The sequence below is a fragment of the Psychrobacter sp. SWN149 genome (assembly GCF_015864565.1).
Taxonomy (GTDB): domain Bacteria; phylum Pseudomonadota; class Gammaproteobacteria; order Pseudomonadales; family Moraxellaceae; genus Psychrobacter.
Genome location: NZ_JADYWX010000007.1, coordinates 1 through 57671 on the forward strand (window position 1 = coordinate 1; position 57671 = coordinate 57671).

Sequence of the window (57671 nt, forward strand, 5' to 3'; positions counted from 1 at the left end):
ACGTTAAGTAATGAGCGGTTCATGGCTTTACACATGATGTAAGACAAAATCGCACCGGATGAACCAACGAGCGAACCTGCAATAATCAGCATTGAGTTGCCAAGGGTGAAACCAATGCCTGCTGCCGCCCAACCAGAGAACGAGTTTAATAGTGAGACAACCACTGGCATATCACCGCCACCGATTGGAGCAATCCACATCCAACCAAAGATAACCGCAATCACAGCCATCGCATAAAATGCTGGTAATGAGTCAGTGACGAAATACACGCCACCAAAACCAATCATCGCAATGAACAATAACGCTTGGACAGGTTTTACCCAGCCGCCGACCAACGTTTTAGCCCAGCTTTTTGCTGCCAATTTACCAAAGGCAAAGACGGATGCTGAGAACGTAATCGCACCGATGAAACAACCGATAAATAGCTCTACACGGGCAACAGCACCATGCTGTTGCTCAGTGTGTAATACCGTCGCAAGTGCAATCGCGACTGCAGCTAAACCGACGAATGAATGCATCAAAGCGACTGTTTCGGGCATTTGGGTCATTGCGACCGTTTTTGCCTTCCACATACCAACGAGGGCACCTAAAATCATCGCACCGATGATCAACCAAAGAACAGGGCCTTCTGCTAAGAAGAAGGTCGTGACGACAGCAATTGCCATCGCTACCATGCCGAAGCGGTTACCACGAATAGCCGTCTTTGGGCTGGATAAACCACGTAAGGTTAAAACGAAAAGAATCGCGCCGACTAGGTAGAACCAATCCGCATTTGCCGCAATCATTGCTGAAAAGTCGTTCATGCGTCACCTCCAACATCAGTGGTTGCTACTGGTGCTTTTTTTACTTTCGGTTTGAACATCGCAAGCATACGCTCGGTCACGGCAAAACCACCGAAGATATTGATACTGGCTAAAAATACGGCGAAAGCGCCAAGTATACTGGTTGGTGTAAAGATAGAACCATCAATGGTGACGGTCTGTAGCATGGCACCAACGATGACGATACTTGATAGTGCGTTGGTGACGGCCATCAATGGCGTGTGTAATGCAGGCGTAACGCCCCAAACGACGTAGTATCCAACAAAGATAGCAAGTACAAATACGGTAAAAATCGCGACAAATGGCGTACTGGCCATGGCGGCACCGGCGGGTGCTGACGCTAAAATAGTGGCAATCATCTAATCCTCCTAAAATTTATTCATGTCTGGCAAATATGTGGTGACAAAGTTTGTCGTGGTAGACCATCAAACTAGCGTTTGGCCAGTCGTACCTGATTGTCATGTGTCACTGCCAGTGCGCCCTGAATCTCGTCTTCCATGTCTACGTTAAGTGCTAAGTTAGGTGCTGAAGCGTCATCGCCAGCAGGGGCAATTAAGGTCGTGATAAAGTTAACCAAGTTATTGGCATACAAATCTGAAGACTGGGCGGCAAGCTGTGAAGGGATATTGGCAGCACCAACGATACGTACACCATTGTCCGTGGTGATGGTTTGGTCAGGCAAGCTGCCTTCGACGTTGCCACCGGTACCAGCTGCCATATCGATCAATACTGAACCTGCTTTCATTTTAGCGAGGGTTGCACCGTGCACTAGACGCGGGGCATTACGACCAGGAATCTGTGCCGTGGTAATGACGATATCCGCATTGCTGAGCGCTTTATCCACGACAGCTGCTTGATCTTTGACATATTGCTCTGATGGCGTCCAAGCATAACCACCGGTAGACTTAGCAGTCTCAGCCTCCTCTGCACTCATCGGCACATCTAGCCATTTACCACCGAGTGACTCTACTTGCTCGCGAGCCGTTGGACGTAGGTCACTGGCTTCAACGACGGCCCCCAAACGTTTGGCGGTTGCAATGGCTTGCAAACCTGCAACGCCAACACCTAGGATAACGACCTTGGCTGGCTTCACTGTACCAGCTGAGGTCATAAACATTGGAAATGGACGTGAGTATTCATTAGCTGCTAGCAATACTGCTTTATAACCTGCAAGGTTAGCCTGTGATGACAAAACATCCATATTCTGTGCGCGTGACAAGGTGCGAGGCAGTAGCTCCATGGCAAAGGCCGTGGCACCTTTGGCCGCATAAGTGTCAAGCTGAGTATTGCGATAAGGATCCAGCATGCCAATGACAATCTGACCAGATGACAAGCCATCAATGGCTTCAGCTGGTAGGTCATTGACGGTGGTAATAATCTGAGACTGGGTAATGACCTCGGTGCTGCTACTGGCAATGTCGGCACCAGCAGCTTGATACAACTCATCAGCGTAGTACGCTGCTTGACCTGCGCCTGACTGAATAACCACGTCAAACCCAAGCTTACGCAGTTTCTTTACCGCATCTGGGGTTAGTGCGACACGGCTCTCGCTCGTGATATCTGCACTGATTACACCGATTTTCATACCGTCTCCTTACGTCTAGTGATTATTCTTCCGTTTTCGTCACTCAATTAGCAACAAGCTTTAGCCTAACGTACTGAAATATGCTAGGAATAACATGATGAAGATGAATAATATGGGTAATAACCACACTATTTTATCAACCTTACCAGGGACAACATACCAGCCATCAACTTTCTCAGGTAGACCTTCAGCTGCGAATTTTAACTGCTGACCTTTGACCGTTTGTACATGCCAATTTTTTTGCTTACCATCAAGTATCAAGCTTGCAACGATTGACACAACAATGTTAATCGCGCCGCCGATGACGACAAACCAAGGCCATGCGATAGCTGGTGGTGTCCAATCGGTAAACGGGATACCTGCTGCAAACACGTACACACCGATAAAACCAACAATTACACCAATAATGAGACCTCGCTCTGTGGTGTGTTTCGAAAAGAAACCTAAGCCAAAAATAGCCAATTGTGCACCAACGAAATATGAAGAGACTTCTGTAAATGTCTCTAAGATAGACCCCTTACTGTCAATAAATGCGAATGCAATAGGAATAATAAATATTGCCCAAGTGATAGTAAAAATACGAGAGGCTGATAAGTAGTGCTTTTCGTCACCATCTTTTTTGATATACGGCTGATAAAAATCGAGTACGGATATCGNGAAGTCGTTCATGCGTCACCTCCAACATCAGTTGTTGCTACTGGTGCTTTTTTTACTTTTGGTTTAAACATCGCAAGCATACGCTCGGTCACGGCAAAACCACCGAAGATATTGATACTGGCTAAAAATACCGCAAAAGCACCAAGGATACTGGTCGGTGTAAAGATAGAACCATCAATGGTGACGGTCTGTAGCATGGCACCGACGATGACAATACTTGATAGTGCATTGGTGACGGCCATCAATGGTGTATGTAATGCAGGCGTCACGCCCCAAACGACGTAGTATCCGACAAAAATAGCGAGTACGAATACGGTAAAAATCGCGACAAATGGCGTACTGGCCATGGCGGCACCGGCGGGTGCTGACGCTAAAATAGTAGCAATCATCTAATCCTCCTAAAATTTATTCATGTCTGGCAAATGTGTGGTGACAAAGTATGTCGTGGTAGACCGTCAAACTAGCGTTTGGCCAGTCGTACTTGACTGTCATGTGTCACTGCCAGTGCGCCCTGAATCTCGTCTTCCATGTCTACGTTAAGTGCTAAGTTAGGTGCTGAAGCGTCATCGCCAGCAGGCGCAATTAAGGTTGTGATAAAGTTAACCAAGTTGTTGGCATACAAATCTGAAGACTGTGCGGCAAGCTGTGAAGGGATATTGGCAGCACCAACGATACGTACGCCGTTGTCCGTGGTAATGGTTTGGTCGGGAACGCTGCCTTCGACGTTACCACCGGTACCAGCCGCCATATCGATCAATACTGAACCTGCTTTCATTTTGGCGAGGGTTGCGCCATGTACCAACCGCGGAGCATTACGACCAGGAATCTGCGCCGTGGTAATGACGATATCCGCGTTGCTGAGCGCTTTGTCCACGACAGCGGCTTGATCTTTGACATATTGCTCTGATGGCGTCCACGCATAACCACCGGTAGACTTAGCTGTTTCAGCCTCCTCTGCACTCATCGGGACATCCAGCCATTTACCACCGAGTGACTCCACTTGCTCGCGAGCCGTCGGACGTAAATCACTGGCTTCAACGACAGCACCCAAACGCTTGGCGGTTGCAATCGCTTGCAAACCTGCAACGCCAACACCTAAAATGACCACTTTAGCGGGCTTAACGGTACCGGCTGAGGTCATAAACATTGGGAAAGGACGCGAATACTCATTGGCCGCCAGCAGTACTGCTTTATAACCCGCAAGGTTGGCCTGCGATGACAGTACGTCCATATTCTGTGCGCGTGACAAGGTGCGTGGTAATAACTCCATGGCAAAGGCAGTGGCGCCTTTGGCTGCATAAGTGTCAAGCTGAGTGTTACGATAAGGATCCAGCATGCCAATGACAATCTGACCAGATGACAAGCCATTAAGGGCTTCAGCTGGTAGGTCATTGACGGTGGTAATAATCTGAGACTGGGTAATGACCTCGGTGCTGCTACTGGCAATGTCGGCACCAGCAGCTTGATACAACTCATCAGCGTAGTATGCTGCTTGACCTGCGCCTGACTGAATGACCACTTCAAACCCAAGCTTACGCAGTTTCTTTACTGCGTCTGGGGTTAGTGCGACACGGCTCTCGCTCGCGCTATCTGCACTGATTACACCGATTTTCATACCGTCTCCTTACTTATGTCAAATAAATACCTTTAATACCCTCAACGCACCTCTAAAAAGCACAGGGGACAAAAAACCTTTGGTCATGCTCAATACAAAATGACGACTAAAGCTTATCAATTTAATAAATGATGGCTAATTTACCATCATGCCTTTTTATTATAGAGATATCGTCTTGTAATTTTCATTGCCTAATGGTGACCACCAAGTAATATAAAAATTTTGGTATTTACACCAATAGCATAACTTTTGTTGTTATATTAAAGCCTTTTATCTTTTTAAACAATCATAAAGCCTTATACATCAAGGCCTAAAGCCATCAATTACTTAGCATTTCAAACATACAAAAACCAAAAATATCTTGCCAAGACAGATAAAATATCTAGTAATAGACCAAGTTAAATCCGTGACTGCCGTATAATAAGCGTACTTGACACTCTCATAACCTGATTATTGACACCCTATAATAAGGAAGCATGATGTATTTTTTACTTTCTCCTGCCAAATCTTTGAATGAAACCGATGCCATAGCTGTAAATCTGGGAAATTATTACAGTCAGCCTGAACTTATCGAACACTCACAGTCATTGATGAAAATACTTAAGTCAAAAGAGCCCCTCGATTTACAGGAACTGATGAGCATATCCGATGATCTCGCCCAGTTAAATGCCACACGCAATCAGCAATGGCATTGGAGTCAGGATCAGCCATTTACTGATGACATCTCTGGCAATATAGCAAAACCTGCAGGGTATTTGTTCGATGGTGACGTTTATACTGGGCTTGATATGTATCATATGGATAAGGACACGGCTGTCTACGTCAATGAACACTTAGGGATATTGTCTGGGCTGTATGGTGTATTAAAACCACTGGATCTTATCCAGCCTTATCGATTAGAGATGGGCACCAAACTAAATAATGAGCGCGGTAATAACTTATATGAGTTTTGGGGCGAGGAAGTGACTGAGGTTATCAATGTACGAATGGCTGATAGCGACGATAAAACATTGATTAATCTAGCTTCTAATGAGTATTTTAAATCTGTAAAAAAGAAAGCCCTAAAGGCTGATATTATCACGCCACGATTTGAAGACGAGAAGAATGGTCAATATAAAGTGATTAGCTTCTATGCCAAAAAAGCACGAGGCTTGATGGTCAAGTATGCCGCAGATAACAAGCTGACCAATGCTGAGCAGCTAAAGCAGTTTGATTTGGCAGGATACTACTACTGTGAAGAAGCATCTGATGATAAGACGTGGACGTTCCGACGGGATGCTGTGAATCAGTAGTAGTAATAACTATGATTAACCTCTGATGATAAAACCCTGATAGTCTAAAATATATCAGGGATTTATTTTATGTATATAGAGTAAGTTATTCATAAATGATGGTTTATAAAAAATCAGTCATAGAGTGAAATCACTACAAAGAGAGTTCAACCTCTATTTTCACTAGTATTACGCTCCCTATTATCAAACAGCAATTGCATCTAATCTCGGGGTATTAAAGAACTATTTGACGATGTTTGGCAAGATTTAGCCATTCTTAGACCATTGAGATGGCTAGCGAGTGAGCTGAATACATGCTTTAGACTCTAAAGCGTAATTCATCTCTTGAGACATCTAAGACGACCGTCTGATCATAGACATTATAGGTGTGGAGGCGATCAATATCAGCCTCCCAGTTGGGTTCGATATAACGTACAAAGGTTTCTTGATAGGAGGTCGGCGTCAACTCTTCTACCAGATATAAAGCAACTCTGCGGCCATATCTGATGGTGCCATCCTGAGCCGTACGAAACAGCTGGCCATTTTTTCGAAATAATGCCCCGGCTAATCGTGATCCACGCACATCAATCTTCAAAGGTGAACAGGGATGAATTGTCCAGTCGTCGGACTCCAATGTATCAGATGTATAAATATGCAACTCTAAATCCATGGTAAGCGTTGAAATCGAACCATGCGTCGTAAACAGATACCACAGTCCATCGTGTTCGATAACGGCACTATCTGCTGCAGAGACTCCTGAAACCAATTCATTGACCTTTTCCCACTTCTGAGGAAACTCTTTTGCTTTAAATAGGTTAATACACTTGGTCTCTGCGGCTTCTGGAATCATGTATATAGTATTGTCATGCTTGAATACATTAGGAAAACTTAGATGAGAGCGAATACCTAAGTCTACGGGCCCCGAGTTAATCACTTGATAGCTCTCGTTGAGCTCCACCCACTCTATACGGCCGATATTTTCTTTGTAATTTAAGCTCTCAAAAAATATGTAGCGCTTTGAGTCGTGTTCAATGTAAAAAGGGTCAGCCCAAAAACATCCTTTTTCAGGCAGTATTTCTGTATAGGTCTGTATCGATTGATCAATGTGACCAATAAATATGCTCCACTGATTCAGATAAAAGCTCTTGTAGAACGTTTTTATCGTATAGTTTTTCAAGAAACTCGCCAAATGCTTTACGGCTGTTCGCTGTTGCACCGCCTCATAGCTTGGGCAGTCATTGATTGAATGGGTAAAATCTGCACGTTCAACACCGATTTTATTTTTATGAAAATACCAATATAGTATGGATGCAGCGACGCCATTTATTTTATGCTCGGTTAAATTATAGTCCCAATAAAATAAAGAGCCGTAACCTCTCCCAACCACTTTATCTACATTAAGATGCTCATTTAACAAGTGTAGCGTGACTACGCTATTTTCCCATTGTTCGGCAAACTGCCAGTACAATACAGATCCATTTCTTTGTGTGGTTTCATCGCCATAACGAAATAAAAGAATACCTTTTTTTGAAACACTCAAAATCCTTCCTGCCAAGGTTCGAAAGCCGAATTTTACGAGATAATCTAGATTGGCAGCTTCAAGCTTCTCAATTACTGAATCCTCAATCTCATCATAAATCTTATCCTGATGTGCCACTGATGTTATGACAGGCATATCACCATCAGCCACCAAGTCATGAATAGAGTAACGCTTGGTACTACTCTTATTTCGAGAAAGCAAAGAAAATAGCTTTTGATTGATGGAAGGGATGACTTTGGATAATCGAGATAGGTTAGATGCTTGTTTTTTATCTCGTTGTACAGCAATACAAACCTCAACCTTGCCTTCATCGACGAGAGATTTTAATGGTCTGAACTTATACCATGCCAACGTTTCCTCTTCGACGAGAATCCCAAGCCTAATTTTTTTCATCATCATCACCTTGAATTGCGCAAGAGTTTGTGGCTGTTCAGCCATAGCAGGTGCTCAATTTTCCTTTGATAAAGTATCAGTCCATTGAATACATTCAAATAATACCATATAAAAAAAACTTTATATATTCAATGCCTTTGGTAATATGAGGTCGACTTCTTTGATCTCACTTGCACCGTGAGTATTGAAATCCTTAGAGATTAGATACAAAAAAGCCCTGCTATCTTTCGATAGCAGAGCTTTAGTGGTTAAACAAACTTTATGACGTTGGTCATACTTCTTACTAACAGTGATTTGTCGAGGAAGATAAGCGAAAATAGTACCTATCGTACATTGAGCATATCCGACAAAGAGAAATCACTTTGCAGTAGAAGTAAAATTACATCATGCCGCCCATTCCACCCATACCGCCCATTCCAGCGCCGCCGCCCATGCCAGCCATACCGTCATCACCTTGTGGCAAATCAGTAATCATGACTTCGGTGGTGAGCATTAGGCCTGCAACAGATGCAGCGTTTTCTAGTGCTGAACGTGCTACTTTAGCTGGATCAAGGATACCCATCTCTAGCATATCGCCATATTCACCAGAAGCAGCATTGTAACCATAGTTACCGCTACCGCTTTTCACTTCATTTACCACAACTGACGCTTCTTCACCTGCGTTGGTTACGATTTGACGTAATGGGGCTTCCATTGCGCGGCGTAGGATATTGATACCCGCGTTTTGATCGTCGTTATCGCCTGTTAGTTCAGACAATGCGTTCATCGCACGTACTAGCGCAACACCGCCACCAGGTACAACACCTTCTTCAACCGCTGCACGAGTCGCATGTAGCGCATCGTCAACACGGTCTTTCTTCTCTTTCATTTCAGTTTCGGTCGCTGCGCCAACTTTGATAACTGCTACGCCGCCAGCAAGTTTTGCAACACGCTCTTGTAGCTTTTCTTTGTCGTAGTCAGAAGTAGACTCTTCGATTTGACGGTTGATAGACTCAACACGGTTTTCGATGTCAGCTTTGTTGCCAGCGCCATCAACGATTACCGTGTTTTCTTTACCAACAGTGACTTTCTTAGCCGTACCCAGTTGCTCTAGAGTAGCAGTCTCTAAGCTCAGACCAATCTCTTCAGAGATCACTGTACCACCAGTTAGGGTTGCGATATCTTCTAACATTGCTTTACGACGATCGCCAAAACCTGGTGCTTTAACGGCACAAGTTTTTAAGCCGCCACGCATGTTATTTACAACCAATGTTGCCAATGCTTCGTTTTCTACGTCTTCAGCGATGATTAGCAATGGTTTGCTTTGCTGCATGACTTGCTCAAGTAATGGCACGATTTCGCGGATGTTGCTGATTTTTTTGTCAACCAATAAGATATATGGGTTTTCAAATTCAGCAGTTAGGCTGTCTTGCTTGTTAGCAAAGTACGGGCTGATATAACCACGGTCAAACTGCATACCTTCTACTACTTCTAGGGTATCTTCGAAGCTTGAACCTTCTTCAACCGTAATAACGCCTTGCTTACCAACTCTTTCCATCGCTTGAGCAATCAACTCACCGATTTTGGTGTCTGAGTTAGCAGAGATAGAACCAACTTGGGCAATCGCTTTTGAATCATCAGCTGGCGTTGATAACAAATGGATTTGCTCAACAGCAGCACGTACCGCTTTATCGATACCGCGTTTAAGATCCATTGGGTTCATGCCAGCAGCCACTGACTTCATGCCTTCTTGCAAGATTGACTGAGCCAATACAGTTGCAGTAGTCGTACCATCACCAGCGACATCATTTGTGCGGCTAGCCACTTCACGGACCAACTGTGCACCCATGTTTTCAAATTTGTTTTCAAGCTCGATTTCTTTGGCAACCGATACACCATCTTTAGTGATGGTAGGCGCGCCAAATGATTTATCAATAACAACGTTACGACCTTTAGGGCCTAGGGTGACACGTACTGCGTTTGCTAGAACGTTTACGCCGTCCATCATTTGTTTACGGGCATCTATGCCGAATTTTACGTCTTTTGCCATGTTAAATTACTCCACTATTATAAGTATGAGAATGCAATTGAATGATTTGATATTTGCTTATCAAAAGCTGTTATCAAAGACTGTTATCAAAATGTGCTGAGTATAGAAATATACTCAAAAGGACTAGCCTTCTAGCACACCCAATACGTCAGATTCTTTCATAATCAATAGTTCTTCGCCGTCAACCTTGACAGTTTGACCAGCATATTGACCGAACAATACTTTGTCGCCAGCTTTTACGTCTAACGCGCGGGTTTCGCCGTTGTCACGAATCTGACCGTTACCCGTAGCTAGTACTTCACCTTGTGATGGCTTTTCTTGAGCTGAACCAGGAAGCAAGATACCACCAGCAGTTTTTGTTTCTTCTTCTATACGGCGGACGACAATACGGTCATGTAAAGGACGAATGTTCATCGATATGACTCCAAAAATGGGTTGTTTGAATTAAGGGTTTATTTGAATTAATAGTCTCAATACCAGTATCTATAAGCGCTACCATTTAATAGTAACCATTCAAAGATACGCTTTGAGCTTGTAACAAAAAGTGGGGGCAAGAGGGACTGGCTTCAAGTGTAAAGCCCAAAAATTTACAAGATTATTCTGATAGAAGTGCCGTATTCAGTGTTTTATATCATCCAATCGAATCTGCTAAAGACTGTTTGCTAACTTTTAAAAAATGGGACGTGAATAAACTGACTAGAGAGCATAGGTTGGATCACAGCCTGATAAAGGATGGTATGCATTGACGGCGATATTTAACGGCGTCAAATGAGCCTCAATATCTAATCGACTTCTAATACGGCATCTGTTTTTTATTTATCGCTTATTGCTGACTTTACAGCAAGTTACTATTAATCATCGCATCAGTCATTGTAGCAATATTGGCTACAAGCACTACACATGCTCATCTGCCGTCACTCTTGAAAATGTAACAAAGTATGGCCATTATAAGCCTTATCAACATAATAAGAACGATCGATAAAAGCGGCTATATCCGTATTATATTAACTAAGAGGTGTTTATGAGTTTTTTGTCCCTGAATAAAACGTTATCGAATGACAGTTCTAACAACGCAACTCGCAGTCCGTCTAAATTTTTATCTGCCTTAATCACAGGTATCAGTATTTCTACCGTTGGAGCTCTTAGTATGACCGCACCTACCATTGCTAGCGCAAAGACCGTTCAGCCATCGACGGCCAATTATAGCTTTACCGTTGAGGATAAATACAAAGGAACTGCGACTCGTGCACTCAGCAAATCTGGTAATACTTGGAAATACAATGTCAGTGCTCGAGTAGCAGGCGTGGCGAGTGCCTCACAAAACAGCACCTTTACCATCAATGGCAATAATGTCAGTCCGACCCAAGCCAGTACGACGTATAAACTATTGGGCATTGGCCGTACCCTCAAACTTGACTTTAATCCAAGTAGTAAGATAGTTATCAGTAACTATAAGGGTAAGTCGACGACTATGACTATGTCGCAGCAAGCCTTTGATGATTTGAGCCTTGAGGTGCAAATTCGTCAGGATCTACTCAACGGTAAGTTCTCCGGTAATTACTACATGGCGAAAAAAGACAAGATTGAAAAGACCCCGTTCAAAAAGTCTGGCAGCACTAAAATCACCGTACCAGCGGGCACTTTTGATACCGTACGTGTTGACCGCGTCCATGATGACGAAAGCCGCTCTACCAGTTTTTGGTTGGCGCCGAGCTTAGACTATCTACCAGTGAAAGTCAGTCAAATTAACGATGGTAAGAAAATGGATCTAGAATTGACCAAGATTAATTAATCCAATTGTTTTTAGCAGTACTATTAAACAAAAAAGCGGCACCCTAAATGGAGCGCCGCTTTTTTATGCTATTAAAATATAGGTATGACTTGATAAGAAACAGATTGGTTAAGCTATTCGTTCAACTATTTAACGGCGAGGCTGTTTGACCACGTTGTTCATCGAAGGCAGGCGTTTGAGCAAAATAAACAACCAAACGTTGATGGCAAGTAATAGTAAGAAATCCGTTAAATATACGGCTATTTCGGCCCAGCTACTGCCATATATACGAGTAAACAGCACCACACCACTTGCGCCCAAATATACCAGGGTAAACATACTGCTTATCAATAATGCATAAGGTGAGCGTCCACGTAATATCCATGGTGTCAAAATAAATGCTGGGACTAGCCATAATGCCTGCCAAGCAATACCGCCAACGATATCAGGGCTACTTAGGTTAAAGATATTGATAAAAATAGGTAGTCCAAGCAGTCTATACACTAGCCAAATCAACCAAGTAACCATCAAGCGCTGCGCAATAGGTGCAATCGGCTTGATAGCTTTAGGGAGCTTACTATTGGAGCGGTTTGTGGCCATTAGATATTTTAATTTCCTGAATGAATAATATACTGATGAACGTTGATAATTAGCACTTGGTTATGACCACTTGCTTATAATCAAGTGGTTATAAGCATTCAATCGTAGATTTTAAGACCTAGACAATGTTAGGTAGCAGCTTTATAAAAGTTGCTTAACTTAACGACCCCAGTTTGCTTGCGCTAATGCAGTGGCCGTAATTGCCAAACGACGACCTTGAGCAATCCCTAGCTCACGCTCGTCAGAAGATATTGGCTGATCATGAGACGCCCCGCTGACGTGACTGGCACCATAAGGCGTACCGCCACGATGGGTACGATTGAGCGCTGGCTCTGCATAGGGCACACCCACGATAATCATACCGTGGTGCATCAATGGCAACATCATGGTCAGTAAAGTCGTTTCTTGACCGCCATGCATGGATCCCGTCGCCGTAAATACCGAGGCTGGTTTGTTCTGCAAGTTTCCTGCTAGCCATAGCGTGACGGTATTATCCCAAAAGTACTTCATAGGTGCTGCCATATTCCCAAAATGCGTTGGGCTACCAAGCGCCAGACCGCTACAGTCTTTTAGATCATCCATCGTACAGTACAAGTCACCCTCATCAGGTATCGCAGGCTTGTGGGCAGTGGTTTCTGGCGCAACTGTCGGTACAGTGCGGATACGAGCGGTCATGCCAGCATCTTCAATACCTTGAGCGATAGCATATGCCAATGTCTTCGTCGTACCGTAATTAGAATAGTAAAGCACCAAAACATAAGGGGCAGTCTGACTCATTAGCAACACTTCCTCATAAAGTCGTTCACGTGGTAATTAATAGCAGTCATCTACAATCTAATACTGCTAAAACATAACGTATAACTAGCATTGTAGAACATGTGCACATTATGCCCGAGTCATTCACTGACATGCAAATAACCTTAGTTCATAACATGACTTATGTGGTTCATAATTTAGCTTATATAGTCACTCCACTATAAAAGTGTTACTGCGTTAACCTCGCTCAAAGTATTTAATATACGTCTACACTCGGTTGCCTTGTACTACTTTTCAATTGAATCGTCTATATTGTAGCGGAGCTTATATGATATCGAGGGCCTTGATCTAATACTGCTTGTTGTGCATTTTGACACAATTAAACCGCAGATGATAACGTCTCATGTTTGTTACACTATTGTCACTACTACTCTTGCTAAATGGTCGACATGGAAAAATTATCACAAAAACTCCCGTTTTTACAACAACGTTGGTTTCAGTTCTTACGGTTTTTGACTCGGCATTTTTTTGAGGATAATTGCCAGCAAAAGGCGGCATCTCTGACCTACACTACTATGTTATCAATCGTACCTGTATTGACGGTACTACTGATGATTCTGTCCTCCGTACCAGCACTCGCGTTGGTTAGGGCACAGATCTACGAAGTGATCTATAGTAATCTATTGCCGCAATCGAGCATGCAGGTCAGTGAGTACATCAACAGTTTTGCCGAAAAATCTTCCAACCTGACTATCATCGGTGCGATGATTTTATTCCTCACGACCATCATGACATTGACCACTATTGAGCGTGCCTTTAACCAAATCTGGCGAGTAGAAGACCGCTCAGGTGGCCTTAAAAGCATGCTGCGTTATTGGACCATCGTAACCTTGGGACCTTTAGTATTAGGTACCGCCTTTATCGCCTCAAGTGCCGTGCAGAGCCTGAGTTTTCTCAATCGACAAATCGCAGGTTATGGCATTGACTGGGGTTTTTGGGTACAGATGGTATCGATTGGTATCACCATGGCAGGTTTCATCGGTATGTATTGGTTTATCCCTAAAGCGCGCGTCCCTGCAAAGAACGCTGTCATCGCAGGCGTGTTTGTGGCCGTAGTTTTTGAGCTAATGAAACATCTGTTTGGTACAGTCATGGCTAACTTTACCAGCTATGAAGCCATTTACGGTGCATTTGCGGCTCTACCTATCTTCCTATTGTGGATTTACCTATCATGGAACCTGATTTTACTGGGCGTTGAAATCAGCTATACCTTGACGATTTTTGAGACAGAAGAGGTCTACCCTCGCCACCCATTCCTTAGCTTACTCGATATGCTGAACTTGGTCTATACCCACCATTTAACAGGGGAAGCGGTCAGCGAGCAGGCGCTGCGCAGCGTACTAGGGCGGAAAGAGCTACCAAAGTGGTATACCTATATCAATTACCTACAAGACAGCAATCTCATTACCATGACAGAAGATAACGACTATGTGCTCAAAAAAGATCTGAATGCAATGACGTTATGGGATTTTTATCGCACCCTACCTTATCCGTTACCGATTAAGGATGAGCTCGATGAGATGAAACCAGAAGACCAAAAACCTTGGCTTAGCTTATTGATAGATCGTTTTGAGCATACCGAAGCCTATGCCAAGCAACAGCTGCATCTACCATTGAGCGCTATTTTTGCCAACAGCGAACCGCGCAAAAAATCATCTGGCAAACATAATGATGCCAAATTTTTTAGAAAGACAAAGGCTGCAACAGATGCCTCGTTGACAAGAGGTGATGCCAATCTTGAGTCATCCGCACATTTAGAGCCAATGGCTTATGATAAAGACAGTGACATTGATTACGATGATCATCAAAACGAAGCCATTATTCCAATAGGATCTGCTGAGCAACCTAGCGAGTCGGATACGACCAGACGTACTCATAAAAACGCAATCATTACAGAAGCAGATAACCCCACAGCCTCTTAAGTGACTTACATGAACTGAGGTGTATGATTTGAAGCAAATTGACCAAGATAATGACGTTTTGATGTGTGAGAGCCTGTTTAAGGTAAATGAATAAACAAGTCATAAAAAACTGTTTTTGGAGACCTTAAAACTGATGGCAATAAATAAAAACAATAAAAAAAGTGTCTGGGAAAGTACGATTCATGCCAGCCAAGCGAAGCTAAAGCAGTTGACTCAGCTGTGGTCGATACAGACATTAACTGACTTGCCTGACCGCCTTAGGAACTTATGGCAGTGGCTGATCGGTTCTTACTGGTTTATTCCAACCGCTTGTGTGATTGTTGGTATTTTACTGGCGCCTTTACTGGTGACTATTGATCAGCACTTTGATCGCGAGACGGTGCGAGAGATCTCCTTTGCTTTCACTGGTGATGATGATGCAGCACGCGCCATCATGACTGCCATTGCTGGTGCTGTATTAGGCGTGGCTGGCACGACATTTTCGATTACGATTGCAGTGCTGTCTATGGCCTCGTCACAGTTTGGCCCTCGGTTATTGCGCAATTTTTTAACTGACACACCAAATCAGTTCGTATTGGGTGCTTTTATCGGTACCTTTAGTTATAGTTTACTGGTATTAAAATCCATTCATAAATATGATGTGTCTTTTGGTGTGCCGCAACTAGCCGTCACCTTTGCCATCATTATGGCCATTATTTGTGCCCTCTTATTGGTGTACTTTGTACAGCATATGGTACATGCTATTCAAGCGTCTCACGTCATCCAAAACGCCAGTAACGATGCTATTCTTAATATCGATTACTGGTACGACGATCGATGCGATATTCAGCACCAACGCGATACTGAGCATCATGATATTGAACAATTCCATCACTGGTCTGCCACACCTATCTATTCCCCGCAAACTGGTTATTTGCAGCAAATATATCTTGAGTCCTTGGTTACACTGTCTCAGGATTATGGCGGTGTGGTACAAATGCATGTCAATTTGGGTGAGTATGTCACTGACAAAAACGTCATTGGCTATTTTTATCAGCGACCAGCAGACCACCCTAATAATCAACAAAAAACAGCCACACCGCATTTGGCAGTGATACCGCGGGCACCTGACGGCTTGTTTTGGCAGCGCTTTACAGGCTGCGTGCGACTCGAGCAACGACTGGCGCATTCTAATGACATCGCCTACAGTTTGGGTCAAATGACTGAGATTGCCGTACGAGCGTTGTCCCCTGGTATCAATGATCCGAAGACCGCCGTTAACTGTGTGCAATCTTTGACCAGCTGCTTAAGTATCATGATGCGTCGACAGCCACCAAGCCCTTATCATTTTTATATACCGCAGCCAGATGTTCATATATCGCAGTCAGATAATACTGTCACCAATGATGTGATCGAGCCTCAGCGCCTAGCGATACTGGCATTGGTTACTCATACCCCTAAAATATCTGACTTTATTGACGTATCAATCGGCGAAATACGTCGTTATGCGGCAGCAGATCTGATGGTACTAAAAGCGCTCTGTCAGGCCATGGTCAATTTGAACTATACACGGGTCAATCAGGCTCAGCAGCAAACGCTATTGCATGAGCTAAATCTGATTCAGAGGGCGGGAGAGGATAATCTGAGCTATCCAGAACTCATCACAGATTTAACCGCTATGTGTGAGCAGGCTAAGCAGTTTATTCTTGATGATGATGCGCAGCACAAACACTTTGATTATATCAGTGAATTTGCAGCTACTATTCGTCAGGCATTACAAACGCAGTCCAGCTAATTTAATACTCAGTTGCTAGTATAAGGGCATGTTAAATATTCAAACATGATATTGATTATGAATAAAGCCGCTATCAATCAGTCCACATCAACAAAGCTAGTTTTTATGAGCATTGTGCTTAGAATACTTTTTATCTTTATACGAGACCTACTTTATGGCACCCGCAACCAGCCTGACCATCCTTGAAATAAGCGCCATATTTTTATCGATCACTGCCCTACTGACCTATGTCAATCACCGTTTTATCGGCTTACCCACCACCATTGGCGTGATGGTCATCTCTATTTTACTGTCGATCGGCGCGATATTTTTGGGCTTTCTAGGCTTTGATCAGCTGATTGATTACGAAGTCAGCTTATTGGAGCAGCTTGATTTTACCGAGGTGTTATTAGATGGCATGCTCTCCATGTTGCTGTTTGCTGGAGCATTACATGTCAATATTAGTGATCTGAGGCGCTATAAATTGCCTATCGGTATTTTGGCTGGTATCGGCACTATCGTGTCGGCGATGTTGATTGCCACCGCGATTTACTTTATGTTGCCACTACTCGGTTTCGGTCTACCCTTTCTGTGGTGCCTATTATTCGGCGCTCTTATATCGCCGACTGATCCCATTGCTGTGATGGGCATTCTCTCATCAGCAGGTGCGCCAAAAAGTATCGAGACTGTCATCGCAGGTGAATCATTATTTAATGACGGTATCGGCGTGGTTATCTTTGTGCTGCTACTTGGTATTTTATCGAGCGGTGATATCCCGACTGCCAATTACGTCGCACATACATTGGCGGTCGAGGCTGGTGGCGGCATTGTCTTTGGCTTGGTACTCGGGGCAATTTTGTATTACATGCTCAAAAGCATCGACAGCTATCAAGAAGAGGTATTATTGACATTAGCAGGCGTCATCGGTGGCTATGCGCTGGCCAGTCACTGGCATCTGTCTGGCCCACTTGCCATGGTCATGATGGGCCTAATGGTTGGTAATCGAGGACGAGCGCTGGCAATGAGTGATAAGACGCGTCACTACATTGATTTGTTTTGGGAACTGATTGATGAGATTTTAAATGCCATCTTGTTTGTGCTCATCGGTCTAGAAGTGGTCATGATTGCTTATTCAGGCAATTTATTTATCGCAGCGGGTTTAACCATTTTGATAGCTTTGGTTGCTCGATTCATCGTGGTAGGCATGACGACCAAGACCTTTCATCGTCAGTTGGACCTGCCCACCGGTGCTTGGAAAGTGCTGACCTGGGGTGGACTACGTGGTGGTATCTCCGTTGCCCTAGTATTGCAATTACCTATGGGCACTGAGCGCGATATATTATTGGCACTCACTTATGCGGTGGTGATATTTTCTATCTTGGTACAAGGTCTGAGTGTTGGTAAAGTGGCCAAAAGCATTCGTAAAGATGAAAAAACAGTAGAGGTATAAGCTGCAAATATAACAGGTAAAAAAAGCCAGCATAAGATAATTATCTTATACTGGCTTTTTTAACTTAAGTTTAAACGCTATATCAAACCTTTTCGCTTCATATTGCGATAGACCACGATAATAATGAGCAGGTTAGAGACCAGTATCCCAAGCTTAAACCAATCAAACGGGCTAACTATTAAATAGTAAATTTCTATAGGAATAAATACCCCATATCCTAGCACCCCAAACCAATATGCCCATGTTTTGTCATGCCACAAGCCATAAGCTTCAAGAAAGCGCAAACTGGCATAAGCAAATATCAATAATAAAAACAATGGCCAGTTCTTACTTGCCTGCTGAGCAATACGTACGGCACTGTCGATTTGCGGTGCGAGCAGATGACCGAAGCTGCGCTGCCAAGTATCCGTTGCCGTCGTCAGCCAATGATCAAGATTGGTATGCCACCACCATAATGCCCCTGCTCCCAATAACGCGCCAACACCTTTGACTACCTCATAAATGGCCACTGCTTTGATAGATTCGCTGGCTGTGCTGGGCGGTTTGGCTTGTTGACTACTCTTAGCACCCCTTTTATCACTCAAGGATGGCGGCAAATGGTCATCCTGTCGGGGCAAATTAGCCAAAGAATGTCTCCACAACACGTCCTTGCAACTGCTGATTGAAAAACGGCGTATTCTTACCGTTCGAAAGCATCGATTGTGCTGTCACTTGCCATTCAAGATTAGGGTCGACCAACACTGCACCACCGATGGCTTCATACTGCTCACTAATACCGGCAATTTTGGCAGGGTTGAGACAGATTTTGTCGACCAGTTGCGTGAGTGTTAAGACATCGTCATTCACCAGCTGACATGCCAGCGCCATAAACGTATCAAAGTTTGATATACCTGGCGTACTTTCAGCAAACGGTGCTTTTTTGGCCGTGCTATTCAATGGTTCATGGTGACTACAGATGGCATCGATAGTGCCGTCTTTTAGTCCGCGGCGGATGGCTTGCTGGTCCGTATTACTACGCAGAGGTGGCAGCACGTAAGCCTGAGCATTGAAGCCTTCTAAGTTATCATCGGTTAAATAAAGCTGATGCATCGCCACATCACAAGTGACTGGCAGACCTTTGTCTTTTGCCCAGCGCATAAGCTCGATAGATGACTTACATGATAGCTGACTGAAATGGGCGGCGATGCCAGTCTCTTCAACCATCAGTAGCTGCGTAGATAAAGCGACTGTTTCTGCAATCCAAGGAATCCCTTGTAAGCCATGATAGGACGCAATATAACCCTCATGTGCGACCCCATCTCCTGACAGACTGGCCTCATCAGGATAAAAGAACACTTTCATACCAAACGTCGCGGCATACTCTAATGTACGTAGAAGCACGAGGTCATTACGAAAAGGTCTACGCGCATTAGAGACTGCGATACAGCCGCCTTTTTTGAGACCTGCGATATTAGATGGCCGTTCGCCCTCTAGCCCTGCAGTCAATGCGCCCAAAATATGTAAGTAGATACCGCCATCTTCCAAGGCTCGCTCACGCAGCCCTTTTAAGAGGGAGCCATTTTCTAAGATAGGATTGGTATCAGGCGGCGTCACCACATGCAAGAACCCATTACCACGCGCAGCACTGCCTTCTGATTTTAGCGTACCGTGTTGCTGTTGGCCTGGCTCACGCAAGCGCGCACACAGATCAACCAATGGTGGTAATAGCCACATCTCACGACCAGATTTCAGTGTGGATAGCTTTTCTATCGTGGTTTGAGACAGCAACTCTTTAAAGGCGGTTGGCAGTTGGTCAATAATAGGTGCATCAGTATTCAGCATGGTAGACATAACGTTATTACCGTATCAATAAAATGAAATAAATGAGAATAAGTTCGCGCAATAGACTGTTACTTGCCAGCCGCTTGATGAGCACGCTGACCTTCCATCGCAAGCGATAAGACCGCCATTCGAATGGCAATGCCGTTATTTACCTGCTTTAAAATAACAGATTGTGCGCCGTCCGCCACGCTAGAGGCAATCTCAACACCTCGGTTCATCGGCCCTGGGTGCATAACCAATGCATCAGGCTTGGCAAGCGCCATACGCTCTGGTGTGATTCCGTAATGCTTGTAGTATTCACTTGATGATGCCAATAGCGGCGAGCCAATACGCTCATTTTGTATTCTTAATCCCATGATCACATCACAGTCAGTGACGCACTCATCCATGTTCTCATATACCTGCACACCAAAACGCTCAATGCCTTTGGGCAGTAAAGTGCGCGGCGCACAAACACGGATGTCTGTCACACCTAGCGTTTGCAGTGCACTGATATCAGAGCGTGCTACGCGTGAGTGTTTAATATCCCCAACGATTGCGATAGACAGCTCTTCAAATGGTCGCGGTGCCTCACGGTGAATGGTCAACATATCGAGCATCCCCTGAGTTGGATGTCCATGCCAGCCATCGCCGCCATTAATGATAGCAATATCAGGCGTCACTTCTGTCGCCATAAAATGCGCGGCACCTGATGCTGAGTGGCGTACCACAAAGATATCTGCGGTCATTGCCTGTAGATTCCACAGCGTATCGCGTAGGCTCTCGCCCTTTTTGGTACTAGAGCGTTCAATATCGATATTGAGTACGTTTGCCCCTAGTCGTTTTTCGGCCACTTCAAACGTCGTGCGCGTACGCGTCGATGGTTCAAAGAACAGGTTCATTACCGTATAGCCCTCTAACTCAGGACGATTGATCAGCTGCCCATTGTCATCAAAGAAAGTCTCTGCTTTTGCAATGATCGCCTGTAGTTGGGCCTTGTTGAGACCTTCAACGCCCAAAAAGTGGCGAATACTACCATCAGTATTGAGCTGCGGACGACTGAGTGATGTATTGAGCCTTTGATGAATGGTACTAGGATCAAATTTTGCATAATCAGTCGGCGAAATCGTATGCATAGAGCTGCTATCGAGAGAATTTGACATAATGACAAGTCTTTATAGTAGGTTTATATGGGTCTATATTAATCGCTTATTCATCGTTTTTCGAACATTTATCACGGATATACACAGAGACAAGGACATTTTCACGCTTATTTGCTACAATTCACCGTAATCAAACCCGCCAAAAAAGCAGCCTATCAGGCAGAGCAAACAAACACGCAGTACGCTTATCGCCAATGATTTTGTCAAAACTATAAACGAATAACAATAGATATAGTGTAGCTGATTTTGTGGTCGGGACAAAGATGCCGTATTAGCTATTTAAGAATTTACCTATTTCAGGTGTGCTATCACGTGTGCTGAATGCCACATGCTTCTTTACTTTGACAACTATCCGTTTCTTTACTTTTCATACCCTTTATTAGGAAGCCTTATGACGACCTTAGCAGACTATCTAAACGAACATGCCACTACCCCTGCACTCAACGACGTGATTACCACTGTCACTGATGTCGGCAAAACGATTTCACAACTGCTTAGAAAAGGCGCTTTAGCAGATATCTTAGGCGAAGCTGGCAATCAAAACGTCCAAGGCGAAGAGCAAAAGAAACTTGACGTACTGGCCAATGACCTACTGCTAGATGCCTTGGCAAAAAATGCTCATTGTGCTGGTGTTGCATCAGAAGAACTCGATAACGCTACCGCTGCTAATGATGATGGTAGCCTATTGGTGTTATTTGACCCATTAGATGGCTCATCAAACATCGATATCAACATGGCAGTGGGCACGATTTTTTCTGTTTTGCCGTATGAGCGCCAAGGTCAAACCAGTGAAAACAGCGACTATTTGCAAGCAGGTAATAAACAGCTAGCAGCTGGTTATCTATTATATGGCACCTCTACTGTACTAGCGCTGACTATCGATGACAAGGTTGTGATGTTCAGTCTAGACCCAGAGACGTCCGACTATGTGTTGATAGAAGACAACGTCCAAATCGATGCCGATACCAGCGAATACGCCATCAATAGCTCAAACTATCGCTACTGGCGTGCTCCGATGCAGCAGTATATTGATGAGCTCATCGCAGGTGAAACTGGTGTACGTGGTCGCGACTTTAATACCCGTTGGGTAGCCGCCATGGTTGGTGACGTCCATCGCATTTTATGCCGTGGCGGGCTCTTCACTTATCCGTTTGACACCAAATACGCTCATAAAGCTGGCAAATTACGCTTGATGTATGAAGCCAACCCAATGAGTCTATTGATTGAGCGAGCGGGTGGCGGCGCAACCGATGCAGTCAATCGTATCCTAGATATCGAACCGACTGACATTCATCAGCGTGTCCCTGTGGTACTTGGTAGCAAAAATGAAGTCAATTACGTCAAAGATTTGCACGTTAACTATTCTGATAAATAATTAGAATAATTATTAAGTACGATCAGCCTAATGTTGGATAATCAATATTAGGCTGATCATCTACATTACTCCCACTCTCTTCTCTAAGTGACTCACCATGGTAACAAATCCCACCGAGCTGATTACCTCAGATAAGAATACGACCGTCAAGCTCGTAAAAGCGCTGCTCGCACAGGCTCGCCAGCGTAAAAAGCACGGTCAGACAGTCATAGAGGGCGTTCATCTCATTGATGCCGCACTTCGTAGCGATTATCCATTCGTCCAGATACTCTTGTCTGAATCGGCACGCAGTCACGCTGAAGTTCAGCAGGTGCTTACTCGCCTGCCCACTTACACGCCCATTCTCACTTTATCAGATGCACTTTATGAGAGTATCCGCAGTTTGGGTACAGGCATCGATATCATGGCAATCATTAAGGTACCTGAGCCTAATTTATCGATGATCGATGAGGACTGCCTGATCCTAAATGACGTACAAGACAGTGGCAATGTCGGCACGCTATTACGCACAGCAGCGGCCATTGGTATAAAGAATATCCTATGTACCAGTGCAACGGCTCAAGCTTGGTCTCCTAAGACGCTACGAGCAGGTATGGGCGCACAGTTTGCGCTGACTATCTATGAGGGTCTGAGCACACAAGACATTTTAGATTATGTACAAGTGCCACTTTTAGCAACCAGCTCACATACCGATACCTTGATTTACGACCATGATTTATCTGCCCCAGTGGCTTGGATTATGGGACACGAAGGTCAAGGCGTCAGTGATGAGCTGATGCAGTGTGCCACGCCTATCGCTTTACCGCAGCCAAACGGTCAAGAAAGCTTAAACGTAGCGATTGCAGGGTCGTTATGTCTGTATGAGACCTTGCGTCAACGAAACTACTCTTAGCCTCCATTTATAACTGCTATTAAAACTCTATCTATCAAGCATAAGAAAACCCACCATCAATTGATGGTGGGTTTTTTATGTACGTCTATTACTACTGATATATTAAACCTTGCTGGTTAGCTCAGGTAGTGCTGCGAACAAATCCGCTTCTAAGAAGTAATCAGCCACGCTAGCGATAGGTGCTTCTGGATCATTATTGATAGCAACAATCACTTTAGAATCTTTCATACCAGCCAAATGCTGAATCGCGCCTGAAATACCAGCAGCGATATATAAGTCTGGTGCAACGATTTTACCCGTTTGACCAACCTGCATATCGTTTGGTACATAGCCTGCGTCAACAGCGGCACGTGACGCGCCAACAGCAGCGCCTAGCTTGTCTGCCAATGGCTCGATGTACTTAGTGAAGTTTTCACCATTTGCCAATGCACGACCACCAGAAACCACGATGCTTGCTGAGGTCAATTCTGGACGATCTGACTTAGCCATCTCTTCACTAACGAAGCTTGCTTTGCCAGTTTCTTGTACGTTATCGAGGGTCTCAACAGTGGCTGAGCCGCCTTCGCTAGCTACTGGATCAAATGCTGTCGTACGTACAGTCAATACTACTTTAGCTTCTGAGGTTTTCACAGTTGCCGTCGCGTTACCTGCATAGATAGGACGCTCAAACGTTTGCGCATCTACCACACCAGAGATTTCTGACAACATGCTCACATCAAGCAAAGCGGCAACACGTGGCATAAAGTTTTTGCCAGTGGTTGTCGCAGCCGTTAAGATATGGCTATAGTCACCCGCAATATCTGCAACCAATAGCGCGATGTTACCTGCCATTTGGTGGTCGTAAGCAGCGTTATCTGCAAGCAATACCTTCGTCACGCCTTCAGCCTTTGCTGCTTCATCAGCGACTGCCTGAGCACCGCTACCTGCGACCAATACATGGATATCATCGCCCATTTGCTTAGCAGCAGCGATTGTATTTAAAGTTGCCTTTTTTAGACTGACATTGTCATGTTCTGCATATACCAAAATTGCCATGATTTTAATCCTTTATTTATTCGTATCATCTATTCATGCGGTTGTTTGCGTACAGAGCCAGCTGTATCGATGCTATGCCTATGGTCTATGTCAAATAAACACGCTAGATATATAGCCCTGTACCTGATATGCCGTAGCGAAGTATCCAATCATTAAAACATTAAATGACTTTTGCTTCGTTTCTTAGCTTATCGACCAACTCATCAACTGACCCTACTGTAATACCAGCTTTACGGTCAGCAGGTGGCACGACTTTAATAATCTCTTGCTTAGATGTCATATCAACACCGAAATCCGCTGGCGTTTTTTCATCAAGTGGTTTTTTCTTCGCTTTCATGATGTTAGGCAATTTAGCATAACGTGGTTCATTCAAACGCAAGTCAGTGGTGATAACCGCTGGTAGAGCCAAAGCAACCGTCTGCAGGCCGCCATCGATTTCACGCGTGACGTTTACTTTATCGCCTTCAACTTTCACTTCTGATGCAAACGTGCCCTGACCGATACCCATCAATGCCGCTAGCATCTGGCCCGTTTGGTTGTTGTCATCATCGATCGCTTGTTTACCTAGCAAGATGATATCTGTGCCTTCGGTTTCAGCGATGCTTTTTAGAATCTTAGCCACTTGTAACGGATATGGTTTTTCATCACTCACTACTAGTACGCCACGGTCAGCACCCAGTGCTAGTGCTGCACGGATCTGCTCTTGCGACTCTTTAGGACCGATTGATGCAACAATGATTTCATCAATGACGCCCGCTTCTTTTAGACGAACGGCTTCTTCTACAGCAATCTCATCAAAAGGGTTGATTGACATTTTAGTGTTTGATAAATCAACGCCAGAGTTATCGGCTTTTACACGAACTTTTACGTTATAATCAATGACACGCTTGACCGCTACTAATGCTTTCATACGTTCCTCGTTTATTAATGTTATGAATTAAAAATTATCAGTTAAGAACCAAAGGTTCATCGTTGTTCAAACTGTCGTTCAAAATTGTGCTAAAGGTTATTACTACATCAACAAATATATTGTTCATTAAAAAGATGGGCCATTATCAAAATAATAATAACACTGCATCTCTTGATAATAAATAATAATAAATCTGCTAAGGCTAAGCCAACCGTTATTATCAGACCTATGTATCTTGCGTGAGCATGCCCATAAGGTCAAGACACTGCCGTGAATAATGCGTCATAAATTTGTCACCACTCTACAATAAATCTTCTATAAGTCCATAATGTTGTGATTTTCTTAGATTGATTTACTTTAGCGTCTGCACCTTTATAACATTCTGTGTGCTAGACGTACTTAGTATTTTGTTATTATTTCTCTCTTTGAGATTAACTATTCAAAATGATTGAGTAACCGAGGCTTATTGCGTGCCATTCTTGTTAGCATCGATTAACAATTCACTGTCACGTATGTCATCGAACAGTGACCAGTCAGGTGCCACATCGTTGTGCTTGATGACACTCATATCACCTGTCGTTTCCATAATAACTGCAAATACCTCAGTTTTAGATTTGATACCATTTTTGCGCAGCACTTCTTGCACATCACTCCTACTGAGATTCGCCTCTTTTAAATTATCTGAGAAATACTCGCCATGCGCCATGAGTATAATCGCCTGATTGTCTATCAGAGCTTTTAGTGGTTTTACTTTACGTCTAATCAGTGAGACAACGCCCTGAATCAAAAACAGCACTGCCACAGCACACAAACCTTGCAGCAGAGAGGGCTTATCGGACAGTACAGTCGAAGCTAATATACTACCAATGCCCACTGTCATAGCAAAATCGTGGCTCGATAGCTTAGAAAAACTGCGTAGACCCATCAACCGAGTAAAGAGCATCAGGCCAATATAGAATCCAACCGCCGACAAAGAGATGCCTATAACTTGTTGCCAGTCAATTGAAAGCCAAGTCTCCCATTTCATAACAACTCCTTATCTATTACTATTATTTTTTTGAATTAATCTCTTTTATTAGTTGACGACGATGGTGAAAAAATCAATAGCATTTCGTTTTTCTCAAAAAAATGACACAAAAAAAGCAACCTGATGAGAGGTCGATTTTTGATAAAGCCTGATAAAACCTGATAAGCCTAAACCCTTTGTTTTACGTGCCTTTGGTGCTAATATAATCACTTGTGATAACGTTAGTGCAAACGTGGAAATGGCTACCAAGTGGCTACCAAAATGGCTACCAAATAAAGGTAATAAGACAATGGCTAAAGCAGACCTAACAACTGATACCCAAATCAAGAAAGCAATCAAAGACACTATTAAGGCTACCAACACAGCCAACTACCCTATTGCTGGCTACAAAGGCTTAGAGCTACGCATAAGACCCCACAAAGACAGCCCAGACGCTACCACAGACTTTAGACACCGTTACACCCACCCTATCACTGGCAAACGCCCATACATGACATTAGGACAATATCCAGCGTTAAGCCTTGCCGATGCCCGCCAATACCACAGCGACAACATGCAGCTATTAGCCAAAGGTATAGACCCTATAGAGCATAGAGCCGATGCCAAGCAAAAAGAAATAACAGACCGTCAAAATACCTTACAATACTTCATTAATGAATGGCGCGATATTGAAACTAGCAAAAACCTAGCTGCAGCTACTATTAGTAAAAACAAAAAACTGTTAAAACCGATTGAGAGCCAGCTAGGACATATGAAGGTTACAGATATAACCCCTAGTATTGTTATCAAGTTTATTAACAACATTCAAAAAAATTACACTTACAAAGGATTGAGAGTAAAAACAGTATTAAAAAGCATCTTACAGATTGCAAAAGCTCATATGGTGATTGAGTACAACCCAGCAAGCGAGCTACAGGGAACACTCAAAAATCACAAGGTCAAACACCGCCCAGCGTTAAGTAATGATGTTACCTCGTTTGCCAAACTGCTAAACGACATTGACCAGTTAGACGATACAAGCCAGCTATATAACAAAAGCATCTTACAGCTATTAGCCCTTACGTTTGTTCGCATTGGTGATGCTTGTGCGATGCAGTGGGCAGATATTGACCTGAACGCCAAGCAATGGCATTTAGAGCCGCAAAAGAGCAAAGGACGGGGCGACATGGTGGACAGCATACTCATACCGCTAGCACCGCAAGCTATGGCTATATTGGAGCGTATGCAGCCACTGACAGGCGATTATGATTATGTATTCTATAATAGCAGACGCAAAAAAGCGCCCTATCACCATGTGCAAGAAATCAACAAAGTATTGAATAGTGAATTGATGAATGATGGACAAGGCTACAAAGGCATTCACAGCCCACACGGTTTTAGAGCCAGTGCAAAGACTATGTTAATGGAACGCCTAAACTATGATGAATTAGTCACTGAGCTGGCACTAGGTCACGCAATGCTTAACAAGTACGGCAAAGCATACAACCGCATGACGGCAATAGATGATAGAACGCGCATGATGACCGAATGGGCAAACTACCTTGACCAGTTAAAAGCTGGCAAGTTTGATAATGTGATCCGTGCTGACTTCAAGGCACAAAAACGAAAGCTAGGTTAATACTTAGCACCAACCATGCAAGGCTAGGATTAATTACCCGAACGACAGCTATTTTTACACGCCTTAAGCTGTCAATGCCTTGTACCTTTTTATGATTTAGAGGTGTGTAATTAAAGGCGCGTTATTATGTTAGATTATTACACCCTTCAAAAGACAATTTCAGAATTATCTAATGATGAACACGAATATACAGCTAAAGACATAGCCACATTATGCAGACAAGGCAAGTTAACCCCTTTATTCTCTTATAATCGTTATATAGCCCACATAACACCAATAATGGATACTAGAACAGGCAAGGATTATGAGGGCTTTGAGCCAGCTACTATGAAATTATTTAATGATGGTTATCTAACCAACCGCAAACTATTAGACTTATTAGACGGCTATAGCGATAGTGTTGCTATTGGCCATGCTCGTGATGAGATGGGCTACGAATGTGAATTGTATTATAACGCTATTAATATATATCGTTATTTTAATGATGAAAACTATAGCCCCTATAGTGATAATGATATTTTAACAGTCACTAAAGAGCATCTATCCTTCAAACGTGAGCAAGTACAAAGCTATATAGCATCAAGGCAGAACAACGAGCAGAATACCCCTGAGCAGCAAGAAATAGCCAAGCTAAAAAAGGAGATAGCAGACCTTCAAAAGCAATTAGAGGAACGTAACGACACGCCAGCTTATGACACCTTATTAACAGCTATCCATGATAAGAGCAATGAATACCACGCCCCTGATTTGAGCCACGCTGTTAAGTTATGGAGTAATCTATATATAGATGGACTGATAGGCACTGACTCACATTCAAACAAAGCCGATAGATGGATAAACAGCAATACTTCTTATGGTAATAATGCTGAGGACAGCTCAGTAAAGAGATTAAGACAAGTTAGCACGCCATTAAAGGATTTTGGAGGGCAGCGTAAAAGATAAACTTTCAGCTAAGTCATTGATTTATATATACCTTAGGTAGCTTACCTAGGGTATTTTTTTTGCTTACCCCACTTACCTGACCTGCTAGGTAAAAAGTTAATGTGTGATCTTCAATCAGCACTAATCAACGGAGATACAGCAATGACAAACCTGAGCACTACCACCACCGATAAAGCCAAACTAGCCAGCAATGGTTACACACGCATAATGCCAATGGCGGACTATTTAGGCGTACACCACCAAAGCATTAGACGATGGATCAAGCAAGGCAAAATGCCCGCCCCTAAATCAGTAAACGGCTTACAGCTTTTTGACAATGCCGAAATTCAAGCATGGTTAGAAAATCAGAAATCAGCTAACGAGGGGGTTTAATCATGAATACAGCCGAACTCAAAGACATAATCGAAAACCTTGAGCACTGCAGACGGTTAACGACAAGAATAATGACCGCAATGCTAGAGGAGGATTTAAGCCCGTCCGATTTTGAATTCAATATGCAGGTACTAGCAAGCGATATTGATGACGAGGGTATCCGATTAAATGTAATCCTGAACACCATTACAGACAATAAAGGGGCTACTAATGAGTAATCATAACAAAGACCATCTAAAAGCCCATGACAGCGCACAGGAGCGCAAAAAGACGGACAAACTTGGCTTACTAATAGAGTTTGTCATATTCATGGCAGTGGTGTTAGTGATAGGCATTTACTCTATATTGTCATTGACCACATGCCAGCAAAACAATAAACAGGCAGCGGACAAGATACAGCATGATAAGGATAATAAATAATGAGCACACTACAAACAAACAGCCATGAAAAAGCCCATGCTGAGAACATGGGCGACTTCATTAGCTATATTGCTGATATTGAAAACTTGACACCTGAACAACGCGCACAAGATACAGATATCAGCCAGTTAGACGGCTTGCAGAATGATTTAGGACTACCAACCAATCATATAGATAATACGCGCTATCTACACGATGATATTAGCATGAAGGGCGGTAATAGCAAAGGTGAAAGACTGCCTAATACTAAAGGCAGGTATGGCCTTGTCATGGTCAATAATAAGGGCGAACCCGTCAACATAGCAGCACGCACGCCAAACAATGATAACGAGTCGCCCATCATATCGGACACCACACAAGCAAGTGCCTACGCTATAGGCTTAATGAGTCATGATAGCAACTGGTGGCTAGTGACCGACCTAAGCGATGCCGTGATGTTATACGCTGCCTTAGCCGTGAATGATCCTAATGTCACTGTGTTGGCATGCCTTAATAAAAGTATGTTTGATATGACGTTAAGACATTTTAGCGAAGTCAAAACCATTCATATTATGGACACAGCCCAGTACAAGGACAGGCTTGTTAAACGGCAAGCAGGTATAAATGCCATTGCTCATATAACGATAGATAGCATCATTAGCAGACTGAACGAAGGTGATTTAATAGGCGACCTTATTACAGATGCGGACACTATCGAGCTTGAAGTGCTGGCATGGGGCGAACCTGAACCCTTAGCCAGTGACCCAAGCCAGCCCACACCATACCCTATAGACGCGTTCACAGGCTTACTAAAAAAGGTTGTTAATGCGGTAGCGTATTACTCACAAGTACCTAATGCAATGGCGGGACAATGCGTTTTAGGAGCACTGGCACACATGGGGCAGCGATTTATTGATGCACCTATGGGGCACGGTCACCAACCCGCTAGTTTAATGATAATTATTGAGGGCGAAAGCGGATCAGGCAAATCTCAAGCTATGGGCTTAACTCACTTTAAAATTAGAGAGTATGAACGCCAACAATACGATATTTATATAAAAGATATTAAAAAATGGGATAAGGACAAAGCAGCAACGCCTATTAAAAACATGCAAGCGTTTCTTGAAGCAAACCCAAAGCCAAAAAACCCCGTAACCGTATTTAGAGATGCCACTATCGAACCGATACTAGATAAATTTGTTAGTAATGAAATGTATAACGCATCATGGACAACAGACGAGGCGGGGCAATTTTTTAGCGGGCATACCATGAAAGGAGATACCGCAGGCAATGCCTTGTCAGCACTTACTACAATGCATAGTGATGGTGAAATATCCCGCCTACGATCACAAAAGAACGCTTATGCTATAGCTAAAACCAACGCCTATCACGTCCGATTAACGCTAGTTTTGATGGGGCAAAGAGTAGTATTAGAAGGAGCATTAACTGACCCGCTAATGAATGAACAAGGATTTTTAGCCCGTGCCTTGATTTCTTGTCCTGAAGACTTGCGAGGTAAAAGAACGTTAGACGATATGCAGCGTATAAAAGATAACCCGCATGATAACCCTAATTTAATAGAGTACTGGACACGCTGCCAAAATCTACTAACCCCCTTCTTAGGTAACATACCAAGAGGATTAGACAGCAAAGACAGTCCACGTATAAAAATACAATGGGCAGATGATCAAGCAGAACAAGTATTTTATCAGCATATGCAAGGCATAGAAAACAGGCAAGCAAAAGGCAAGGAGTTTGAATATCTAAAAGGCTATGCGTCACGTATGGCAGAAAATGCCAGTCGTATAGCGTCATTAATGGCTTACTTTGAAGGGCGCGAGACTATAACCACTGATGATATAACACGGTCATTTACGTTAGTAGAGTATTCAACAGCTGAACGTTTGCGCTATCTTGATGCAACACCGCAAGGTGTACAGAACGATAGTGAGAAGTTATCTAGCTGGCTAGTGGATAAAACCAAGCATAAAATCCCGCCTATAATAAATCGTACTGATGTTTTTAATGGCGCACCTAAGCCGATGCGTAAAAACAATAAGGTGCTACAGAATGAGCTTGATAACTTAGAAAGTATGGGACATATCAAACAGATGGAGGACGGTAAAAAGAAAGTGATCTATATTAATCCTAAGTTATTTATATAAGCGTGTGTACCTGAAAACGTGCCTTTTTTGCCTAAACAGCCCTTAGCCCTTACAGCTAGGGGCTTTTACTTATTAAAGGCGTTTGCCTAACCGTGCCTTTTTTGCCTAAACCGTCCTAAAGTTATAGCTATTTAGGCACAATAAAGGCAATTTAGGCACACTTAGGACGGGGGCATTACTAACTCAATCGCTTACAGTGTATGGCTTACAAGTAATTTAGGCAATTTAGGCAGCTTTTAGGCGGTATCTATTGGCAGGCATGAACGTCTGCTTTTTTTGTGCCTAATGTTTATAAATATTTATCGTAAGATCAGTTTGAGCACTAGCAGCCTGTTAAGGCATGTTAAGGTTTCCCCTAGTTTTCGGACACGTTAGAACCTAACATTCAATATAAAGATACAAGGTAATAAACCTGTCAAAACCTTACATTTAGAAACAACTTGCATCGTCTTACATGTTGTCAAAAGCTAACATTCAAGCGTTAGAAAACCCAATCAGAAAATACTAAACACTGGCATAGATATCCCTAAGTTTGGGGTTATTTATTTTTTAGAGTCCCTAAAAAGAGGAGTTTTGCGAATCCATAAAAAGGGACTTTTTGGACAAGTATCGAGAGAGGTTATTACACAATTTAGGGACTTTTGCGACAAGTAACGTAAGAGTAGGACTTACAGCCACTATCAGTAGGTTAATGCTAGGTTAAAAAGTTAAAGCAAGTTTAGGGACAAGTATCGTAAGCACGAGCCACCGCTAGTTAATGTTAAGGACGCTAGAAAAGCAGGCAGGTAACAGCATAGCTTACATAATAATTACATCACCCTATGGCTACCAATAGCCAAAATTTAAAGCTACTGGCTACCAAAACGGCTACCAAATATTAATAGTATTAATAAATACCCAATAAAAACAATAACTTAAGCACAAAAAAAGCAACCTGATGAGAGGTTGCTTTTCTTTAAAATAGGTACAGTATTTTTATTGTTTTAACAAACAAAGCTATCAATGCAGATTCATAATCTAATTGTCATTAAGTTCACTGAAAATCAGTTTACTCAATAACGAATGAGATTATAGTGCTTCGATTTGCTCAGCTTGTGGGCCTTTTTTGCCATCACCTAAGATGAAAGATACTTTTTGGCCTTCAGCTAGGGTTTTGAAACCGCCACCTTGGATAGCGCTGTAGTGAGCGAATACGTCTTGTCCGCCATTGTCTTGAGCGATAAAACCAAAACCTTTAGCTTCATTAAACCACTTTACAGTGCCTTCAACTTTATCTGACATAAATTTTCCTGACTCTTTAACTGTTGGCGAGACTTGTGTCATCACCGATTAATTGATATATACCTGAGTATCTTGTGCTAAATGCGGCGGTTCAAAATTTAAAATATTCTTAAAGAAAACTTAAAATTCTCACCTCAAACACTCTTGGTATAATCTGATTATAACAGTTTTCCATGCAGGTAACAGTCTAAATTACTGATTTTTGTAAATAAGTTTTAACTGTCTTTATGAATCAATATGGGCAGAAGACAGTCATATATCATATTGATATAAAAGATTTTTCTGAACTATCGGCATTCATCATCTAGCGATAAATACTCTCTCTAACCAAATAAGATAGAAAATTATGGTATACACATTTTAATAGTGCCTACTGTGCTACCGGTAACCATGCTGAACTGAGTACCAATAAACATAATGCAAAAAACACTAAGGAGAACGATTGGCTGTAGGCGATATATTTGGCTGGTATGACGAGATCTTTTGGAGAATCAGGAATGCCTTTACGCTTTAGTAGCTTTGTGCCATATACCCAACCAAAAGTCGTATACAGACCGTAGGCTGCAGGAATCGTTATGGCCAATGGTGTCAGTTCAATCACGTATAACATCAACACCGAGATAAAAAACCACATCGTATCTAAGAGTGAGCTGAATTTAAAAAATTTAGATTGAGGCAGTTTGCCGTCAGTTTGCTTGAGCATCTCCCCTTCTATCCAAATTAAAACTGCTACCACAGCGCTAAAAATAACATAGACGAATTGCGGCGTTAGCCAGTCTGAATAAGATATTTGCACAACATACAACCTGTAATCTATAGAAAGAGAGTGTAGGGAACTCATTTGCCTTAATCATTCAGAGACAAATGCTAATCGTAAAAGCGCTTTGGTCAATGCCAAGGTGCCGGCTCATATTAGAGAGACATTTTATATTGGGTAACGACTACCTGTTTTCAACCAAGATATACAAGGGTACAGACATCTGCTAAAAATTGCACATAAAAAACCCGTGCTATCTACTGATAACACGGGCAACTTACTCTAAATCAGATATTTATCTATAAAAAGAATTAGTTCTTTTCTTTATCGATGATTTTGTTGCCACCAATCCAAGGCATCATGCCACGTAGCTTAGCGCCAGTGATTTCGATTTGATGCTCAGCATTGTTACGACGACGCGCGGTCATTGATGGATAGTTAGTAGCGCCTTCAGAGATGAACATTTTTGCATATTCACCAGACTGGATACGTTTTAGTGCATTACGCATGGCTTCACGTGACTGCTCATTGATGACTTCAGGGCCTGTGACATATTCGCCGTACTCAGCGTTGTTACTGATTGAGTAGTTCATGTCAGCGATACCGCCTTCATACATCAAATCAACGATAAGCTTTAGCTCATGTAGACATTCAAAATAAGCCATTTCTGGTGCATAGCCCGCTTCTGTTAGCGTCTCAAAGCCCATTTTAACCAGCTCTACTGCGCCGCCACAAAGTACGGCTTGCTCACCGAATAGATCCGTTTCAGTTTCGTCTTTGAACGTGGTTTCGATGATACCTGAACGACCACCACCAACACCAGCAGCATAAGATAGTGCTAGTTGTTTGGCTTGACCTGAAGCATCTTGATAGATTGCGATAAGATCAGGGATACCGCCACCTTTTGCAAATTCTGAACGTACAGTATGACCTGGTGCTTTTGGTGCAACCATGATGACATCAAGATCGCCACGTGGTACGACTTGGTTATAATGAATCGCGAAACCATGAGCGAAAGCCAACGTAGCGCCTTCTTTGATGTTTGGTTCGATCACGTCATTATAAAGCTCTTTTTGGAACTCATCAGGCGTCAAAATCATAACAACGTCAGCAGCTTTTACCGCTTCTTCTACTTCAGAAACTTTTAGGCCAGCATTTTCAGCTTTTTTCCATGAGCCTGAGTTAGCGCGTAGGCCAACCGTTACATCGACGTCTGATTCTTGTAGGTTAAGTGCGTGCGCATGGCCTTGTGAACCGTAACCAATAATGGCAACTTTTTTACCTTGGATAATTGATAAATCACAATCTTTGTCATAAAAAACGTTCATAAATAGAGTCCTTGTCTTCAATCATGGCTTGCCATGGATAGTAAACGCTTATGCTATAGCCAATATAAGAACTAAGATAAGCGCTTTGTTGATTTAGATAAATAATTCTTGATTAGAATAATTTTTAATCAAAATAAGTCGTAATAATGATTAAATGCTAAGCGTTTTTTCGCCGCGAGCAATACCGATAACACCCGAGCGAACCACTTCCATAATACGCTCACGTCCAAGCACATCAATGAAGCCGTCAAGTTTGGCCTTGTCACCGACGATTTGAATCGTATACAAGTTGGCATTTACATCGACGATTTGTGCACGGAAAATATCTGCGCTGCGTTTAATCTCTTCACGTATACTGCCAGTTGCCCGTACTTTGATCAGCATCAATTCACGCTCAACGTGTACGTTATCCGTTAGATTAAGCACTTTAACCACTTCAATCAATTTATGCAATTGCTTAGTGATCTGTTCAATTCTTTCGGGTGAAGTAATGGTCGTCAACGTCAAGCGTGAAATGCTTGGGTTGTCAGTAGGCGCGACGTTGAGCGTTTCGATATTATAGCCACGCTGTGAGAACAAGCCGACTAGACGCGACAACGAACCCGCTTCGTTTTCCATCAATACCGAAATCAGATGTTGTTGTTGCATTAGGTACGCTCCCCTTTTGTTAACCACATATCACGCATAGCCTGTCCAGCGATTTGCATCGGATACACATGCTCATTACGATCGACATAAACATCGATAAATACCAGTTTGTCTTTCATGGCCATCGCTTCAGCCAATTGTGCTTCCATGGTCGCAGGGTCAGTAATTTTGATACCGACGTGACCATAACTTTCAGCCAATTTGACAAAATCTGGTAAGGAGTTCATATAAGACTGAGCATGGCGACCTTCATACAGCATGTCTTGCCACTGCTTCACCATACCTAGCTGTGCGTTATTTAAGTTCAATATTTTGACTGGTAAATTGTACTGTAGGCAAGTCGATAGCTCTTGGATGTTCATTTGAATAGAGCCTTCACCCGTGATACAAACTACATCACGCTCAGGGTTAGCAAGCTTGGCTGCCATCGCATACGGCAGACCAACACCCATGGTACCAAGACCACCTGAGTTCAGCCATTGACGTGGCTCATTATAGGTATAGTAAAGCGCTGCAAACATCTGATGCTGACCGACGTCACTCGTGATAATAGCGTTACTATTAGTCACTTTATCTAGAGCTTGTACGACACTTTGTGGCTTGATACCATTGTCTGTACTGGTGTCATAACGCAAACCATGACGCTTACGCCACTCATTAATCTGTGACCACCAATCTAGCAATGCATGCTGCTCTAGTTGCTTATCTTCACCGACTATTTCTAACATATCAGTTAGGACAGACTTTACATCGCCAACGATAGGAATGTGCGCAAGAATGGTCTTTGAAATCGAAGTGGGATCGATATCGATATGAATAATAGTCGCGTTAGGACAGAATTTTTTGACGTTATTGGTTACGCGGTCATCGAAACGCGCACCAACTGCCAAAATAACATCAGCATGATGCATGCTCATGTTGGCTTCATAGGTACCGTGCATACCGAGCATGCCCAAGAACTGCTCATCTGAGCCAGGGAACGTACCAAGACCCATCAATGTGTTGGTCACTGGTAAATTCAGACGATGAGCCAAATCGGTCAGCTCTTCGTGGGCCTTACTCCAAATCACACCGCCGCCTGCATATACGACAGGACGCTGCGCGGCTAATAAAGTCTCAACCGCTTTTTTGATCTGACCGCTGTGGCCTTTAAGTGAAGGCTGGTAAGAGCGTATAAATACCTCTTCTGGGTACTCATAAGCGAATTTTTCGCTAGGGGCAGTCATATCTTTTGGCACATCAATGACGACAGGGCCTGGGCGTCCGGACTGCGCGATATAAAAGGCTTTTTTGACGATCATCGGAATTTCGCTAGCATGGCGTACTTGGAAACTATGCTTAACGATAGGACGTGACACACCGACCATATCCGTTTCTTGGAAAGCGTCTTCGCCGATTAGGCTACTTGGCACCTGACCTGCAATCACTACCATCGGTACTGAGTCCATAAAGGCTGTCGCAATAGCAGTGACAGTGTTCGTTGCACCAGGACCTGAGGTGGCCAATACGACGCCCGTATTACCCGTTACTCGTGAATAAGCATCTGCCATGTGACCAGCGGCTTGCTCGTGACGCACCAAGATATGCTCAATGGCTTCTTGCTGAAATAGCGCATCATAGATGTGCAGAACAGCACCGCCTGGATAACCAAAGATATATTTGACACCTTCGTCAGTCAGCGCTTGTACCAGCATTTCAGCGCCCGATAGCATCACAGGCTGTGCACTACCTTCTGCCAGGCGTTGTTGTTTTTCTTCAAAATTTTTGGCGGCATTACCCGTTTGGGTATGTCCTGTCATATTCGGACTTTGCGTGGTTTGAGTCACTGTCATCACCTTTTTTTGCGGCGAGAATTCGCGGTATCTTAGCGTCAAAATAATCCAATATCAGCATTATTTTGCCTTCATTTGACACCAGCCAATCCTTGTCCATATCAAGAATTTCTGCCTATTATACTCAAGCAATGCGTCCTTTTGAGGTAGCATATTACTCAAATACAGCAATATATGTATGGTCAGGTTTGTGACAGATTTATCGATATATAATGACAAGATGCGAGCGCATCTATAAAGAGACTTATTATTAAGGATTACGACGAGCCAATATTGAACGAATCATTGCGACAGATTTATAAATATTGATAGCAATATTTCAGTCGCCAATATTGATTTATAAGAATATTAAATCTTATAAGTCTATTTAGGAAACCACAAAACTATGTGTTTATATCTCGTTTAACGCCACTGCATGTTCGCATTTAGCCATTTTAAATAATAAGTTTATCTCAGTCATTGTAGACGGATAAGTCCGGAGACAATGGATACAGCGATCGATAATAGTCATCATACCTACTACCTGCGCCCTATCATTATCACAAAGAAAATAGAACTTCTTAAGTCACCGATAAGCAACTTATAGCGCTTATTTTCAAGTGCCACGGCAATATCATAAAAGCCGCTCACTGACCAATCAACAGCTATTATATTCGGTGGTTTGCGCCGTATTGTCAAGAAAAACTTATAAACCCTACCCCTAACTATTGGTTATTAAATAATATACATTGATAAGTATTATTTGTTAGAATCAAGTGCTAGTACGTTACCGTTATCACCAAGACATTCAAATATTACTTCCATACATCGTTCGTTCAAGATAATTTGGATATAAAAAAGGCAAATAATAGCGCTATTAGTGTTCAGTAGACTAAATAAATAGTAGAACATACAAGCCTGATACCGTATTCAAGTTATATAAGACTGACCACATCTATTTTTTGACCAAAAAGAGGATTGCTACTATGGCATATGCGTCTAAGATACACACCGCTGTCAAATTATTAACAAGTACCGCGTGTATGCTAATGCTGTCTATGAATGCCAGTCAGGCCATTCAAGTCTATAAGTCGATTGGGGCGCATGGTGAAGTTAAATACAGCCAACATGCCCCGCAGGTGGGTAAAAATATTGAGCTGATCGAGTTCCGTAGTGACGGTAGACAAAACAATGCCGGACAGTTAGCTGGTAAAACAGATGCCAGTCAGAGCAACGCCCCTAGTGCAGAAGAACAAAGAGTCGCAGCGCTTGAGACACGTATTAAAGAGCAAGAAGCTCAGGCGAATGCTCAGCGCTGTCAGTCGCTACGCAATAACTTGACCAACTTAAACGTTGGTGGACGTATCTATGAGATGGATGCCAGTGGCAAACGTCAATATCTAGATGGTCGCGAAATCGAGCTGAAACGTGAGCGTGTTCAGCAGGCAATCAGCCAATACTGTGGTAATGCTGCCACTTAATCGCTTCAATACATAATAGTCATCAATTGCATCACATGGCGAATGGCTGCTGGCATGTCTTGAGCTTGCAGTCCTCGCTGACCAACCAAAAGCTGCTCGCTACGATGGCTTCCTGATGTTTGATTGACCAGTGTATCTCCAGCAAACCCATGAATCATCACGGCTTGGTGCAAGCAGCGCGATAATGCGCTTAAGTCTTGTTGTGCAAGCAGACCAGCCATCACTCCAGATAGTACATCGCCCATGCCAGCGGTTGCCATACCAGCATTGCCCACATTACATACATATATTTGCTGTTGTCCTGCTATTTGCTCCAGCACCAATGACCCTGCCCCCTTTAGCACCCAGTCGCCACCATAAATATCAGCCAACTGTTTGAGCGCTTTTAGCCTGTCTTTCTCTACCTCGCTTATTTTTTGATCGAGTAATCTAGCCGCTTCGCCACTATGCGGTGTCAGGCAGACTCGATAATTGGCGCTATATTCTCGAAGCTCTTTTACCAGTTCATGGTTGCCCATATGCAGCGATGCTAAATGATAAAGTCCATCGGCATCAATCACGATTGATTTTTGCTGTGCTATGGCAGTCTGTATGTAGTCGATAAATAGCGCTTTTGCTTTTTCGTCACGGCCCAATCCCATGCCAATAGCCACGACGCTAGCTTGCTCAATCAGCGTCTTTACCCCCTCTGCATCATGTAAGTTGATGGTCATCGCATCTGGCAATGAGGTTAGTAAGGCACCATGGAAGTCCTCATGACAGGCAACGGTTATCTTTCCCGCGCCCGTTGCCATTGTACTACTTGCAGAAAGTATTGCCGCACCGCCCATACCTTGAGAGCCATTGACACGATTGCCACCGATAATCAGCACATGTCCATAGCTACCTTTATAACTGTTTTGGCGTCGCGGCTTCATACTGTGTGCCGCTGTCAATAAGGTGGCCACTGGCACGCCTACTTGAGAGTTGTCTTGTACAGATAGTTTGTCAGGCGCTATACAGTGATCAGCTGTTTGATATAGTGAGTGTTGAATAGGGATCAGTGGTATGTCGATTACCTCTCCGCTATAGTCAGTGCCATCTTTGGTGTGTAGACCAATTTTTCGCGCAATCAAACACAACGTTACATCAGCTTGTATGGCTATGCGCTCAAACACTTGCCCTGTAGAGGCTACCAACCCACTTGGGATATCAACGGCGACTGAGAGCGCACGATGCTGCAGAGTGGCATGGTTAAAAGCATGAATCGCCTGTTCATAAATACCTGTCGGTACACGGTCAAGCCCAATACCAAACAAAGCATCGATATATATATCTGCTGACAAAGCCATCGCTTTTAATTCAGCATCACTAATTTTGTCCCTATCAAACGCGTCAAAACCTTGATAGTTAATATTGTCAGACAGGGCTATTTTTAACGCTTTGGTAGCGTCAGTGTCGACATCACTGCTGATATTCTCTTGCTTGGTTGTCTTTGACTGGCGATGTCCGATTAGGTCATGATCGCTAAATCCTACTGCTATGACCTCCACTTGCCAGCCAGCTTGCTGCAAATAATGAGCGACGAGCCATCCATCACCACCATTATTGCCCTTTCCTACCCAGATACTTGCGCGTGGCAAATAAGCACTGCGATGATAAACATCATTGTTATCCGAAGAGTGATGGCCTAGATACTTTTTCTCAAAAAGTAGCTCTATTTGCTGCGTCATTTGCCAAGCCGCTTGTTGCATCAATCCAAAGCTGTCATATCCTTGTGTAAACCATGCTTGCTCCATAGCATAAACCTGCTCGCTACTATACAGCGCAATGGGCTTGGTATTTTTGGCAGATGATAAGTGCAGCTGATTTTTCATGACTAAGCCCCTTTATTTAAGTCTCGCTATTTTTACTGATGTTTTTATAATATTGGGATATAACTTATATTCTTTGATATCAGCCTAGCAAACCCTTGCATCCATTTATGTATCAATATGCAGGTAAGTTTATGTTCTTTTATACTTGCGCTCATGACTCACTGGCTTATCATAGCGGTATTAATATAATCACTGACGATCAGACATGAATAATTCCACCGAGTTTACCCAGCACACACCTGTCAAGAGCGAGAAAAGCAAAAACACGATTGCGATTAAAGAGTCAATCGAGTTTATAACAGCAGCGGATGTGAAGCAATGGATCACAGAACAAGCACAAGCATTAGGGTTTGCTGACTGTGGATTCTTGTCTGTGCATCATCCTTTGTTTGCCAAGCAAATGGATCAATTACAGCAGTGGCTTGATAAAGGCTTTGAGGGCCAATTGCAGTTCATGCACAACAATCATCATTTGCGGGCGCACCCTGACCAGTTGGTAGAGGGTGCAAAGACCATCATCAGCGTACGGATGGATTACTTGACTCAAGCGCCCACACCGCGCACTGTCGAGGATAATGATCAGCCCAATCAAGGTATCATCGCGCGCTACGCAAGAGGACGCGATTATCACAAGACAATGCGAAGTCGCTTAAAACAGTTGGCGCTGAATATCGAAGCAATGCTACCGGAATGGCAGCATCTAAATATTGGCTCAGAAAAAGAATTTATTTTTAGACCTTTTAGCGACTCTGCCCCAATCTTTGAGCGGCCTATTGCCGATGCGGCAGGGCTTGGCTGGACAGGAAAGCATACCTTGCTAATTAATAAACAAGCGGGTTCGTTCTTTGTACTTGGCGAGTTGTTTTTAAGCCTTGAGCTGCCTGATGATGCGCCTGTCAAAGAACACTGTGGTAGTTGTAGCGCCTGTATCGATATCTGTCCTACCCAAGCCATCGTAGCACCTTACCAACTAAACGCTGCTGCCTGTATCTCTTACCTGACTATCGAGCATGACGGCATTATTGATACCAAGTATCGACGTGCGATTGGCAATCGGGTCTTTGGCTGCGACGATTGTCAACTTATCTGCCCATGGAATCGATATGCCAATCTGGCTACTGTCGATGACTTTGCCCCGCGCCACAATCTTGATAGCAGTAGTTTACTTGAACTGTGGCAGTGGCAAGAAGCTGAGTTTCTAAAAAACACTCAAGGTAGTCCATTGCGACGCACAGGTTATGTCAATTTTTTACGCAATATTGCCATTGGACTTGGCAACGCAAATGCCAGCTTAGAGACAGTCGAACAACTGCAATCCAAATTGGGCATACATAACCCTATGCTTGATGATCATATCGAATGGGCGTTGCTTGAACAGCAGAATAAATTGGCAGCGCAATAAAAAACGCTCTCTAAAATTATGCATTAAAAAAGCCTCTTAATGATTAAGAGGCTTTCTTGCATTGTACTTATTGTATCTAAATGCTAATACATCATTTCAAATGCTGGTTTAATATTGTCTAAATACTATGGCTTAGGAATGCGTAAGACTTGACCTGGATAGATTTTGTCTGGATCAGACAACATTGGCTTATTGGCCTCAAAGATTGTCATGTAGTTACCAGATGCTCCATAAACTTCTTTAGCAATTTTAGACAAACTGTCGCCAGACTTCACAGTATACATCGTTGATTCTGGTGCATCTTCTTCAATATCGATATTATCAATAACTTTTGCGACGTTCTGTACGTTACCGATAGCAATGATGGCTTTTTCGCGATCAGCCTGAGTTTTAGCATTACCACTAATTTCTGCCGTATCTGTCGATCCATTATATTTGATTTTTAGATTACTAATATTGAGATTTTGCTGCTGAATACGGCGCAATAAGATATTGGCAACTGATTGTGCTGACGGCTCACTACTCTGTACTGGCGTGCTGGCATCGGCTTTCGTTTCTGTTTCCGCGTCATGCTTAGCATCATCGCGATTAAAAATCTTATCACCGATATCTTTTGCAAAACTGAACATACCCATTTAACTACTCCTTGAAATATTATTATTAATCGTTCTTTTTGTTGATGCATGTACCTAAGTTACATCATGCTTTATTACGGCTTACCAAAATGAGTATAAACATAGGTGGTTGAAGTAGCTAGTAATAGTATGTTGAGTAATGTTTAATTGACGTAGTTTATGTTAATAAATCTGGTAAATTGAAACGTACAGTTCCCAAAATCCAGCCATAAAAAAACCGCTTAACCATAAGTTAAGCGGCCTAGTAAGCGTCGTTACATTACAAACAAACTATAGCTGTGCTTGTACGTAATCGATTGCTTTTTGAACAGTTGTAAGCTCTGCAGAATCTTCATCAGGAATAGTAATGCCAAAGTCACTTTCAAAAGACATAACTAGCTCAACCAAATCCAATGAATCTGCACCTAGATCTTCCATGAATGAAGCATCAGTGTTGATCTCTTCAACATTCATACCTAATTGCTCAGCCACAGCTGCTTTTACTCTTAGCTCGATATCATTACTCATGTAGATTACTCCTTTATCATCTATTATTTTTAATAAACTGCTATAGCGCTGTATTTCAGCTCTATAGCATAGTATATAAAATGTATTTGCCAGACCGATACTGCTGTCTGATTACCATATGACACGTTATACAGTCTGTCTAATGCCTAATAAAGCCCTGCTATCATACAGGGCTCTGACACAAAAGTATCCGTTATTATAGCACCCTTTATTATAGTTTACACTCGTTCACACAGTTTTTTATTATAACTGTGTAACACTCGCATATCGACTACATATACATGCCGCCATTGACAGCAAGCACTGCACCAGTGATGTAACTGGCTTCATCGCTGGCTAAGAAATGTACAGCTGCGGCGATATCTTCTGGTTGGCCTAAACGGCTGATAGGCACAGCGTCTAGCATAGAATTCAGCAAGCGCTCATCCAGCTCATCTGTCATATCCGTCTCAATCAAACCAGGTGCCACACAGTTGATAGTCACTTGACGTGAGCCAATTTCGCGCGCTAGCGTACGGCTAAAGCCTTCTACCCCAGCTTTGGTAGCAGCATAGTTAGACTGACCTGCATTGCCCATTTGAGCGACGACAGAGGTTATATTAATGATACGACCACGGCGGGCTTTCATCATTCCGCGTACTGCGCGTTTGCTCATGCGATAAACTGAGGTCAAATTGGTGTCGATGACGTTTTCCCAATCCTCATCTTTCATACGCATGAGTAATCCGTCTTGAGTGATACCTGCATTATTGACCAATACTTGCACAGCACCATAGACACTCTCAATCTCTTCAAACAACTTGTCAATCTGAGCGGTATCACGTACGTCTAAAACACGACCAATGCCACCTGTGTCATGAAGATAATCATCAATCAGCTCAGCACCCTTTTCGGTGGTAGCTGTGCCAATAACAAAATGCCCTTCTTTCGCAAAACGTTTGGCAACTGCTTTGCCAATGCCGCGGCTTGCGCCTGTCACTAATGTAATCGTACGACTCATGATAACACCTCAAATAATTTTTCTAGACGGGCAGGCTTGTCAGTAGGATAGCTGGTAATTGGTTGCGCTTGACGCTTAGCTAAGTTGCTGAGCACGTTGCCACTGCCACATTCGATTAATATATTAATTTGTTTATCCGCCAATTCTTGCATGGTTTTTGACCACAACACAGGCTCACTCAGCTGCTCTGTCAAGGCTTGCTTGATACCTACCGCGCTTGTCTCAACACGGGCATGGCGGTTTTGAATCACCGGAATAGTCGCTTGATCAAACTTAATCCCAGCCAATATTTCAGCCAGTGCATTACTTGCAGGCTCCATCAGCGCACAATGTGAGGGCACGCTCACCTTTAGCGGAACAGATTTTTTGCCAGTATTTTTTACTTTATCGATAACAGCATTAACGCCATCGGCATTGCCTGAGATAACGACCTGCCCTGGGCTATTAAAGTTGGCTGCACCAACAACCGCTCCTTCGACATGCTCTGTTGCTTGCTCGCACAAGTTCTCGACTCGATTGTCTTCAAGTCCTAATACAGCAGCCATGGCCGTATCGATACCGACAACGGCTTCTTGCATCAACTGACCGCGTTTATGAACTAAGGTTACCGCATCGCCAAGTGATATCACATTGGCAGCACACAAGGCACTGTATTCGCCCAAAGAGTGACCCGCTAGATAGCAAGGCGTGTCGGTCATTTTTTGTTGTAAGACGCGCCAAATCGCAATACTAGCCGTGAGCAGTGCTGGCTGCGTATAATGAGTTTGACCAAGTTTTTCTTCATCTTGACAGATTGCCCACAAGTCCTCGCCAAGCGCTTCACTCGCTTCGGTAAAAGTATCGCGTATCTCTGGATAAATCTCGGCAAGCTCACTTGTCATAGCGACAGCTTGAGAGCCTTGTCCAGGAAAAACAACCGCAATACGAGCAGGTTGCTTTTTTACCGTATCGGGTACAGAAGCCATAACCAATATTCCTTATCTGATTGAAGATATCCCTAAAAATGATGGGGTATATTATATTATTGGATGTGAGACAACGCCGCTATCTCAGTCAAACGAACAGCGTGTCGATAAACTATACACTGACGCACACTATTATCATAGCGTATCAAAATCAAAGGACGCTATTTTAATAGCATTAGCAGATTATATCAGCACAATTTTTGCTCTATCAAAAACTAAAAAGACAAATCCACCTTACAATTAGCCGTCAAGCAAATAACAAAAAGCCAAGTCATCCGGCTACATAATATATGATAGCGAAATAACTTGGCTTTTTTTAGCTCAAAGTGTATTGCTCAGTATCAGCTCAGCAAACGAACAACAGTCACTAGTACTATCATTGGTTTGCTAAAGCCATTACATAAACAATATCTTAGGCGTCTTGACTAACTTTAAACAACTGACGACCACGATAAAAACCATCTTTAGTCATGTGATGACGACGATGTTTTTCACCAGTAGTAGCATCAACGCTTATCTCAGCGATTTCCATGCGGTGATGTGAACGGCGCATGTCACGACGAGAACGACTTTTACGACTTTTTTGAACAGCCATGATATAGCTCCTATACTTAAAAGGGATAAGCTTAAAATTCAGCTTTAGTCGATACTGACAGAGGCTATATAATCACAACAACCTAAGTCTTAAGCATCATTAGTTAAATAGATTGCCACTCACATAAACCACTGACTATGTCTAAGATTTATAAAAAATCTGCTTAGTCAGTTTCTATCAGCAAGCAACAAGTTGCTAGAATGCAATAAACCGGACATTATACGCATGTTTATTGGATTAATAAAGCCCTGCCTAGCACTCTTCGGCACAAAGCAGATAAAAGGCTAAATAAATGCATTTCATAAACCATTTTGACGCTTATAATTTGCCTTTGAGAGACGCTAGAGCCGAAAAAGGATTTTCAGTTTCTTCTTCTTCTGGTATCTCACCAAACTGCTCAACCGACATCTCACAATCATCATGCTTGGGTGCCATCGGTGTCTTCAGCAATATCTCGTCTTCTACCAGTTTTTTAAATGGCAATAGTCGCTCTGGTGATTGCTCAGTAACAATCTCGTCTAACAATAAATAATCCTGCTCTTCATTAACTAGGCGCATCTGGCTTTCATCATCAAGAAGCGCAATATCATACTCATCACTCAAATCAACAGCAATCGGTTGTAGGCAGCGTTGACACGTCAACCAAACTTCACCAGTCAGTGTAAAAGCCAGATGCAGTACATTGTTACGGCGATATAAGTTGGTATTTAGTACAATATTCGATTGCTCATGTTCGCTAGCTAAAATAGTCGCCAGCCGCTCAAAAGAGCTGGGCGCGGCTTTACCTACCCATTCAAAGCCCGTATCTTCCCACTTATTCAAAGAGATGTTATCAGGCATGCTGTTTGACGCAGGCACTGGTGTTTTACTGGCATGAAGCGCTGACGGCTTGTTATCTTGGGTGCTTGACATACGCGGCCTCATTGATCAAAAACGGTGTATAATATTGCCTGCCATACTAACGGAAAGCGCCCTATTGTGCTAGCGCTAGTATGTTAATATTTTTTGATGGTGCATTTACTTATGCTCTTTTCATCTTCCCATTTTTTCTAGAGATTTTCTATCTTTAGCATTTATCGAGTCTGTTTTTTATCTATGAATGTGTCTAATAACTCAGTCGATTTTTATGACTTACTGCCCTTCTCCAAAGCTCACGTATTGCTACAAAGGATAGAACAGCTGAACAGTACCGTAGAAACATCTTTGGTCGATGCTTTATATGCCAAAAAAAATCGATACTCAGATACATGGCAGCGTCAATGGCGACAAATTCATGCGAACCATGCTGATGAAGCTCATCAAATAGAAGCAAGTTTAGTCATGGATAGTGAACAAGCTGCGACTGATTGGCTAATAGACTTATTCAATGATTTATTTATCGATCAACATGTCGTATTGGTTCGCAGTGATGGTGAACCAGAGTATTTTCCCGCACAAGATAGTCATCCTGCGAGAATTGAGTTTGCCCATGGATTTTTTGCAAGTGCATTGCACGAGCTAAGCCACTGGTGCGTAGCTGGTGACGCTCGTAGACGATTACCTGACTTTGGCTATTGGTATGCACCTGATGGTCGAACAGCTGCCCAGCAGCAAGCATTTGAACGCGTAGAGATTAAGCCTCAGGCATTAGAATGTTTGTTTACTTTGGCTTGCGGGCGGCAGTTTCAAGTCTCACAAGACAACTTGTTTGCAGATTTTGATACCAGTAGCAGTACTTTTACTGATGATATCTATCAGCAAGTAAAACGCTATATAGCTGAGCCACATGCTCTACCACGCGATGCCAAGACTTTATTACATGCTTTACTCAGTATCTGTGCGACTAATTAGTAACTGATAGCCATAATAGCTCTATTCATGATGGTAGCGCTTTGTTCGTTAACGATTTTCTACGCTTGGTAACCCCTTGCCACTAAACATAGTGATGCTTTGAGCTATACTGATGACTGGAACCGTGTCATTAGACAGGTCATATTGGTTAATATTATATGTATTGGCTGATATGGCTATCTAATAAACGCTTTTTCTTTAAGTAATGAAGCATTTGTATCAATTTAAAAATCAATAATTATAAAATAAGGAACTGTTATGCAAGTATTCTATGTTCATCCAGAAAACCCACAGCCACGTCTCATTGAGCAGGCTGCTGAGTTATTGCGCAAAGACCAATTGATCATTTACCCTACCGATACTAGCTATGCCTTTGGCTGTCGCCTTGGTGCAAAAGACGCCTTAGCAAAGCTCAAACAAATTCGCGAACTCGATGACAAACATCAATTCACCTTACTCTGTCGCGACTTAAGCGAGATTGCCAATTATGCCGCAGTGGATAATGTCCAATTTAAGCAGCTTAAAGCTCATACACCCGCGCCAATCACCTTTATTTTGACGGCGACAAAGGACGTGCCGAAGAAATTGGCACATGCTAAGAAAAAAACCATTGGTATCCGTGTCCCTAGCAATCCGATTGCCCAAGCGTTGCTAGAAGCGATGGATGAGCCTATTTTGACCAGTTCATTGATACTGCCTAACCGTGACGATATCCTCGATGATCCCTTTGAGATCGAAGAATTGCTAGGGAATCAAATAGATGGCCTTATCAATGCAGGTATAAAAACCACCAAGCTTACTACTATCGTAGATATGACCAGTGGCAAGCCTGAGGTTATCAGACAAGGTGCTGCCAACGTCGATGCCCTATTGCTCTAACAAACGATATAATTCACCAAATTTAAGACATAAAAAAAAGCTCCAATTGAATTGGAGCTTTTTTTGTAAAATATGTCTTTAGTGCAAAATTAGTCGCGATCAACCAATTCTACATAAGCCATTGGCGCATTGTCACCATCACGGTAACCACATTTTACGATACGCAAATAACCACCTGGACGTGTTTGGTAACGAGGACCTAACGTGCCAAATAATTTGCCTACCATAGCTTTGCTACGCATACGGCTGAATGCTAAACGACGATTAGCAACGCTGTCTTCTTTAGCCATAGTGATCAATGGCTCGGCAACGCGACGTAGTTCTTTAGCTTTTGGTAAAGTTGTTTTGATCAGTTCATGCTCAAATAATGAGTTAGTCATGTTCTGAAACATTGCCTTACGATGACTGCCGGTACGACCCAGCTTGACTCCACTCTTACGATGGCGCATAGTCAAAAATCCTTAAAGTTTAACGGCTACGATAAGAAAAGCGATCATCAACACGAAGGTCAGCTGGTGGCCAGTTATCTAGGCGCATACCGAGCTCTAAATCTTTAGACGCTAACACGTCCTTGATTTCCGTCAATGATTTCTTACCAAGATTTGGGGTTTTTAGAAGTTCAGTCTCTGAACGCTGTACCAAATCACCGATATAGTAAATGTTTTCAGCTTTCAAGCAGTTGGCTGAGCGAACCGTTAGTTCAAGATCGTCCACAGGGCGTAATAGCACCGGATCAACCTCTTCTTTTTCTTTCACAGGCTCAGGCGCTTCTTCAGCTTCTAGGTCAACAAAGATAGAAATCTGTTGTTGTAAAATAGTGGCTGCTTTACGAATTGCTTCTTCTGGATCTATAGTGCCATTAGTTTCAAGCTCAATGATAAGACGATCAAGATCAGTACGCTGCTCTACACGAGCGTTCTCAACCTGATAAGCAACACGAAGTACTGGACTAAAACTTGCGTCAAGTTTTAGGCGTCCAATCGCTTTAGTATCACCATCTTCACGGCGCTGATTTGCTGGCTCATATCCACGACCCATTACTACGCGCAAACGCATCTTAAGATGACCACGGTCACTCAATGTACCCAATACCAATTCTGGATTGATGATGTCGACATTGTGTGGTAACGAGATATCTGCAGCAGTAATAGTGCCTGGACCTTGTTTGTCCAAGGTCAAAAATACTTCATTTTGGTCATGAAGGGTAATTGCCAAGCCTTTTAGATTCAAAAGCAAGTCAAGCACGTCTTCTTGTAGCCCTTCAAGCGTAGAGTATTCATGGTCAACACCATCAATCTCAGCTTCAATGACTGCAGCACCAGGTAATGAAGATAACAAGATACGACGCAGGGCATTACCTAAAGTATGCCCAAAGCCGCGTTCTAACGGTTCGAGCGTGACTTTCGCAATCGTTTCATTAACCGTATCCACGTTAATGGCATTCGGCGTTAGAAACTCAGTTGCATTTAGCATCATGATGTCACCTCGATTTATTAAACTGGTTTAATTAACGTTGATTGCTCAATGCCACTTACATGACATTGAGCAGTACGTCATTACTTAGAGTATAGCTCAACGATCAAGCTTTCGTTGATTTCAGCAGGTAGATCAATACGATCAGGTGCTTGTTTAAAAGTACCCTGTAGTTTGCTGTGATCAACATCAAGCCATTCTGGAATGCCACGTTGTGTCGCTAGTTCAATAGCGTTTTTAATACGTAGCTGTTCGCGAGACTTCTCTTGGATAGCGATGACATCACCATCTTGAAGCTGAATTGATGGAATGTTCACACGAACAAACTCATCACGGCCAGCTTTTTTTACCATAACAGTGCGATGACTGACTAGCTGACGTGCTTCTGCGCGAGTTGAGCCAAAGCCCATGCGATAAACAACGTTGTCTAGACGACTCTCAAGCATGGCCAGTAGGTTCTCACCAGTAGCACCGCGCTTACGAGCAGCTTCTTTATAGTAGTTTGCAAACTGACGCTCTAGTACACCATAGATACGCTTAACTTTCTGCTTTTCACGCAGCTGTAGAGCATATTCTGAGGTCTTGTTACGGCTTACGCCATGTTGACCAGGTGGACGACCAGCTTTCTTAGTTTTAACGTCGTATGGTTTAACGCCAGACTTAAGACCTAAGTCCGTGCCTTCACGACGTGATAATTTTAATTTTGGTCCAATATAGCGGGCCATTGTTATGTCTCCTATAAGCTTTTGATATAAAAAGCTTCGTCTTTAATATTAGACGCGGCGCTTTTTCGGCGCACGGCAACCATTGTGTGGGATTGGGGTTACATCAGAGATGCTGTTAACTTTATAACCCAATGCACCTAGTGCTCTTACCGCAGACTCACGACCCGGTCCTGGTCCTTTGACCAAAACATCGATATTCTTAACACCATATTCTTGGGCCGCTTTACCAGCGACTTCAGCTGCAACCTGAGCTGCAAATGGTGTAGATTTACGTGAACCACGGAAGCCTTGTCCACCTGAAGTGGCCCAAGCCAATGCATTACCTTGACGATCGGTAATCGTAACAATGGTGTTATTAAAAGACGCATGGATATGGGCAATGCCCTCCGATACTGAACGACGAGTCACCTTTTTGCGACTGCGAGTGTCTTTTGCCATCTTTTAGCTTCCTAAGTTAATTATCTTTTGAGAGGGCGTGTCGGACCCTTACGAGTACGAGCGTTGTTCTTAGTGTTCTGGCCTCTAACTGGCAAGTTACGACGATGGCGGATACCACGGTAGCAACCAAGATCAACTAAACGCTTAATATTCATTGACACTTCACGACGAAGATCACCTTCAGTCATGTATTCTGCAACTTGTGCACGGATAGCATCTAACTGTGTATCATCTAACTGACTGACTTTAGTAGTAGGGGCAATGCCAACTGCTTCTAAGATTTTCTGAGCAGTGGTACGACCTACACCAAAGATGTAAGTTAGTGAAATAACAGCATGCTTATTATCCGGAATGTTTACGCCGGCAATACGAGCCATTGATTTCTCTCCATTAAAGAAAAATGGGCTTTATCTATCGATAAGGCATTATTTTTCAGATTTGTTGCTGTTAATACTAGAGCTTTTATAGTAATTATCGATGTTTTGACTATAAGTCTGCTCATCGATTCTATTATAAAAGATTTTGTATAAACACGGCAAGTGGCGGATGATATCGCATCCGCCGTTATTTTTCAAGTATTAATTTAATTAGCAGTGAAAACTAGATGTTTTCTAATACTAAATATTAACCTTGACGTTGCTTGTGGCGAGGTTCTGCTGTACAAATAATATGTACACGGCCTTTACGGCGCACAACTTTACAGCTACCACAAATCTTTTTAACTGATGCTTGAACTTTCATAGCATGCTCCTTGAAATATCGTACCGCTCATTTAAGGTTGAGTGGGCGATTGAATTAACGTCTGATCATGATATTGATGGGTCATCAAATGCGCTTGAATCTGCGAGATGAAGTCCATTACCACAACCACCATAATCAGTAAAGACGTACCACCGAGTTGAAACGGCACACCAAACGATGACTGGACGACCATTGGCATTAAACAAATAACCGTCATATACATCGCGCCAATAAAGGTCAGTCGGTTTAATACATGATCGAGGTAACGCTGAGTTTGTTGTCCTGGGCGGATACCTGGGATATACGCACCACTACGTTTAAGGTTCTCTGCTACTTCACGCGGACTAAATACCAATGCCGTATAAAAATAACAGAAAAAGATAATCATTGCGCCGAACAGTACCAAATATAGCGGCTGTCCTGGAGACAACACCAATGCCATATTTTGAAGTATTTTCTGTACAAAGGTAGGATCAGTCGATTGACCAACCCACTGCCCTAAACTTGCAGGAAACAATAACAAAGAACTGGCAAAAATAGCTGGGATAACCCCTGCCATATTTAGCTTCAACGGCAAATGTGATTGCTGCTGAGCGTAAATTTTGCGGCCTTGTTGCTGCTTTTGAGCATAGTTCACAGGAACACGGCGTTGAGCACGTTCAATATAAACGATACCCGCAGTAACCGCGATACCTAGCAGTACAAAAATAAATAGAACAATCAAGTTCATCTGACCTTGATTGACCTGTTCAATAGACTGCGAAATCATACCTGGCGTACCAGCCACAATACTCGCAAAAATGAGCATTGAAATACCATTACCTACGCCGCGCTCTGTAATCTGCTCACCAAGCCACATTAAGAACATTGCGCCTGCTACTAAAGAAGTAACAGCTGGAATATAAAAGGTAAGACCAGTAGATAAAGTAAGGTTTTGGCTGATTAAGCCGGCACACATTCCTAATGACTGTACTAGGGCTAAAGCAAGCGTTCCCTGACGGGTATACTTGTTTAGCTTACGTCGTCCCGCTTCACCCTCTTTTTTGAGAGCTTCAAGCGATGGCAATACTGCAGACATCATCTGTACAATAATTGATGCTGAAATATATGGCATGATACCAAGTGCCATGATAGACATACGTTCTAGCGCACCACCTGAGAACATGTTAAACATGCTCAAAATGGTGTTTTCGTTGCGCGAAAACAGATCAGCCAAGTTAACCGGATTGATACCCGGCACTGGAATATGTGATCCTAAACGATAAACAATCAATGCGCCGATTAAGAATAATAAACGCGTCCATAATTCATCATACTTGCGTATGAAGGCAAATGGGTTAAGCGGAATACCAGACGATGACATTGATTGCTTTGACACGTTATTACTCCTCGATGCTACCACCAGCAGCTTCGATTGCTAGCTTAGCGCCTTTAGTTACTTTGATACCTTTAAAGGTATAAGCTTTAGTAACTTCGCCTGATAGCATAACACGGGCACGCTTCATATCATGACGGATAAGGTTAGCAGCTTTAAGTGTTTCAACGCTAACCACATCACCTTCAATTTTATTCAGTTCAGAAAGACGTACTTCAGCAGTCTTCATAGCCATTTTACTGGTAAAACCGAATTTTGGAAGACGACGATATAAAGGCATCTGACCACCTTCAAATCCTGAGCGTACGCTCGAACCTGAACGAGATTTCTGACCTTTTACACCACGACCACCAGTCTTACCAAGACCAGAACCGATACCACGACCACGACGTTGTGCAGTTTTCTTTGCGCCAACACCTGGTGATAATTCATTTAATCTAAGACCCATTACGCTTCCTCCACTTTTACCATGTAGTTAACGCGATTTACCATACCACGAGTTGAAGGAGTATCTTCTACTTCAACAGTATGATTAATACGGCGTAAACCCAATCCTTTCAAGCTCGCTTTGTGGCTCTTTAGGCGATGGGCACCCGATTTAAATTGAGTGACTTTCATTTTTTTCATCGTAACTCACCTAGTCTAAGTTAACCCAAGATTTCGTCTACAGATTTACCACGTTTAGCTGCCATCTTCTCTGGAGTTGACATATCACGTAAACCGTTAAACGTTGCGCGAACAACGTTAGCAGTATTGGTAGAACCATAACATTTAGTCAAAACATTCTTAACACCAGCAACTTCTAATACAGCACGCATTGCGCCACCGGCGATTACGCCAGTACCTTCAGATGCAGGTTGCATATAGACTTTACTAGCACCATGACGTGCTTTGATTGGATGATACAAAGTTGCATCATTTAGCTCAACAGTAATCATATTACGTTTAGCAGCTTCTAGTGCTTTTTGGATAGCAGCTGGCACTTCACGTGCTTTACCGCGACCAAAACCAACACGACCGTTGCCATCACCCACTACAGTTAATGCAGTGAAAGAGAAAATACGACCACCTTTAACAACTTTTGCAACGCGATCAACGGTAACTAAGCGTTCTACTAGACCGTCAGTCTGTTCATTTTTATCATTTTTATCATTTCTAGCCATGATTAAAACTCCAATCCGTGTTCGCGAGCAGCTTCTGCCAAAGCTTTAACTCGACCATGATATTTAAAACCACTACGGTCAAAGGCAACTTTAGTAATACCAGCTGCTTTTGCGCGTTCTGCGATCATTTGGCCCACAGACGTTGCTGAATCAGCATTGCCAGTCGCGCCTGAACGCAAGCTGCCGTCTAAGGTAGATGCCTGAGCAATCACTTCACCACCGTTCGGAGAGATAATCTGGGCATAAATATGTTTCGACGTGCGGGTAACCGTTAGACGATGTACGCCTAAGAAACGGATATGCGCGCGGGTTTTCTTAGCTCGACGCAGACGAGCTGCTTTTTTATCAAACATTTCAACTCACCTTATTTTTTCTTGGCTTCTTTGCGAATCACATGCTCGTCACTATAACGAATACCTTTACCTTTATAAGGCTCAGGTGGGCGGAAACCACGGATATTAGCCGCTGCTTGACCAAGCTGCTGTTTATTGTTTGATTTCAAAACAATTTCAGTTTGCGTTGGGGTTTCAGCTGACACACCTTCAGGCAACGTATATTCTACTGGATGAGAGTAACCGACGTTCAAAGTTACTTTGTTACCAGTAATTTGTGCGCGATAACCAACACCAATTAACTGAAGACGTCTTTCAAAGCCTTCGTTCACGCCTTTAACATAGTTGTTAACAAGAGCGCGCATGGTGCCAGTGTGCATCATAGCTTCTTTTGAATCGACTGTAGGTGAGAAAATGATAGCATCATCTTCCTGTTTCAGCTCGACCAATGCATGCAGGCGTAAAGACAAAGTGCCATTCTTGCCTTTAACTTCGACCTGCCGATCGTTCAAAGTAACGCTTACGCCATTTGGCAGCGTCACTGGGGCTTTAGCCACACGAGACATAGGAATATTCCTTAAAAAATTTAACTTCTTTATATTAGCGAAAAAACTAACAGGCTAAAAAGCGTGTTAGTTTAGCATAGTTGACCGCGTTAGACACCTACCAATGTTAAATAACTTATCATTAACACATCAATAGAAGCCTAACCACGTCAAGTAGACTTTATCGTCGTGTAGCTTACGCTACAAATGCGACGATTTCACCACCGATACCAGCAGCGCGTGCAGCACGATCACTCATGATGCCTTGGCTAGTTGATACGATAGCAACACCCATACCTTGCTTAACAGTAGGGATAGCGTCTTTACCGCGGAACTGGCGCAAACCAGGACGGCTAAAACGTTGAATCGTTTCGATGACAGCACGGCCTTCGAAGTATTTTAATTCAATAGTTAGGGTTGCTTTGTTGTTTTCTTCTTCAGCAACAACAGCAGTGGCCACATAACCTTCGCTAACTAGCAAATCAGCGATTGATTTGCGTAATTTAGAGCTCGGCATTGCTACCGATACTTTGTTAGCCATTTGTGCGTTACGAATACGGGTTAGCATATCCCCAACGGTATCTTGCATACTCATATAGTTACCCCTTACCAGCTTGCTTTACGAACACCAGGCACATCGCCTTGCATGACACGCTCACGCAGCATATTGCGTGATAAGCCAAACTTGCGGAAGTAACCGTGAGGACGACCGGTGATAGCACAACGATTGCGCAGACGTACTGGTGATGAATTGCGTGGAAGAGCTTGTAGCTCTAACATTGCTTCCATACGAGTTTCGTCACTTGCAGTCATATCACTGATAGTTTCTTTTAGCTTGATACGCTTATCAGCGTACTTAGCAACCATTTTTTCGCGCTTTAATTCGCGGTTAATCATGCTCTTCTTTGCCATAACGTCTTTACCTTATTTAAATGGGAAGCCGAATGCTTTAAGCAACGCACGACCTTCTTCATCAGATTGAGCTGACGTGGTGATTGTCACATCCATACCGCGGATACGATCAATCTTGTCAAAATCTACTTCTGGGAACACGATCTGTTCTTTGATACCCAATGAGTAGTTACCACGTCCGTCAAAGGCTTTAGGTGAAAAACCGCGGAAATCACGAATACGAGGAATTGCAATGGCAACGAGACGATCTAAAAATTCGTACATTTGCTCACCGCGTAGCGTTACTTTACAGCCAATTGGCCATTCTTCACGAATCTTAAAGCCAGCAACTGATTTACGCGCTTTGGTGACAACAGGTTTTTGACCAGCAATCGCTGTCATATCAGCTACAGCACCTTCAAGCAATTTCTTGTCTTGAGACGCGCCGCCAACACCCATGTTAAGTGTGATTTTAGTGATTTTAGGCACTTGCATCACATTTGCCAAACCAAGCTCTTCTTTGATTTGCTGCTTTAGTTCTTCGTTATATAAAGATTTTAATCTTGCCATTACCATTACACCCTTAGTGTCTTACGCAGTCGCCACTACTTCACCGTTCGAACGATAGACGCGTTGTTTGTTGCCGTCTTCGCCGAACTGATAAGTAATACGATCAGCTTTTTGGGTTTGCGCATTTAATATTGCGACATTTGAAATATGTAGGAAAGCTTCTTGCTTAAGAATGCCGCCTTCAACGCCAGTTGCCTGATTTGGCTTCTGATGTTTAGTGACAATGTTAACGCCTTCAACTTTGATACGATCATTTTTTACAGCTTGTACAGTACCTTGCTTGCCTTTGTCTTTCCCAGCAATCACGATAACTGTATCGCCTTTACGTAATTTTGACATGGATTACCTCACAATACTTCTGGTGCTAGTGATACAATTTTCATAAACTGATCACCACGTAGTTCACGAGTTACCGGTCCAAAAATACGAGTTGCAATCGGCGCTTTGTTTTGGTTCAACAATACCGCAGCATTGTCATCAAAACGTAACACAGAACCATCAGGGCGACGAACGCCTTTTTTG

The 57671-nt window shown here is 43.0% G+C and carries 63 protein-coding genes (1 of these 63 running past the window's edge); 17 read left to right on the forward strand and 46 right to left on the reverse strand.

The window, feature by feature from the left end; translation table 11 throughout:
- The 6 genes from I6E86_RS11535 to I6E86_RS11560 all read right to left on the reverse strand — a co-directional run.
- Positions 1–803, reverse strand: an 803-nt coding sequence (locus I6E86_RS11535) for an NAD(P)(+) transhydrogenase (Re/Si-specific) subunit beta (protein ID WP_197177593.1), incomplete at its 3' end; no start/stop codon positions are given.
- A complete protein-coding gene (locus I6E86_RS11540; RefSeq protein WP_197177695.1) occupies positions 800–1138 on the reverse strand; it encodes a proton-translocating transhydrogenase family protein in 339 nt (112 codons plus the stop codon). The genes I6E86_RS11535 and I6E86_RS11540, both read right to left, overlap by 4 nt.
- Positions 1139–1251: 113 nt before the next feature.
- A complete protein-coding gene (locus I6E86_RS11545; protein ID WP_197177594.1) occupies positions 1252–2406 on the reverse strand; it encodes a Re/Si-specific NAD(P)(+) transhydrogenase subunit alpha in 1155 nt (384 codons plus the stop codon).
- Between the two features lie 60 nt (positions 2407–2466).
- Positions 2467–3075 carry a sodium:solute symporter family transporter gene (locus I6E86_RS11550; protein ID WP_197177595.1) on the reverse strand — a complete coding sequence of 203 codons (609 nt, stop codon included), beginning with the start codon at positions 3073–3075 and terminating at the stop codon, positions 2467–2469.
- Positions 3072–3410, reverse strand: coding sequence for a proton-translocating transhydrogenase family protein (locus I6E86_RS11555; protein ID WP_197177695.1), 339 nt, complete (start codon positions 3408–3410; stop codon positions 3072–3074). The genes I6E86_RS11550 and I6E86_RS11555 overlap by 4 nt, the downstream gene beginning before the upstream one ends.
- Positions 3411–3523: 113 nt before the next feature.
- On the reverse strand, positions 3524–4678 hold the full coding sequence (locus I6E86_RS11560) for a Re/Si-specific NAD(P)(+) transhydrogenase subunit alpha (protein ID WP_197177596.1): 1155 nt from the start codon (positions 4676–4678) through the stop codon (positions 3524–3526).
- 479 nt (positions 4679–5157) lie between these two features.
- Between I6E86_RS11560 and yaaA the strand changes: the two genes are divergently transcribed.
- Positions 5158–5970 (forward strand): peroxide stress protein YaaA, encoded by an 813-nt coding sequence (yaaA, locus tag I6E86_RS11565; RefSeq protein ID WP_197177597.1) that lies wholly within the window; start codon positions 5158–5160, stop codon positions 5968–5970.
- 298 nt (positions 5971–6268) lie between these two features.
- On the opposite strand, the gene I6E86_RS11570 is transcribed toward yaaA, so the two are convergent.
- From I6E86_RS11570 to I6E86_RS11580, 3 genes are all read right to left on the reverse strand, one after another.
- A complete protein-coding gene (locus tag I6E86_RS11570) occupies positions 6269–7927 on the reverse strand; it encodes a hypothetical protein (RefSeq protein ID WP_197177598.1) in 1659 nt (552 codons plus the stop codon).
- A gap of 334 nt (positions 7928–8261) precedes the next feature.
- Entirely contained in the window at positions 8262–9911 is a 1650-nt protein-coding gene (gene groL, locus I6E86_RS11575; RefSeq protein WP_194365199.1) for a chaperonin GroEL, read from the reverse strand.
- Between the two features lie 123 nt (positions 9912–10034).
- A complete protein-coding gene (locus I6E86_RS11580; RefSeq protein ID WP_010196840.1) occupies positions 10035–10325 on the reverse strand; it encodes a co-chaperone GroES in 291 nt (96 codons plus the stop codon).
- A 607-nt stretch (positions 10326–10932) separates the two neighbouring features.
- Here I6E86_RS11580 and I6E86_RS11585 point away from each other — a divergent pair.
- Positions 10933–11703 (forward strand): DUF3108 domain-containing protein, encoded by a 771-nt coding sequence (locus I6E86_RS11585; RefSeq protein WP_197177599.1) that lies wholly within the window; start codon positions 10933–10935, stop codon positions 11701–11703.
- Between the two features lie 129 nt (positions 11704–11832).
- Here I6E86_RS11585 and I6E86_RS11590 read toward each other — a convergent pair whose 3' ends face one another.
- Together I6E86_RS11590 and wrbA are read right to left on the reverse strand one after the other, a co-directional pair.
- Positions 11833–12282 (reverse strand): hypothetical protein, encoded by a 450-nt coding sequence (locus tag I6E86_RS11590; protein WP_197177600.1) that lies wholly within the window; start codon positions 12280–12282, stop codon positions 11833–11835.
- Positions 12283–12441: 159 nt separating this feature from the next.
- On the reverse strand, positions 12442–13059 hold the full coding sequence (gene wrbA / locus I6E86_RS11595; protein WP_197177601.1) for an NAD(P)H:quinone oxidoreductase: 618 nt from the start codon (positions 13057–13059) through the stop codon (positions 12442–12444).
- 428 nt (positions 13060–13487) lie between these two features.
- Between wrbA and I6E86_RS11600 the strand changes: the two genes are divergently transcribed.
- From I6E86_RS11600 to I6E86_RS11610, 3 genes are all read left to right on the forward strand, one after another.
- Complete coding sequence (locus I6E86_RS11600; protein WP_197177602.1) at positions 13488–15020, forward strand: YihY family inner membrane protein; 1533 nt, start codon at positions 13488–13490, stop codon at positions 15018–15020.
- 133 nt (positions 15021–15153) lie between these two features.
- Positions 15154–16794, forward strand: coding sequence for a DUF2254 domain-containing protein (locus I6E86_RS11605; RefSeq protein WP_197177603.1), 1641 nt, complete (start codon positions 15154–15156; stop codon positions 16792–16794).
- A gap of 154 nt (positions 16795–16948) precedes the next feature.
- Entirely contained in the window at positions 16949–18223 is a 1275-nt protein-coding gene (locus I6E86_RS11610) for a cation:proton antiporter (protein ID WP_194365193.1), read from the forward strand.
- Between the two features lie 77 nt (positions 18224–18300).
- Here I6E86_RS11610 and I6E86_RS11615 read toward each other — a convergent pair whose 3' ends face one another.
- From I6E86_RS11615 to I6E86_RS11625, 3 genes are read right to left on the reverse strand one after another with little or no spacing between them, the layout of a single operon-like run.
- Positions 18301–18849, reverse strand: coding sequence for a DUF2127 domain-containing protein (locus I6E86_RS11615; protein WP_227680644.1), 549 nt, complete (start codon positions 18847–18849; stop codon positions 18301–18303).
- A complete protein-coding gene (locus I6E86_RS11620) occupies positions 18842–20053 on the reverse strand; it encodes a dihydroorotase (RefSeq protein ID WP_197177605.1) in 1212 nt (403 codons plus the stop codon). Before I6E86_RS11620 ends, I6E86_RS11615 begins: the two co-directional genes overlap by 8 nt.
- 59 nt (positions 20054–20112) lie before the next feature.
- Entirely contained in the window at positions 20113–21186 is a 1074-nt protein-coding gene (locus tag I6E86_RS11625) for an aspartate carbamoyltransferase catalytic subunit (protein ID WP_197177606.1), read from the reverse strand.
- Between the two features lie 391 nt (positions 21187–21577).
- Between I6E86_RS11625 and I6E86_RS11630 the strand changes: the two genes are divergently transcribed.
- Together I6E86_RS11630 and I6E86_RS11635 are read left to right on the forward strand one after the other, a co-directional pair.
- The gene (locus I6E86_RS11630) at positions 21578–22561 is read left to right on the forward strand and encodes a class 1 fructose-bisphosphatase (RefSeq protein ID WP_197177607.1); all 984 of its coding nucleotides are present in this window, start codon (positions 21578–21580) and stop codon (positions 22559–22561) included.
- 97 nt (positions 22562–22658) lie between these two features.
- Positions 22659–23453: a TrmH family RNA methyltransferase gene (locus I6E86_RS11635; RefSeq protein ID WP_197177608.1), complete on the forward strand. Its 795-nt coding sequence runs from the start codon at positions 22659–22661 to the stop codon at positions 23451–23453.
- A gap of 102 nt (positions 23454–23555) precedes the next feature.
- On the opposite strand, the gene I6E86_RS11640 is transcribed toward I6E86_RS11635, so the two are convergent.
- The 3 genes from I6E86_RS11640 to I6E86_RS11650 all read right to left on the reverse strand — a co-directional run bounded on the left by I6E86_RS11640 (position 23556) and on the right by I6E86_RS11650 (position 26425).
- Positions 23556–24488: an electron transfer flavoprotein subunit alpha/FixB family protein gene (locus I6E86_RS11640; RefSeq protein ID WP_197177609.1), complete on the reverse strand. Its 933-nt coding sequence runs from the start codon at positions 24486–24488 to the stop codon at positions 23556–23558.
- A gap of 160 nt (positions 24489–24648) precedes the next feature.
- A complete protein-coding gene (locus I6E86_RS11645) occupies positions 24649–25398 on the reverse strand; it encodes an electron transfer flavoprotein subunit beta/FixA family protein (protein ID WP_197177610.1) in 750 nt (249 codons plus the stop codon).
- A gap of 463 nt (positions 25399–25861) precedes the next feature.
- A complete protein-coding gene (locus I6E86_RS11650) occupies positions 25862–26425 on the reverse strand; it encodes a DUF421 domain-containing protein (RefSeq protein ID WP_197177611.1) in 564 nt (187 codons plus the stop codon).
- Positions 26426–26663: 238 nt separating this feature from the next.
- Between I6E86_RS11650 and I6E86_RS11655 the strand changes: the two genes are divergently transcribed.
- The 6 genes from I6E86_RS11655 (at position 26664) to I6E86_RS11680 (ending at position 31921) form a co-directional block, all read left to right on the forward strand.
- Positions 26664–28043: a tyrosine-type recombinase/integrase gene (locus I6E86_RS11655; RefSeq protein WP_227680648.1), complete on the forward strand. Its 1380-nt coding sequence runs from the start codon at positions 26664–26666 to the stop codon at positions 28041–28043.
- 126 nt (positions 28044–28169) lie between these two features.
- A complete protein-coding gene (locus I6E86_RS11660; RefSeq protein ID WP_197177613.1) occupies positions 28170–28985 on the forward strand; it encodes a hypothetical protein in 816 nt (271 codons plus the stop codon).
- Between the two features lie 141 nt (positions 28986–29126).
- Positions 29127–29357, forward strand: a complete 231-nt coding sequence (locus I6E86_RS11665) for a helix-turn-helix transcriptional regulator (protein ID WP_197177614.1) — start codon at positions 29127–29129, stop codon at positions 29355–29357.
- 2 nt (positions 29358–29359) lie between these two features.
- The gene (locus I6E86_RS11670; protein WP_197177615.1) at positions 29360–29575 is read left to right on the forward strand and encodes a hypothetical protein; all 216 of its coding nucleotides are present in this window, start codon (positions 29360–29362) and stop codon (positions 29573–29575) included.
- Entirely contained in the window at positions 29568–29777 is a 210-nt protein-coding gene (locus I6E86_RS11675; RefSeq protein WP_197177616.1) for a hypothetical protein, read from the forward strand. Before I6E86_RS11670 ends, I6E86_RS11675 begins: the two co-directional genes overlap by 8 nt.
- Positions 29777–31921 (forward strand): DUF3987 domain-containing protein, encoded by a 2145-nt coding sequence (locus I6E86_RS11680; protein ID WP_197177617.1) that lies wholly within the window; start codon positions 29777–29779, stop codon positions 31919–31921. Before I6E86_RS11675 ends, I6E86_RS11680 begins: the two co-directional genes overlap by 1 nt.
- Positions 31922–32989: 1068 nt before the next feature.
- Here the strand turns inward: I6E86_RS11680 and I6E86_RS11685 are convergent.
- From I6E86_RS11685 to I6E86_RS11705, 5 genes are all read right to left on the reverse strand, one after another.
- Complete coding sequence (locus I6E86_RS11685; RefSeq protein ID WP_194365184.1) at positions 32990–33202, reverse strand: cold-shock protein; 213 nt, start codon at positions 33200–33202, stop codon at positions 32990–32992.
- A gap of 370 nt (positions 33203–33572) precedes the next feature.
- Positions 33573–33998 carry a hypothetical protein gene (locus tag I6E86_RS11690; protein WP_194365183.1) on the reverse strand — a complete coding sequence of 142 codons (426 nt, stop codon included), beginning with the start codon at positions 33996–33998 and terminating at the stop codon, positions 33573–33575.
- 272 nt (positions 33999–34270) lie between these two features.
- Positions 34271–35287, reverse strand: coding sequence for a ketol-acid reductoisomerase (ilvC, locus tag I6E86_RS11695; RefSeq protein WP_194365182.1), 1017 nt, complete (start codon positions 35285–35287; stop codon positions 34271–34273).
- A 150-nt stretch (positions 35288–35437) separates the two neighbouring features.
- Positions 35438–35935: an acetolactate synthase small subunit gene (gene ilvN, locus I6E86_RS11700; protein ID WP_194365181.1), complete on the reverse strand. Its 498-nt coding sequence runs from the start codon at positions 35933–35935 to the stop codon at positions 35438–35440.
- Positions 35935–37647, reverse strand: coding sequence for an acetolactate synthase 3 large subunit (locus tag I6E86_RS11705; protein ID WP_197177696.1), 1713 nt, complete (start codon positions 37645–37647; stop codon positions 35935–35937). Before I6E86_RS11705 ends, ilvN begins: the two co-directional genes overlap by 1 nt.
- Before the next feature lie 1085 nt (positions 37648–38732).
- On the opposite strand from I6E86_RS11705, the gene I6E86_RS11710 reads away from it, so the two are divergent.
- The gene (locus tag I6E86_RS11710) at positions 38733–39227 is read left to right on the forward strand and encodes a DUF4124 domain-containing protein (protein WP_194365179.1); all 495 of its coding nucleotides are present in this window, start codon (positions 38733–38735) and stop codon (positions 39225–39227) included.
- Positions 39228–39232: 5 nt separating this feature from the next.
- On the opposite strand, the gene I6E86_RS11715 is transcribed toward I6E86_RS11710, so the two are convergent.
- A complete protein-coding gene (locus I6E86_RS11715) occupies positions 39233–41083 on the reverse strand; it encodes an NAD(P)H-hydrate dehydratase (RefSeq protein ID WP_197177618.1) in 1851 nt (616 codons plus the stop codon).
- Positions 41084–41288: 205 nt separating this feature from the next.
- Between I6E86_RS11715 and queG the strand changes: the two genes are divergently transcribed.
- Entirely contained in the window at positions 41289–42485 is a 1197-nt protein-coding gene (queG, locus tag I6E86_RS11720) for a tRNA epoxyqueuosine(34) reductase QueG (RefSeq protein WP_197177619.1), read from the forward strand.
- 125 nt (positions 42486–42610) lie between these two features.
- On the opposite strand, the gene lysM is transcribed toward queG, so the two are convergent.
- From lysM to I6E86_RS11750, 6 genes are all read right to left on the reverse strand, one after another.
- The gene (gene lysM, locus I6E86_RS11725) at positions 42611–43120 is read right to left on the reverse strand and encodes a peptidoglycan-binding protein LysM (protein WP_194365176.1); all 510 of its coding nucleotides are present in this window, start codon (positions 43118–43120) and stop codon (positions 42611–42613) included.
- Positions 43121–43390: 270 nt separating this feature from the next.
- Complete coding sequence (acpP, locus tag I6E86_RS11730) at positions 43391–43627, reverse strand: acyl carrier protein (protein WP_194365175.1); 237 nt, start codon at positions 43625–43627, stop codon at positions 43391–43393.
- Positions 43628–43898: 271 nt separating this feature from the next.
- Positions 43899–44627 (reverse strand): 3-oxoacyl-ACP reductase FabG, encoded by a 729-nt coding sequence (gene fabG, locus I6E86_RS11735; protein WP_194365174.1) that lies wholly within the window; start codon positions 44625–44627, stop codon positions 43899–43901.
- Entirely contained in the window at positions 44624–45592 is a 969-nt protein-coding gene (gene fabD, locus I6E86_RS11740; protein WP_197177620.1) for an ACP S-malonyltransferase, read from the reverse strand. Before fabD ends, fabG begins: the two co-directional genes overlap by 4 nt.
- A 412-nt stretch (positions 45593–46004) precedes the next feature.
- Positions 46005–46187, reverse strand: coding sequence for a 50S ribosomal protein L32 (gene rpmF / locus I6E86_RS11745; protein ID WP_011512869.1), 183 nt, complete (start codon positions 46185–46187; stop codon positions 46005–46007).
- Positions 46188–46505: 318 nt separating this feature from the next.
- Positions 46506–47099: a YceD family protein gene (locus I6E86_RS11750; RefSeq protein ID WP_197177621.1), complete on the reverse strand. Its 594-nt coding sequence runs from the start codon at positions 47097–47099 to the stop codon at positions 46506–46508.
- Positions 47100–47282: 183 nt separating this feature from the next.
- On the opposite strand from I6E86_RS11750, the gene I6E86_RS11755 reads away from it, so the two are divergent.
- Together I6E86_RS11755 and I6E86_RS11760 are read left to right on the forward strand one after the other, a co-directional pair.
- A complete protein-coding gene (locus I6E86_RS11755; protein WP_197177622.1) occupies positions 47283–48017 on the forward strand; it encodes an elongation factor P hydroxylase in 735 nt (244 codons plus the stop codon).
- A 258-nt stretch (positions 48018–48275) separates the two neighbouring features.
- Complete coding sequence (locus tag I6E86_RS11760; RefSeq protein WP_197177623.1) at positions 48276–48896, forward strand: L-threonylcarbamoyladenylate synthase; 621 nt, start codon at positions 48276–48278, stop codon at positions 48894–48896.
- A gap of 89 nt (positions 48897–48985) precedes the next feature.
- Here I6E86_RS11760 and rplQ read toward each other — a convergent pair whose 3' ends face one another.
- From rplQ to rplN, 17 genes are all read right to left on the reverse strand, one after another.
- Positions 48986–49345 (reverse strand): 50S ribosomal protein L17, encoded by a 360-nt coding sequence (rplQ, locus tag I6E86_RS11765; RefSeq protein WP_021813387.1) that lies wholly within the window; start codon positions 49343–49345, stop codon positions 48986–48988.
- A 19-nt stretch (positions 49346–49364) separates the two neighbouring features.
- Positions 49365–50372, reverse strand: a complete 1008-nt coding sequence (locus I6E86_RS11770; protein WP_194365170.1) for a DNA-directed RNA polymerase subunit alpha — start codon at positions 50370–50372, stop codon at positions 49365–49367.
- Positions 50373–50452: 80 nt separating this feature from the next.
- Complete coding sequence (rpsD, locus tag I6E86_RS11775; RefSeq protein ID WP_010196731.1) at positions 50453–51094, reverse strand: 30S ribosomal protein S4; 642 nt, start codon at positions 51092–51094, stop codon at positions 50453–50455.
- Positions 51095–51142: 48 nt separating this feature from the next.
- Entirely contained in the window at positions 51143–51532 is a 390-nt protein-coding gene (gene rpsK / locus I6E86_RS11780; protein WP_045454458.1) for a 30S ribosomal protein S11, read from the reverse strand.
- A gap of 20 nt (positions 51533–51552) precedes the next feature.
- The gene (rpsM, locus tag I6E86_RS11785; protein ID WP_149490921.1) at positions 51553–51909 is read right to left on the reverse strand and encodes a 30S ribosomal protein S13; all 357 of its coding nucleotides are present in this window, start codon (positions 51907–51909) and stop codon (positions 51553–51555) included.
- Positions 51910–52156: 247 nt separating this feature from the next.
- Complete coding sequence (gene rpmJ, locus I6E86_RS11790; protein WP_010196721.1) at positions 52157–52273, reverse strand: 50S ribosomal protein L36; 117 nt, start codon at positions 52271–52273, stop codon at positions 52157–52159.
- A 31-nt stretch (positions 52274–52304) separates the two neighbouring features.
- Complete coding sequence (gene secY / locus I6E86_RS11795) at positions 52305–53636, reverse strand: preprotein translocase subunit SecY (protein ID WP_197177697.1); 1332 nt, start codon at positions 53634–53636, stop codon at positions 52305–52307.
- Between the two features lie 19 nt (positions 53637–53655).
- Positions 53656–54096 carry a 50S ribosomal protein L15 gene (gene rplO / locus I6E86_RS11800; RefSeq protein WP_194365169.1) on the reverse strand — a complete coding sequence of 147 codons (441 nt, stop codon included), beginning with the start codon at positions 54094–54096 and terminating at the stop codon, positions 53656–53658.
- Positions 54096–54275 carry a 50S ribosomal protein L30 gene (gene rpmD / locus I6E86_RS11805; protein ID WP_010196714.1) on the reverse strand — a complete coding sequence of 60 codons (180 nt, stop codon included), beginning with the start codon at positions 54273–54275 and terminating at the stop codon, positions 54096–54098. The genes rplO and rpmD overlap by 1 nt, the downstream gene beginning before the upstream one ends.
- 20 nt (positions 54276–54295) lie before the next feature.
- On the reverse strand, positions 54296–54811 hold the full coding sequence (gene rpsE / locus I6E86_RS11810; protein WP_194365168.1) for a 30S ribosomal protein S5: 516 nt from the start codon (positions 54809–54811) through the stop codon (positions 54296–54298).
- Between the two features lie 2 nt (positions 54812–54813).
- Entirely contained in the window at positions 54814–55164 is a 351-nt protein-coding gene (gene rplR, locus I6E86_RS11815; protein ID WP_197177624.1) for a 50S ribosomal protein L18, read from the reverse strand.
- Positions 55165–55175: 11 nt separating this feature from the next.
- The gene (rplF, locus tag I6E86_RS11820) at positions 55176–55709 is read right to left on the reverse strand and encodes a 50S ribosomal protein L6 (protein ID WP_194365166.1); all 534 of its coding nucleotides are present in this window, start codon (positions 55707–55709) and stop codon (positions 55176–55178) included.
- Positions 55710–55884: 175 nt separating this feature from the next.
- Complete coding sequence (gene rpsH / locus I6E86_RS11825; RefSeq protein ID WP_194365165.1) at positions 55885–56283, reverse strand: 30S ribosomal protein S8; 399 nt, start codon at positions 56281–56283, stop codon at positions 55885–55887.
- An 11-nt stretch (positions 56284–56294) separates the two neighbouring features.
- Complete coding sequence (gene rpsN, locus I6E86_RS11830) at positions 56295–56600, reverse strand: 30S ribosomal protein S14 (RefSeq protein ID WP_021813378.1); 306 nt, start codon at positions 56598–56600, stop codon at positions 56295–56297.
- Between the two features lie 12 nt (positions 56601–56612).
- Positions 56613–57149 carry a 50S ribosomal protein L5 gene (gene rplE, locus I6E86_RS11835; RefSeq protein ID WP_011279797.1) on the reverse strand — a complete coding sequence of 179 codons (537 nt, stop codon included), beginning with the start codon at positions 57147–57149 and terminating at the stop codon, positions 56613–56615.
- Between the two features lie 21 nt (positions 57150–57170).
- Positions 57171–57488, reverse strand: a complete 318-nt coding sequence (gene rplX / locus I6E86_RS11840; RefSeq protein ID WP_194365164.1) for a 50S ribosomal protein L24 — start codon at positions 57486–57488, stop codon at positions 57171–57173.
- A gap of 8 nt (positions 57489–57496) precedes the next feature.
- Positions 57497–57671: the 3' end of a 50S ribosomal protein L14 gene (rplN, locus tag I6E86_RS11845; RefSeq protein WP_010196702.1), read on the reverse strand. It continues 194 nt past the right edge of the window; only the last 175 of its 369 coding nucleotides appear in the window; its start codon lies beyond the right edge, outside the window — the gene reads right to left on this strand; it ends in the stop codon at positions 57497–57499.

Bases quoted from the DNA above. Each gene is read 5' to 3' on its own strand.
- I6E86_RS11610 (WP_194365193.1), top strand. From the start codon at position 16,949: ATGGCACCCGCAACCAGCCTGACCATCCTTGAAATAAGCGCCATATTT.
- I6E86_RS11605 (WP_197177603.1), top strand. From the start codon at position 15,154: ATGGCAATAAATAAAAACAATAAAAAAAGTGTCTGGGAAAGTACGATT.
- rpsN (WP_021813378.1), bottom strand. From the start codon at position 56,600: ATGGCAAAGAAGAGCATGATTAACCGCGAATTAAAGCGCGAAAAAATG.
- rpmF (WP_011512869.1), bottom strand. From the start codon at position 46,187: ATGGCTGTTCAAAAAAGTCGTAAAAGTCGTTCTCGTCGTGACATGCGC.
- ilvC (WP_194365182.1), bottom strand. From the start codon at position 35,287: ATGAACGTTTTTTATGACAAAGATTGTGATTTATCAATTATCCAAGGT.
- I6E86_RS11675 (WP_197177616.1), top strand. From the start codon at position 29,568: ATGAGTAATCATAACAAAGACCATCTAAAAGCCCATGACAGCGCACAG.
- I6E86_RS11650 (WP_197177611.1), bottom strand. From the start codon at position 26,425: ATGAAATGGGAGACTTGGCTTTCAATTGACTGGCAACAAGTTATAGGC.
- I6E86_RS11665 (WP_197177614.1), top strand. From the start codon at position 29,127: ATGACAAACCTGAGCACTACCACCACCGATAAAGCCAAACTAGCCAGC.
- I6E86_RS11585 (WP_197177599.1), top strand. From the start codon at position 10,933: ATGAGTTTTTTGTCCCTGAATAAAACGTTATCGAATGACAGTTCTAAC.
- I6E86_RS11625 (WP_197177606.1), bottom strand. From the start codon at position 21,186: ATGTCAAATTCTCTCGATAGCAGCTCTATGCATACGATTTCGCCGACT.
- I6E86_RS11645 (WP_197177610.1), bottom strand. From the start codon at position 25,398: ATGAAAGCATTAGTAGCGGTCAAGCGTGTCATTGATTATAACGTAAAA.
- rplR (WP_197177624.1), bottom strand. From the start codon at position 55,164: ATGTTTGATAAAAAAGCAGCTCGTCTGCGTCGAGCTAAGAAAACCCGC.
- rpmJ (WP_010196721.1), bottom strand. From the start codon at position 52,273: ATGAAAGTTCAAGCATCAGTTAAAAAGATTTGTGGTAGCTGTAAAGTT.
- I6E86_RS11660 (WP_197177613.1), top strand. From the start codon at position 28,170: ATGTTAGATTATTACACCCTTCAAAAGACAATTTCAGAATTATCTAAT.
- I6E86_RS11670 (WP_197177615.1), top strand. From the start codon at position 29,360: ATGAATACAGCCGAACTCAAAGACATAATCGAAAACCTTGAGCACTGC.
- rpsH (WP_194365165.1), bottom strand. From the start codon at position 56,283: ATGAGTATGCAAGATACCGTTGGGGATATGCTAACCCGTATTCGTAAC.
- I6E86_RS11755 (WP_197177622.1), top strand. From the start codon at position 47,283: ATGAATGTGTCTAATAACTCAGTCGATTTTTATGACTTACTGCCCTTC.
- groL (WP_194365199.1), bottom strand. From the start codon at position 9,911: ATGGCAAAAGACGTAAAATTCGGCATAGATGCCCGTAAACAAATGATG.
- rpsD (WP_010196731.1), bottom strand. From the start codon at position 51,094: ATGGCCCGCTATATTGGACCAAAATTAAAATTATCACGTCGTGAAGGC.
- yaaA (WP_197177597.1), top strand. From the start codon at position 5,158: ATGTATTTTTTACTTTCTCCTGCCAAATCTTTGAATGAAACCGATGCC.
- rpsE (WP_194365168.1), bottom strand. From the start codon at position 54,811: ATGGCTAGAAATGATAAAAATGATAAAAATGAACAGACTGACGGTCTA.
- I6E86_RS11640 (WP_197177609.1), bottom strand. From the start codon at position 24,488: ATGGCAATTTTGGTATATGCAGAACATGACAATGTCAGTCTAAAAAAG.
- rpsK (WP_045454458.1), bottom strand. From the start codon at position 51,532: ATGGCAAAAGACACTCGCAGTCGCAAAAAGGTGACTCGTCGTTCAGTA.
- rplF (WP_194365166.1), bottom strand. From the start codon at position 55,709: ATGTCTCGTGTGGCTAAAGCCCCAGTGACGCTGCCAAATGGCGTAAGC.
- rplO (WP_194365169.1), bottom strand. From the start codon at position 54,096: ATGGGTCTTAGATTAAATGAATTATCACCAGGTGTTGGCGCAAAGAAA.
- I6E86_RS11545 (WP_197177594.1), bottom strand. From the start codon at position 2,406: ATGAAAATCGGTGTAATCAGTGCAGATATCACGAGCGAGAGCCGTGTC.
- I6E86_RS11680 (WP_197177617.1), top strand. From the start codon at position 29,777: ATGAGCACACTACAAACAAACAGCCATGAAAAAGCCCATGCTGAGAAC.
- I6E86_RS11590 (WP_197177600.1), bottom strand. From the start codon at position 12,282: ATGGCCACAAACCGCTCCAATAGTAAGCTCCCTAAAGCTATCAAGCCG.
- I6E86_RS11540 (WP_197177695.1), bottom strand. From the start codon at position 1,138: ATGGCCAGTACGCCATTTGTCGCGATTTTTACCGTATTTGTACTTGCT.
- I6E86_RS11600 (WP_197177602.1), top strand. From the start codon at position 13,488: ATGGAAAAATTATCACAAAAACTCCCGTTTTTACAACAACGTTGGTTT.
- I6E86_RS11570 (WP_197177598.1), bottom strand. From the start codon at position 7,927: ATGGCTGAACAGCCACAAACTCTTGCGCAATTCAAGGTGATGATGATG.
- acpP (WP_194365175.1), bottom strand. From the start codon at position 43,627: ATGAGTAATGATATCGAGCTAAGAGTAAAAGCAGCTGTGGCTGAGCAA.
- lysM (WP_194365176.1), bottom strand. From the start codon at position 43,120: ATGGGTATGTTCAGTTTTGCAAAAGATATCGGTGATAAGATTTTTAAT.
- I6E86_RS11580 (WP_010196840.1), bottom strand. From the start codon at position 10,325: ATGAACATTCGTCCTTTACATGACCGTATTGTCGTCCGCCGTATAGAA.
- rplX (WP_194365164.1), bottom strand. From the start codon at position 57,488: ATGTCAAAATTACGTAAAGGCGATACAGTTATCGTGATTGCTGGGAAA.
- I6E86_RS11750 (WP_197177621.1), bottom strand. From the start codon at position 47,099: ATGTCAAGCACCCAAGATAACAAGCCGTCAGCGCTTCATGCCAGTAAA.
- I6E86_RS11715 (WP_197177618.1), bottom strand. From the start codon at position 41,083: ATGAAAAATCAGCTGCACTTATCATCTGCCAAAAATACCAAGCCCATT.
- fabD (WP_197177620.1), bottom strand. From the start codon at position 45,592: ATGGCTTCTGTACCCGATACGGTAAAAAAGCAACCTGCTCGTATTGCG.
- ilvN (WP_194365181.1), bottom strand. From the start codon at position 35,935: ATGCAACAACAACATCTGATTTCGGTATTGATGGAAAACGAAGCGGGT.
- I6E86_RS11760 (WP_197177623.1), top strand. From the start codon at position 48,276: ATGCAAGTATTCTATGTTCATCCAGAAAACCCACAGCCACGTCTCATT.
- rplQ (WP_021813387.1), bottom strand. From the start codon at position 49,345: ATGCGCCATCGTAAGAGTGGAGTCAAGCTGGGTCGTACCGGCAGTCAT.
- I6E86_RS11770 (WP_194365170.1), bottom strand. From the start codon at position 50,372: ATGATGCTAAATGCAACTGAGTTTCTAACGCCGAATGCCATTAACGTG.
- I6E86_RS11635 (WP_197177608.1), top strand. From the start codon at position 22,659: ATGGTAACAAATCCCACCGAGCTGATTACCTCAGATAAGAATACGACC.
- wrbA (WP_197177601.1), bottom strand. From the start codon at position 13,059: ATGAGTCAGACTGCCCCTTATGTTTTGGTGCTTTACTATTCTAATTAC.
- fabG (WP_194365174.1), bottom strand. From the start codon at position 44,627: ATGAGTCGTACGATTACATTAGTGACAGGCGCAAGCCGCGGCATTGGC.
- rpsM (WP_149490921.1), bottom strand. From the start codon at position 51,909: ATGGCTCGTATTGCCGGCGTAAACATTCCGGATAATAAGCATGCTGTT.
- secY (WP_197177697.1), bottom strand. From the start codon at position 53,636: ATGTCATCGTCTGGTATTCCGCTTAACCCATTTGCCTTCATACGCAAG.
- I6E86_RS11705 (WP_197177696.1), bottom strand. From the start codon at position 37,647: ATGCTATCGGGCGCTGAAATGCTGGTACAAGCGCTGACTGACGAAGGT.
- queG (WP_197177619.1), top strand. From the start codon at position 41,289: ATGAATAATTCCACCGAGTTTACCCAGCACACACCTGTCAAGAGCGAG.
- I6E86_RS11620 (WP_197177605.1), bottom strand. From the start codon at position 20,053: ATGTCTACCATGCTGAATACTGATGCACCTATTATTGACCAACTGCCA.
- I6E86_RS11555 (WP_197177695.1), bottom strand. From the start codon at position 3,410: ATGGCCAGTACGCCATTTGTCGCGATTTTTACCGTATTCGTACTCGCT.
- I6E86_RS11710 (WP_194365179.1), top strand. From the start codon at position 38,733: ATGGCATATGCGTCTAAGATACACACCGCTGTCAAATTATTAACAAGT.
- I6E86_RS11630 (WP_197177607.1), top strand. From the start codon at position 21,578: ATGACGACCTTAGCAGACTATCTAAACGAACATGCCACTACCCCTGCA.
- rpmD (WP_010196714.1), bottom strand. From the start codon at position 54,275: ATGAAAAAAATGAAAGTCACTCAATTTAAATCGGGTGCCCATCGCCTA.
- I6E86_RS11685 (WP_194365184.1), bottom strand. From the start codon at position 33,202: ATGTCAGATAAAGTTGAAGGCACTGTAAAGTGGTTTAATGAAGCTAAA.
- rplE (WP_011279797.1), bottom strand. From the start codon at position 57,149: ATGGCAAGATTAAAATCTTTATATAACGAAGAACTAAAGCAGCAAATC.
- I6E86_RS11560 (WP_197177596.1), bottom strand. From the start codon at position 4,678: ATGAAAATCGGTGTAATCAGTGCAGATAGCGCGAGCGAGAGCCGTGTC.
- I6E86_RS11655 (WP_227680648.1), top strand. From the start codon at position 26,664: ATGGCTACCAAGTGGCTACCAAAATGGCTACCAAATAAAGGTAATAAG.